Genomic DNA, 54,452 nt, shown 5'->3' with positions numbered 1-54,452 from the left:
AACGAGGGAGTGTACGACTGTACATGACCGAGTGAGGGAGCAAAGTAACGCCGCTAGCGTGCTTTATAGCCAGCGGGATAAAGCCACAGAATTTGCTTGGCGACCATAGCGTTATGGACCCACCTGACTCCATGCCGAACTCAGTAGTGAAACGTAACAGCGCCGATGGTAGTGTGGGGTCTCCCCATGTGAGAGTAGGACATCGCCAGGCTTGAATTTCAATCCAAATGAAGCAGTCATTGTAAGACTTCAAGCGGATAAGAATTGCTGATATAGCTCAGTTGGTAGAGCACACCCTTGGTAAGGGTGAGGTCCCCAGTTCAAATCTGGGTATCAGCACCAGAATTTAAAATTTGTCTGGCGACCATAGCGCGATGGCCCCACCTGATCCCATGCCGAACTCAGTAGTGAAACGTTGCAGCGCCGATGGTAGTGTGGGGTCTCCCCATGTGAGAGTAGGACATTGCCAGATGCCTTTTCAAACCCGTAGCGGAAACGCTGCGGGTTTTTTCATATCTGTTCCCCTGATCAATCTCACAAATGTACTTGAACCCCTAAAGGGGATGTTATAGGGTTAATGGAATTCTAGACGTCTATACATCTTAACGAGGGAGTGATTTAAGATGCCGATTAAAATTCCTGATCAGTTACCGGCGGCCAGTACTCTGCGTCAGGAAAACATCTTCGTGATGTCGGAGACCCGTGCGGAAAGCCAGAACATCCGTCCTCTGAAAGTACTTCTTCTTAATCTGATGCCCAAGAAGATTGAAACAGAAACGCAGTTTATGCGTTTGCTTTCTAACAGCCCGCTTCAGGTTGATGTTGAGCTGCTGCGTATTGATGACAGACCGAGTAAGAACACTCCTACCGAGCACTTGGATACCTTCTATAGGCAGTTCCAGGGTATCCGTGGGCGTAACTTTGATGGATTGATCGTAACAGGTGCACCATTAGGCTTGGTGCAGTTTGAAGACGTGATTTATTGGGAGCACTTGCAGGACATCATGACCTGGGCGAAAGATCACGTGACCTCGACACTTTACGTTTGTTGGGCCGCCCAGGCTGGTTTGAAGTTGCTGTATGACTTACCGAAAAAAACACGCAGAGAGAAGCTCTCTGGCGTTTATTGGCACAAGGTCAATAAAGACCACATTAAAAACCCTATTCTTCGTGGATTTGATGACTCGTTTCTTGCGCCTCATTCTCGCTATGCCGATTTTTCTCCTGAGTTCTTAGGGGAGCATACAGACCTTGATATTCTTGCGACCTCAGCGACTGCTGGCACTTATTTAGCAGCAACTAAAGACAAGCGAAACGTGTTTGTTACCGGACATCCAGAGTACGACTCCCATACCTTACACAACGAATATGTTCGAGATGTAGGGGAAGGTATGGAGCCGACAGTTCCATCTAATTACTATCCGGATGACGATCCAACGCAAGAGCCCTATGTAAGCTGGCGAAGTCACGGCCACATGCTTTTTGCCAACTGGCTGAACTATTGTGTTTACCAGCAAACGCCATACGACCTTGAGCATTTCTCAGAGTCAGCATTCACCAAAGATGACGATGAATGATAAAAAAGCCTGCAATCGCAGGCTTTTATGTCTCTGATAGAGATGGTTAATCCTGAATGACTTCAGTCTTAGTCTCAGTCATTTGATAGCTGCTGGGTTTGATTTCCATATCCCGTTCGGCTGCCTTTGATTTTTCGATCATTTTGGTGATAGTTGAACCCTGAACTAGGATAGAGAAGACCACCACGGCATAAGTCATCACCAGAATAATTTCCCGCACATCAATATTCTTCTCCGGCAACACCATGTAGCCAGCAGGAACTGCCATCGCCATGGCAATCGCGAGACCGCCGCGCAGACCTCCCCAAGTTAGGATCCTTACAGAGTAAGGATTGTAATTCCGGTAGCGATTGAAGCCAACGTAGCAAAGGCGGATGCTGAGATAACGCGACAGTAGCACCATCGGTACAGCGAATGCCATGATAATCCAGTCTTCCTTGTGGAAGCTGAAAGTCAGCATGCTCAGACCAATCAGCAGGAAGAGAACACCATTGAGGAATTCATCGACTAACTCCCAGAAGTGGTCGAGGTGATCTTCGCTTTCTTTTGAAAAGCCGATGTAGCGCGTCCAGTTACCAATCATGATACCAGCCACGACCATTGCCAGAGGTCCAGATACACCAATCAGGCTGGCAAACACATAGCCTGCAGTTGGGATACCTAACGTCAGCAATAGCTCCATCGAGTGGTCATCGGTATGGCAAATCAGATAGTGGAAAAGTAAGCCAAGGAAGAAGCCATACACAATGCCACCTATGGCTTCATGCAGGAAAAGTTCTACAACCCCCATGACGGTTGGAGTTTCAGTGCCGAAAGCGACAGTGAACAAAGTGATAAAAATCACCAAACCAAAACCATCATTGAATAATGACTCTCCTTCAATCTGGGTCGAGATACGCTTTGGCGCATTGAGCTTTTTCACAATGGCGAGGACAGCGATAGGGTCGGTAGGAGAAATCAGAGCACCGAACAGCAGACAATAGATAAAATCGAATGGAATGCCGATGAGCTGGAAAAACAGCCAGGCTACGCCACCAATAAAGAAGGTGGAAAAGAGTGTCGCACCGAGTGCGAGTACGGTTATTTCCCACTTTTGATCTTCTAGGTTAGGCAGCTTCACGCCAAGCCCGCCTGCAAAGAGTAAGAACCCTAAAACGCCTTTAAGTAGAAAGTCATCAAAGTGAACTTCATTCAATGTTTCGGCAGCGAGATCTTTTAAATCGAACCAATTGTTATGGCCTGAGATAACAATACCGAGAGAGAGGATAAGAGCGCCGGCAGTGATCGCGATGGTGGTTTGCATTTGACCAATTTTGCTATTGATGAAAGCAATTATCATGGCAGCAGCAGCAAGAAAACAAAGTGTGGTATAGACGGTCATTGACGACCCCGTTTAAGCTGAGATTAGGATTCAGGAAAGTTGTAACGAAATATAAATCCATGTGGCGCAGAAAACTACAACAAATGTGTATCAGTTAAGACGTTAAGGATTGTTGCAGTCTAATTAGACGTCTAGATTTCCATTTGGACTGTGATACTATGCGAGTAGCCAGCAATATAAGAAGGATCTGCGGTTGTGAGTAGTAAGGAAACACTGGAAAAACTGTTAGCGGAACGCATTCTGATCATTGATGGTGGCATGGGCACCATGATTCAGGGCTACAAGCTCGAAGAAGATGATTACCGTGGTCAGCGCTTTGCAGATTGGCACTCCGATCTAAAGGGCAACAATGACCTATTGGTTCTCACGCAACCTCAGATGATCAAAGACATCCACGCCGAGTATCTTGAAGCAGGCGCGGATATCCTCGAAACCAATACCTTCAACGCGACCACCATCGCCATGGCTGACTATGAAATGGAAAGTCTGAGCGAGGAAATTAACTTTGCCGCGGCCAAATTGGCGCGCGAAGTGGCAGATGAGTGGACAGCGAAAAATCCGGATAAGCCACGTTTTGTTGCTGGCGTACTGGGCCCAACAAACCGCACCTGTTCGATTTCTCCCGATGTTAACGATCCCGGTTATCGTAACGTCAGCTTTGATGAGCTGGTAACTGCTTACTCTGAGTCGACCCGAGCGCTTATCAATGGCGGCTCTGACCTGATCCTGATTGAAACCATCTTCGATACCCTGAATGCCAAAGCCTGTGCCTTTTCGGTCGAGACCGTTTTCGAAGAGATGGACATCCAACTGCCAGTGATGATTTCTGGCACGATTACGGACGCATCAGGCCGTACCCTGTCGGGCCAGACAACAGAGGCTTTTTATAACTCTCTACGTCACGTCAAACCGATTTCCTTTGGTCTGAACTGTGCGTTGGGGCCAGATGAGCTGCGTCCTTATGTGGAAGAGTTGTCGCGTATCTCCGAAACCTTTGTTTCTGCTCACCCGAATGCAGGTCTTCCTAATGCCTTCGGTGAATACGACCTGTCGCCGGAAGACATGGCCGTTCATGTAAAAGAATGGGCAGAGAGTGGCTTCCTGAACCTGATTGGTGGTTGTTGTGGTACGACACCAGAGCACATTCGCCACATGTATGAGGCGACCAAGACGGTTAAGCCCCGTGCATTACCGGATCTTCAGGTGGCTTGTCGCCTGTCAGGCCTCGAGCCACTGACCATTGAGAAAGAAACCCTGTTCATCAACGTTGGTGAGCGTACCAATGTCACAGGTTCTGCCCGCTTCAAGCGTTTGATCAAAGAAGAGCAGTACGATGAAGCGTTGGAAGTGGCACGCCAGCAGGTAGAAAACGGCGCCCAGATCATCGATATCAACATGGATGAAGGCATGTTGGATGCGGAAGCCTGTATGGTGCGTTTCCTGAATCTTTGTGCCTCTGAGCCTGAGATTTCCAAAGTGCCGATCATGGTCGACTCTTCCAAGTGGGAAGTGATTGAAGCTGGCCTGAAGTGTATTCAGGGTAAGGGCATCGTTAACTCCATCTCGCTCAAAGAAGGTAAAGAGAAATTCGTTGAGCAGGCGAAGCTGATTCGTCGCTATGGTGCGGCCGTTATTGTAATGGCCTTCGATGCAGTCGGTCAGGCAGAGACCCGTGAGCGCAAACTCGAAATCTGTACCAATGCCTACCGCATTCTGGTGGACGAAGTTGGCTTCCCGCCAGAAGACATCATCTTTGACCCGAACATCTTTGCTGTTGCAACCGGTATTGAAGAGCACAACAACTACGCCGTCGACTTTATCGATGCGGTAGCAGACATTAAGCGCGACTTACCGTATGCGATGATTTCAGGCGGTGTGTCGAACGTCTCCTTCTCGTTCCGCGGCAACAACTATGTCCGCGAAGCTATCCACGCTGTGTTCCTTTATCACTGTTTCAAGAACGGTATGGACATGGGCATCGTGAATGCCGGCCAGCTTGAGATCTACGATAACGTCCCCGAGAAACTGCGTGAAGCAGTGGAAGACGTGGTACTGAACCGTCGTGATGACAGTACAGAGCGCCTTCTGGATATCGCAGCGGAATACGCGAATAAAGGCGTCGGCAAAGAAGAAGATGCTTCTGCGCTGGAGTGGCGAACCTGGGCGGTAGAGAAACGTCTTGAGCATGCCCTGGTGAAAGGTATTACCGAGTTCATCGTGGAAGACACAGAAGAAGCCCGTGTTAATGCATCTAAGCCGCTTGAAGTGATTGAAGGGCCACTGATGGACGGTATGAATGTCGTCGGCGATCTCTTCGGTGAGGGTAAAATGTTCCTGCCTCAGGTCGTGAAATCAGCCCGCGTAATGAAACAGGCGGTGGCGCACCTTGAGCCTTTTATCAATGCTGAAAAACAGGCAGGCTCCACCAACGGTAAGATCCTGCTGGCAACAGTAAAAGGTGATGTTCACGATATCGGTAAGAACATCGTTGGTGTTGTACTGCAATGTAATAACTACGAAATCATTGACCTCGGTGTGATGGTGCCTTGCGAGAAAATTCTCAAAGTCGCCAAAGAAGAGAACGTCGATATCATTGGTTTGTCCGGTCTTATCACGCCATCGCTCGATGAAATGGTTCATGTCGCGAAAGAGATGGAGCGTCTGGGCTTCGACTTGCCGCTGTTGATTGGTGGTGCAACGACCTCCAAAGCCCATACGGCGGTGAAGATTGAGCAAAACTACAATCAACCCGTGGTGTATGTGAACAATGCATCACGCGCGGTGGGTGTGTGTTCGTCGCTGTTGTCTGAGAAACTCAAGCCTGCATTTGTTGAGAAGCTTCAAGCTGATTACGAAGTGGTGCGTGAGCAGCATGCACGCAAGCGTCCGCGCACTAAGCCAGTGACGCTTGAAAAGGCACGTGAGAACAAAGTCGCTATCGACTGGGAAAGCTATACACCGCCAGCGCCAGCGAAACCGGGTGTCCATGTGTTTGAAGACTTTGATGTGGCGACTCTTCGTAACTACATCGACTGGACACCATTCTTTATGACCTGGTCATTGGTGGGTAAGTACCCGACCATTCTTGAGCACGAAGAAGTTGGGGAAGAAGCGAAGCGCTTGTTCAAAGATGCTAACGATCTGCTGGATCGCGTTGAACGCGAAGGCCTGATGAAAGCCAGTGGTATGTGTGCCCTGTTCCCGGCAGCAAGTGTGGGTGATGACATTGAAGTCTACACCGATGAATCACGTACCGAGGTTGCCAAGGTGCTGCATAACCTTCGTCAGCAAACGGAGAAACCGAAAGGCTTCAACTATTGTCTATCTGACTACATTGCGCCAAAAGAGAGCGGTAAGAAGGATTGGATTGGCGCGTTTGCTGTGACAGGCGGTATTGGTGAGCGCGAATTAGCAGACGAATACAAAGCGCAAGGCGATGACTATAACGCCATCATGATTCAGGCGGTGGCAGACCGTTTGGCTGAAGCGTTTGCGGAATATCTGCATGCGCATGTCCGTAAGGAAATTTGGGGTTACGCTGCGGACGAGAACCTGTCGAACGATGATCTGATCCGTGAGAAATATCAGGGTATCCGTCCCGCTCCGGGCTATCCGGCCTGTCCTGAACACACGGAGAAAGGCTCCTTGTGGGAGCTTCTCAATGTGGAAGAGACCATCGGTATGTCGCTGACCACCAGTTACGCCATGTGGCCGGGTGCATCGGTATCTGGCTGGTACTTCTCGCACCCTGATTCACGCTACTTTGCTGTGGCGCAGATCCAGGAAGATCAGCGTGACAGCTATGCTGATCGCAAGGGCTGGGATTTGATCGAAGCGGAGAAATGGTTGGGGCCAAATCTTAACGGCTAGTCACTTTGACGATGAATACAAAAATGGCGCTCTCAGAGCGCCATTTTTGTATTCACAGAAGAAGACATTAATCTTCGAACAACTCTTTGTGCAGCGCGCGCACAACTTCTTTGGACTCTGACGTGCTGGTCAGGAAGCAAAGGTTGTGGTTACTTGCGCCATAGCAAATCATACGCAGATTGTAGTCTTCCAGCGCACTGAAGATTTTGGCGGCTGCCCCTTTTGATTCGCTCATATGGTTACCAATGAGCGCGACCAGACACATGTCTTGCTCGACGGTTACCTTACAAAGCGCGGCCAGTTCCTGCTCTGCCGCTTCAGGCAATTTAGGCGCACCACCTTTGGTGTTAGTTTGATCCAGTGTCAGAGAAACACTGACTTCCGACGTGGTGATGAGATCGACCGACACTTTGTGCTTTGCCAGAATGTTGAACACTTCCGCCAGAAAGCCATAAGCATGGAACATATTCAGACTGGTGAGCGTTACCATGGTCTGGTTGCAACGCAGTGCCAGCGCGCGGAAAAGCGGAGACTTCTCTGCCTGATGACGAATCCAGGTACCGCCTTGTTCAGGCGCTTTAGATGAGCCTACGAACACAGGGATGTCCTGACGCATCGCCGGAATAAGTGTCGCCGGATGCAGGATTTTCGCGCCGAAGTTTGCCATCTCTGACGCTTCACTGAAGCTGATTTCATCGATAGGGCTGGCAGCCGGGGCGACGCGAGGGTCAGTACTGTAGATACCCGGAACGTCGGTCCAGATCTCCAGTGACGTCGCTTTTACCGCTTCTGCCAGAAGCGCTGCACTGTAATCACTGCCGCCACGACCCAGCGTGGTGGTATTGCCTTGCGCGTCAGAGCCGATAAAGCCCTGCGTCACAACAACTTTGTCTTCAAACAATGGTGTGAGCACGGTTTCAGCGTGGTGCGCTGTTTCAATCAAATCTGGGGTTGCTTTACCAAACACGTTGTCGGTTTTCAGCACATCACGGACATCTGCACGAACAGCATTGATACCTTTGTCGTTCAAAAGGTGGGTAAAAATATGGGTCGACATCAACTCGCCACAAGCGACGAGGGCGTCAGTAATTTTATCTGAAGGAGAAGTTTCTGCCGCCGCAGAGAGTGTCGCTACTTCATCGAGAATTGCATTCACAGCTGAGGCAACTTCCGGCGCTTCCGGGAGTTGTTTCAGAATGCTGAAATGAATATCGTGCAGTTTTGTCAGCACTTCCTGCTGCCTGTCATTGGCAACACCATTTGCCAGTTCAACCAGTAGATTTGTCACGCCAGAACAAGCGCTAATCACTACCAGTCGAGTGTTCAAATTCCCTTTAATCACCGATGCACAGTTAGACATAGCTGTGTAGTCGGCTACACTCGTGCCGCCAAATTTTGCGACATTTAATGCGTTCACTTCCCTTCACCTCCCATAATCGCGAATGGAGTAATCCTGAATAAACAAAGTAATAAGTTGGGAGACAGATAGAGGGTACGAGCGGGCAGGAAGAAAGGGTATTTCTCCAGAAGCGCTCCATCTCCGTTGAGATGACAATCCGAAGGATTCAACCTTCTAGACCGACAACCCAGCCCCCAAGGTCTGGTATTGCCTCGGCGTCTTACCCCCTCATCGGATTGCATTGGAGTTGGGGCTCCGCAATTCGACTACCTGGTAGACGCGCCTCTTCTGTCTCTGCAGAGCACAAATGGTGCCGAGCAAAAATTGCCCTCTATTGATAAATGTTTGTAATGTTATTGTCAACGTTTGTTTGAGTTTGCGACATTGCTTTTCGTGGCAGTGAAGGACTTTTGCTTGATGATGCTTGGGTTTATTTAACGTTGAGATTTTAGCCAGCCCTATCCGGTGGTAGGGTAAATAGACCCAAGGAACAAAAGGCATATGGAGAGCAAATAATGACCATTTCACGCTTTATCCCACCACAACGTACTCTGATGGGCCCAGGTCCCTCCGATGTTTCACCACGTGTATTGCAAGCGCTGGCCCAGCCAACAATTGGCCACCTCGACCCTCTGTTTGTAGGGATGATGGATGAAGTCAAAGCATTGCTTCAGTACGCATTTCAGACTGAAAACGCGTTCACTATTGCAGTGTCAGCCCCAGGTAGTGCAGGCATGGAGACCTGTTTCGTTAACCTGATTGAGCCGGGCGATACGGTGATAGTTTGTCGAAACGGCGTATTTGGCGAGCGTATGCGTGAAAACGTAGAACGTTGCGGTGCGACGGCAGTGATGGTTGATGACGAGTGGGGCAAACCTGTTGATCCGGCAAAAGTGGAGGCGGCTTTAAAAGCGAACCCAGAAGCATCGGTGGTGGCGTTTGTACACGCAGAAACATCGACCGGCGCACTCAGCGATGCGAAGACTCTCTCGGCACTGGCGCGTGAGCACGACTGTCTAACGATTGTCGATGCCGTGACCTCACTTGGTGGGGTGCCGCTGCTGGTCGATGAGTGGCAACTGGACGCTGTGTATTCTGGTAGCCAGAAATGTTTGTCTTGTGTACCAGGTTTATCGCCTGTGACCTTCTCTCCGCGTGCGGTAGAAAAAATGCAGCAGCGCACGGGTAAGGTGCAGAGTTGGTTCCTTGATCAAAGCCTGGTGCTTGGTTATTGGAGTGGTGAAGGCAAGCGTAGCTATCACCACACTGCGCCAGTGAACAGCCTTTACGCCTTGCATGAGTCTTTGCTGATGCTGAAAGAAGAAGGTTTGGAGAATGCATGGCAACGTCACCGCGATATGCACGAGTTACTCAAAGCAGAACTGGAAGCACTGGGTGTTAACTTCCTTGTGGAACCTGACCATCGCCTGCCGCAATTGAATGCCGTAGCAGTACCTGAAGGCGTCGACGATGCTGCGGTGCGTGCGAAACTTCTTAATGACTACAATCTGGAAATTGGTGCGGGTCTGGGAGCACTGGCAGGTAAAGCTTGGCGTATCGGTTTGATGGGTTACGCGGCCAAACGCGAAAACGTAGCTTTATGTGCGAAGGCACTAAAGGATGTGCTTGGCTAATCAAGGCCTTACAGAAAAACGCCCTGCATGAATGCGGGGCGTTTTTTGTTTTATTCCGCTGGAAGCTCAGAAAAGTCAGGCTGAAACGTTCGGTACGGGAAAAGCAGCGATGCCTCATCCTTCAACTGTTTGGCGACCGTTTTATGCCCGGTGAGCATCGCCAGCTCAATCAGCGATTGATAGCCGTCAGCATTCGGAGAAGTTTCCAGTCGGGAAATTTGCTCCCGCAGGTACAACTCCTGCGCGCGTAAATCCCTGCTTTCAACACTTTCCAGAAACTTCCGTTTTCCCGCCACTTGCTGGTAGAAGTCATTCCACCAAGGGTGGGTTTGATACTGAGTCAGCTTACTGTCGCGTATTTGATAGGTGCGAAGCGCCTGCTCGCCAAGATAGATTGAAGACAACACCAATACCAGCGTGGCAGTCAGCACTGTATTAGCGGTGATTTTCATCGTCCGTGGGTATGGCAAAAGTATGCGTCGGTATCTTGCGGTAAGATTATCTATCCAGTAAAGCAGCACCACAAACAGCATACCAAGTGCCAGGTTAGTCTCAATGTAGTCTGTCATTGCCATGCCAATGAGGGATGGCATAATGATCGCAAGCAGCATCAAGCGGGTGCCACTCGGCGCCTCCACCAACTTGCGAATTACCAGTATGAAGAGCAGGCCAAAACTCGCCCAGTAGGCAATGCCGCCCTGAATTAAATTTGCGAGCAGCCAACTGGGATACATTTGCTGAAGCGGCAGAACATGGCTTTGCTCAACGCCAAACAACAGCTGTGCTCTATCGAGCTGCCCCAGACCTATACCTTCAAACTGAGCCTGTCCCAGTAATGCCCACGCCTGCGACAGCACCTCTAACTCCTTGGCTGAATAACGGGCTGCAAAAAGTGCCGATTGAGGAACACTTCCAAACTTCCAAGCGATAGCAAAGCCCACCAATACCGCGAAATTCCAAAGACCATGGTGTCTTTTTTGGCTGAAACGGAATAAGAATGGCTGACTGAAAATCACCAACACTAAAATCACGGTGATTAGCCAAGGCGATTTCAATGCCGTGAGAGCTGGAATGGTGAGCAGTGGCGTCGCAAGTAATAAGGCATGGACGGGCACCCAGTTACGCTTGTACGCTTTAGTCCGCGCGAGCAAGTAAGCTGACAGCATCAAAGATGTCAGTAGGACGATGCCCAGTACATCACTGTTGCTTTTGAAGTCTGGAAGGCTTGATGACGATATCTCGCTGATATTAGGTAGTAACAAAGGAATAGCGAGCAGCCAGCCGCTTAAAAGCGGTAACCAGAGGAGATATTGCCGTTGAAGATGGTTAAAGCTGAACTGCTGCAAGGTACAGAAAAGCAGTAAGGACAACAGAACGCTGAACCCCTGCCATGCAGCCGAATGCCAGTCGGCGTGAAGATAAAATGACGGTATCAGGGCGAAACTCGCGCTCAGCGCTAGCCATCCAGTCATGATCGTTTGACTGAAACGGCCTTGTCTTGCCGCTTCCCAAACCCCAAAGCAAACGATGGCAACCGCTAACAAGAGCGTTAAGGCTGTAGCTGGATGTTGAACACCGGAGAAAGCGAGCGGGATTTGGTTAAGAGGTAAGCAGAATAAAAACAGCACAGTCAGCGCGATTAGCACTGGCTTAACCAAAGGTTTTCTGGCCACTTTTGATGGCCAGAGGTTTTGAAATCGCATTGTTTGCATAGATTGTTTTTCACTGGCTCATGCCAGCATCCGCCCTATGATGCTTTTTGTTTGAGCAAAGGTTTCAAGAACCTCGCTGTGTGCGAACCTTTAACCAGAGCCACATCTTCCGGTGTACCTTCGGCGATGATCATGCCCCCGCCACTGCCACCTTCGGGGCCCAGGTCGACAATCCAGTCCGCGGTCTTTATCACGTCCAGATTATGTTCAATCACCACAATGGTATTACCGTGATCACGCAGTCGATGCAGCACTGTCAGTAATTGCTGGATATCGTGGAAGTGTAGGCCCGTGGTTGGCTCATCCAGAATATACAGCGTCTTGCCGGTATCACGCTTGGAAAGCTCACGCGCCAGCTTGACTCGTTGCGCTTCACCACCAGACAGCGTCGTAGCCGCCTGTCCTAGGCGGATGTAAGACAGGCCTACATCCATCAGGGTTTGCAGCTTACGCGCAATGGCTGGTACGGCATCGAAGAACTCGCGGGCATCTTCCACTGTCATCTCAAGGACTTCATCAATGGTTTTGCCTTTATAGCGGATCTCCAAGGTTTCACGGTTATATCTCTTACCTTTGCACACGTCGCACGGTACGTAAACATCCGGGAGGAAGTGCATTTCCACTTTGATAACGCCGTCGCCCTGACAGGCTTCACAGCGGCCGCCTTTCACGTTAAAGCTGAATCGCCCGACTTTGTATCCGCGTGACCGGGCCTCCTGAGTACCGGCAAACAGTTCACGGATTGGCGTGAAAATGCCAGTGTAGGTTGCTGGATTGGAGCGTGGGGTGCGTCCAATCGGGCTCTGGTCTATATCTATGACTTTATCGAAGTGACCCAGACCATCAATGTCCTTGAAAGGCGAAGGCTCACCGGTGGTTGCACCATTCAGTCTCTGGTGGGCAATTTTGTAAAAGGTGTCGTTGATAAGGGTCGATTTACCCGAACCGGATACGCCTGTGACACAGGTAAATAGACCGACCGGAAGCGTCAGATTGACGTTTTGCAGGTTGTTCCCGGTAGCGCCTTTTAGCTTCACGACTTTCTTCTTATCGTAGGTAAAACGCTTGGCGGGGACTTCAATCGCTTTTTTCCCGCTGAGGTATTGGCCTGTCAGCGAGTTTTCATTCTTGATGATTTCTTCATACGTACCTTCAGCTACTATGTGACCGCCATGTACACCGGCACCTGGGCCGATATCTATGATGTAGTCTGCCGCGCGGATGGCATCTTCATCATGCTCAACCACCAGTACGGTATTACCCAGATTACGAAGGTGCTCCAAAGTGGCGAGAAGGCGTTCGTTGTCACGCTGGTGGAGACCGATGGACGGTTCGTCTAACACGTACATCACGCCGACCAGACCCGCTCCAATCTGGCTTGCCAGACGAATACGCTGCGCTTCACCGCCTGAAAGAGTGTCGGCGCTGCGTGACAGGTTGAGATAGTTAAGACCGACGTTGACCAGAAAACTCAGGCGGTCATGGATCTCTTTGAGTACCTTATCGGCGATCTGTGCGCGTTGGCCTGTCAGCTCCAAACCTGCAAAGAAGGTCAGTGCTTCATGAATGCTCATTTCACACACGGCAGGGAGGTTGGTGTCACCCACAAAGACATGGCGAGCTTCTTCACGAAGGCGTGAACCGCCGCAGCTTGAACAAGGTTTGTTGGCGATGTACTTCGCCAGCTCTTCGCGAACAGCCATGGACTCCGTATCGCGGTAGCGGCGGTTGAGGTTGTTTAAAATACCTTCGAACGGATGCTTACGCACGGTGATGTCACCACGATCGTTCACGTACTTAAAGGCAATTTCGGTATTTCCAGAGCCGTTCAGAACCACGTTTTGGATGGTTTTCGGTAAATTCTGCCACGGAGTTTCAATGTCGAATTCGTAGTGATCGGCCAGAGAGCTCAGCATCTGGAAGTAGTAGAAATTTCGGCGGTCCCATCCACGGATGGCACCACCAGCAAGACTGACAGCTTCATTCTGAACCACGCGGTTTTCATCAAAATACTGCTGTACGCCGAGACCATCACAGGTTGCGCAGGCACCTGCTGGGTTATTGAAGGAAAATAGGCGAGGCTCAAGCTCTTGCATGCTGTATCCGCAATGCGGGCAAGCGAAGTTGGCCGAGAAGATGAGATCATCACCGTCACCATCCATAAAGCTGACCACGGCCGTGCCGCCTGTCAGTTCAATGGCTGTTTCGAAAGATTCAGCAAGGCGTTGCTGCAGATCGTCGCGTACTTTGAAGCGGTCTACGACCACTTCAATGGTGTGCTTTTTGTGAAGCTCCAGCGTCGGCGGATCAGAAAGGTCACACACTTCGCCATCAATACGCGCGCGGATAAAACCGTGGGCGACCAAGTTTTCCAGTGTTTTGACGTGCTCTCCCTTACGTTCCTTAACGATAGGGGCCAGTAGCATCATCTTGCTGCCTTCTTCAAGTTCCAGCACCTTGTCGACCATCTGGCTCACGGTCTGTGCTTCCAGCGTCACATTGTGTATCGGACAGCGCGGGTCACCCACACGCGCGTATAAAAGACGCAGGTAGTCGTAAACTTCTGTGATAGTGCCGACAGTTGAACGTGGGTTGTGGGACGTCGATTTTTGCTCGATGGAGATAGCAGGTGACAAGCCTTCAATATGGTCGACGTCTGGCTTTTCCATCAGGGAAAGGAACTGGCGTGCATAGGCAGACAGTGATTCTACATAGCGGCGTTGACCTTCTGCGTACAGAGTGTCAAACGCCAGTGATGACTTGCCTGAGCCTGAAAGGCCCGTGATCACTATCATCTTATCGCGTGGGATCGTCAGGTTAATGTTTTTCAGGTTATGGGTGCGCGCCCCTCTGACGTCTATCGTATCCATGTCTACCTTGCCCTTAGCTCTGAGGCTTGAAGCCTAAAGAAAAAACGAGTGTGGAAGTATCCCACATTATCGCGTAATGAAAAAGAAGAAGGCTGTATAAACATACAGCCTTCTTCAGTGTTGCGACATGTCATTTTAACGGTGGTTCAACCCGAATCGATCAGCCTGTTTTTACCGTTTTTTGAGGTTGGTTCGGCGCATCTGACTTCAGGTAGATATTTTCGTAGCAGTAGTTAGTTGCTTGGATGAAACCTTCTACGCTTCCACAGTCAAAGCGTTCGCCTTTGAATTTGTACGCCAGAACGCAGCCGCTTTGCGCTTGTTTCAGCAGGGCATCGGTGATTTGGATTTCTCCGTTTTTGCCTGGTTCTGTTTTCTCAAGGATATCGAAAATATCCGGCGTCAGGATGTAGCGGCCGATGATCGCTAGGTTACTTGGTGCGGTGCCTTGCTCTGGTTTTTCCACCATGTTGTCAACGCGGTAAAGGTTATCACGCATCTCTTCACCGGAAATTACACCGTATTTGTGGGTTTCATCTTCCGGCACTTCTTCTACCGCGACGATTGAGCAGCGGAACTGCTTGTACAACGCAACCATCTGGGAAAGAACACCATCTTCCAAGTTCAAACAAAGGTCATCTGCCAGCACAACGGCAAACGCTTCATCACCTACAAGCTCACGACCAGTCAGGATAGCATGACCCAGGCCTTTCATTTCTTTCTGGCGGATGTAAGTGAATGACGCAGCATCGATGGTGGCGCGAATATCTTCTAGCAGCGCTTCTTTATTGGTGCCGCTAATTTGATGCTCCAACTCGTAGTTTTTGTCAAAGTGATCCATCAGGCTGTGTTTACCACGACCGGTCACGATACACATACCAGTGATGCCTGCCTCAATGGCTTCGTCTACGCCGTATTCGATCAGTGGCTTGTTAACGATAGGCATCATTTCTTTTGGCATCGACTTGGTGGCAGGCAGAAAACGGGTACCGTAGCCAGCAGCAGGAAATAGGCACTTCTTAATCATAGGTTGTCCTTAAAACATTTCATCCAACAATTTGGTCGGAAAGTTAAAAAATTTAGGCGGCAGGGATGTTAACATTAATCAGTTACAATTTGTCTCATTGTTTGATTAAGCGTGCAGAGCGAGTCTTCAACAAGATAGGGTTATCCGATAGGCCAAAAGCCGAGTCGTTTTTCGACCTTACGCACAGCCAGAATGTTCTGTGTGCTCACTCCTATACTGACGGCCACCGCTGCGCCAATGATTCCCCATATTGACGTAAATACCAGTATCAAAGTCACGGTGATAGCCCCTGCAAATAGAGTGATATTACGCAAGTCTCTTTCATAGCCACACATGGTGAGAAGAAATCCGACAGATCCAGTCATCACATTGATGGTCTGGCCAACGGCCAGAATAACCAGAAGTTGACCTGATTGTGAAAACTCTTTACCGAACAGTGCCATGATGGTATCCGGCCAGATGAGAACAACCGTCAACACCGGGATAGAAAACACTACCACCAGACGAGTAGAAAATTGAGCCAAACGTTTCAGCTCGTCGAGCTTATCTGCTTTGAATAGTGCCGAGAACCTCGGAGCAGCGACGAAATTAATGACCATCAACATAAAGCTGATGAGGAGGGACGTTCGTTGAGCTGCAGAAAAATAGGCGACTTCCTCAGAGGTCACAAACAGACCTACAAACACCACCGACGCCCAAGGGATTGCCTGACTGGTGGCCGAAATCAACCAAAGGTTAGGCACAGATTTCCAAAGTGCTGGCATCTTGCGGTCACTGGTATCGAGGTGATGTGTCGGCACTCGAAACCATAGCCACATACCACTTAACACCACTAGCCCGGAGGCAATGACATAAAGCACAGATGCTGTGCTTGCCATTGGATTGGGCTGATAATGGGCGAGCAGCAAGAGAGCGGGTAGTGCAAGGACCGTCACACCAAGTTGCATGGAGCAGACAGAGGCAATGACTTTGCGCGTTGCTTGAAGCGCATAGCCGTTAAGAAAGAACAGGCTGACAAACGGTATCGCCAGAGAAAAATATCTCAGGCTTTCTGTCGCTTCGGGTTTACTAAACACATGGATTGCTAGCCAAGGTGCAGCCAAACAGGTCACTCCACCGACCATCGCCGACAAGGGGAATACTGCAAACAGTGCATTGGTGAAGACTTGATTGGTTAAGTTCGCATTTTCCTGTTCTCCAGCCAGTCCAATAAACCGCAGAAGAGCGTTTTCCATCCCGATCAGGCAGAGAGTGCCCAGCAAAATCGCAAGACTCATACCAAGGAAAAACAGGCCTGATTGTTCTGCGCCAAGTACCTGTGCGGCAACCACGCTAAGCAAAAACGCCGCAGCAGCAGAGAGAACCCGGAAGATGGCTGCAAGGGCTGCGTGAAACAGAAACTGGCGGCGGGCAGGTTCCATGGATTGAATTCGGTGAACAAGTTGAGAAATCATGGAACGGCCTTACCAGGGAAAGACGAAAGGAACAAGAGAAAGCACAAGCACACCATAAACCAGACTCAAAGGCAGCCCTGCTTTGAGGTAGTCTCTCGGCACATAACGACCTGCGGTATAAACCATCAGGTTGGTTTGATAACCAAAAGGGGAGAGAAAACTGGAGCTGGCTGCAAAGGCTACGGTCATGATAAATGGCATAGGATCAATTTGATATTGAGCGGCAATTGCCAAGCCAACCGGAAAGCTTATCGCTGCAGCGGCATTATTGGTGATAAGCTCGGTCATCAACCAGGTGGCAAGATACAAAATGACCAATGCCCCGAAAGCGCCGCCTGCCTGTCCGATGTTCATAATGAAGTTTGCAAGCGTATCTGCAAGCCCTGTCAGGGAAATAGCTTGCGCTAAACCCAAGGCTGAACCAATCACCAGAACCAGCTCAAACGGGAAGCGACGTCTTAAGTCATGAATAGACACCAGACGCGTTCCCACAGCAATGGCCAGCAGCAGAATCAAGCCCTTGTAGAGTGGTAGCCAGTCCATAAAGCTAGCCACAAGCGCGGTAATTGCGCCGACACTGAAAAGAAGGGACTGAGAGTGCGAGAGCAGAGCATTGTTTTCCTGTTGCCCCACAAGGATAAAATTCTGAGCCAGGTTTCCCTGCGTGAAAAAATCTTCACCGACAGCCAAAACCAAGAAATCGCCACCTTGGAGTTTTATTTGACCTAAACCGCCACTCATTTGGACCTCACCACGCTTGACGGCGACCACGGCTGCACCGAATTGAGCCCGAAAATTGAGGGACTTTATTGTTTTTCCAGAGATGACTGCATTTGGAGTGACCACCACACTGACGAGGTTGTCAGAGGGAAGCTGTTCGCCCTGCGTTTTCAGCGATAGTCCCTTGAACTTATCTAGTAACGCGGTCGCCTCAAGATCGCCGGAGAAAACCAAGATGTCGCCACCTTGCAGATGTTCAGAGGGAGACACCGGTGAAATGATGTGTTCTCGTCGTACTATCTCGACAAGGAACAATCGCTCCAGATGGCGAAGTCCGCTTTGACCGACGCTTTGGCCAGCAAGTGGTGAGTTTTCATCGAGCTGGGATTCTAAAAGATAAGCCTGGGAGGCTTCGTCCTCATTGCCGCTCCGGCTTGGCAACAGCTTGATGGAGATCAGGGTTATCACCATGACACCAAGGAGAAATAAGGGTAAGCCAATCAATGTGAAGTCGAAAAAGCCAATACCCGGTAATCCGGCATTGAGGGTAAAACCATTCACCAACAGGTTAGTGGAAGTGCCAATTAAGGTCATGGTGCCACCTAAAATAGCAGCATAAGAAAGTGGAATAAGAAGTTTGCTGGCCGGATACGCGCTTCTCGTCATAATTCGCATCAGGGTAGAGACCACGGCCGTATTATTGATAACAGCAGAAAGCAAACCCGCGGAAAGCGTGGTTTGGAATGCGACTTTCCTCAAACTACCACTGGTACACCAGCGACCAAGCGTACTGATAAGCGGTGTGCGCTCGAGTATCACTGAGACCATCACCAGCAATACCAGAGTGATCAGGGCGGTGTTGGTGAAGTTGTTGAAAAGCTGGATAGCAGGCACGATATCGAGCAGTAAGAGTGCAGTAAACACACCACCAAACACCAGAGCTGGACGCAGGTTGGTCAGCAGGAGTGTGATTAGCAGTCCTGCGATCAAAAGTGCTACCACCAACATTGGTCAGGCCTCATAAATCAAGAGCAGAGCATCACGTTGTTTTTCAGCACTGAAATCGTGGTTAAATGCATCAATAGCTTGCTGATAATCTGGATGATCAGGGCGCTGACAATAGGTGACAATTTGCTTGGCCATAGTATCCGGCGAGCTCGCCATAAACGGATAGTGTAGGTTTTGGGTGGCTCCGATAATGCGTAATACCATCGGAATACGAAGCTTTGCGGCTTCAAGAATGGTGAGAGGCATGCCTTCCCACGCGGCAGTATGAAGGTATAAATCGGCATTGTTCAGGGTTTGCATCAGCTGCATGTGGGGGATCATTCCGGTGACCTCCACACCCGCTTCACGAAGTGCTTTTTCCATGTCAGGATCGCCACCACCCAACCAATGCAGTTTGATTTGGGTGGCTTCTGGGTATTCGTTCAGACTGGTAATAGTATCCAGCAGAAACTGCGGGTCTTTTTGTGGCGAGATCCGCCCAACAACCATCACATTGTAGGGGGGCGTTTCATTGTCAGCCTCAAGTGATGCCAATTCCTTATCAAGGTCAGCATAGTTATTAAGGTGTACCGCTTTTTTGGCGCCAAGCGCAAAACCAAGCTCACATTCCCTCTCGCTGCAGCCAGCAATCATGTCGATACGGGATAAGCCTAGTTTCTCAAGGCGCATGTACACTTCCTGCATGAAATCAGAAATGTCCCGGCGTTCAAATGCGTAGCAATGCGGGGTGTAGACAATTGTGGTGTTGCCTTTTTTGGGTAGAAACCGACCCAGAAACCCGGCAAAGCTGGAATGAAGGTGGATCACATCTGGTTGCAGCTGAAGTACCGCTTTTCTCGCTTCACGGAAGAAAGCCAATAATCCCCCTTCCACGGTTTGAACATCATCGAAGAGGGTAGTGATCGCCATACCGGTATCATCATTGGTGCGTAGCCTGGCAAACAGATGATGACGAATCGGGGCCCCTTGGGTCGATTTCGCATAGCTGCAGAGCGCGGTTTGAATACCGCCGCCAAACGCTTCCGTAATATGGAGAACGGTTTTCATTACTGCCCCCATTTCTTCTTAAATTGAGTGATTTCCTCTTCACTGAAGACGGTGCGATACAAAGGCGCATCATAGAGATGGAACAAACGCTCAAAGGGATAGGTTTCTTTAAAGCGTTGATAAAGCGCGGAATACCATTTGTTGGACGCTTCATTGCTTGATTGCAGCTTGAAATCCGGCAGTTCAAGAAATTCACCCAGCACATCTGTTGATTGGTTAATCGCTTCACATTTCATTAGCAGCACATCGCAGCCACCTTGCTCGATACGCCAGTGCGTTTGCGATGGGTCCTGAACATGTTTAAGCACATCAATGTCGAACTGACGCTTTAGTTCCCTATCGAACCAATCGGTGAAGTAATCCAGACGCATCTGGGTTTCAAAGGCATCAGTCAGGTGGCGCAGTGTGGCATCCATATCGCCATGAATGGCTTCATTCTTTTTACCTGCAATGAACTGAATGTGCAGATCCTGGAAAAAGCGCGACACGACGGTCGCGATAGGATCGCGCACCAGCGTGATGATCTTCAGGTGATCACGTTTTTGTAGAATACGTTTTCGGTGAGAAAGGGTCAGCTTGTATGCCGCACGGATGTGCCAGTCGAAGAAACAGGCCACGTCATCGGTATTGTGGTACATCTGAAACTCTTCGTTGTCGTCGAAGGTGTGGATGTGCCAACTCGGGATACCGGCATGTTCAAGGGATGCTTCAATGGATGATGAGCCAACCTTACCCATTTGGTAAACCAGGACAAAATCCGGCGCATTCAGAGTTTGGTCAAAAGCGCGTTGTCGGGCTAGGCTGAACTTCATTTCTTATCCTCTTGAAACTCAATAGTAGAAAGCGGCGTCACGGCGTTCGAGGAAGCGTCAATCGAAGACATGGACGCCTCGGAAACAGGCTCAGGGGCCGTGCGCGTATTGATGAAAAATGGAAACAGGAACATCAGCATGATGGTGCTGTTAACGGCCACAAACAGCACCATGGCCAGAATGTACACCGCAAGTAGAAAGGCCACTGGATTGATAAACCGCTGCCCGAAAAGGTGGCGAAGCCCCAGTAAGAAGCCACCTATCAATATCGTCAGACCAACCAGCCCGTATTCAACCGCCACATCGAGGGCGAAGTTGTGGGTATAAATCGCGAGCTCCTGGTTCTGGAAATAGTTGGCGATGTAGACAGGGAGCATCTTGGGGCCGACGCCGAAAATGGGGTATTCCAGAAACAGGGCAAAACCATTAGCGAGCAGGAGCTTTCGCCAAAGCTCAGAATCCCAGCGCGCTTCGTGCTGGTCGGCAAACAGGATGTCGAACTGGGTAAACTCAAACTTATCGAGGATGGCGTGAGTGCCAACCATGTACCAGATAGAAAGCAGCGTCAGAATGCCGCCCAGAAAACCGAGGGTTCCCAGCGCAAAAGCGGTTTGTCGTGAACGTGGATGATGCACTTCCCGGCAGAACACCAGATCGCAGGCGACAAGCATTGCTATACCTAGCAAGGCTTTGCGTTCACCGGACATCAAGAGCATCACGACTGCCGCAGCCAATAACACATGACCGAACCGGATTTGGTTACGTAGGATGTAGAGCAGGGCGCAGGTGAAACCAAAGAAGTATTTGGTATTTCCAAGCTGTTTGAAGTCGTTGAACGCGGGGTGCATCAAGTGCCAGCCCGCGGTGTAAAGGGCGCCGGCAAAAGTATAAAGCGCCAGCAGCGATAGAAAACGTGGTGAAGCCAGTAAGCCAGCCTGATGTAAAACTCCTAGAAAGGCGGCAACGGAAAGCCACTGGATCATTTCAATGATCACCAGTTTCAGCGGGACATCATTGATAATGCCTGAAAGCGCAATGTAGATGACAAACACAAAGATGAAGCCGCCCGCTTTAAGTGTCGACTGCAGCAATTGTCCGCGCAATGCAGTAAGCATAAGAAAGCCAAGCGAAGCGATACCGAGAAAATCGGCCAGATACAGGCTGATGCCGGCGACCGCGATTTTCGTCGGGACAAAAAACAGGACAACGGCAAGGGCAGCCGCATGCTCAAGCGATCTTGTCATCCGCCAGCTCCTGATAAGCCTGATAATATTGCTCGCGGAATGTCTCCAGCTTGTACAGCTGACAGCGTGACAAAGAACGTTGTGAGGCTTTGGCATACTCCTGTGGGTCTTCACAGATGGAAGCAATCCTTTGGGCGAGTGCGTCGTCGTCACCTAAAGGAAACAGATATTCATCAGTACCAATGACTTCATCAATGCCTTGAACGTTTGACGCGAGCACTGGCAATCCTGCTGCCATGCCTTCCACTGCAGCCAGACCAAACCCTTCAATAATCGTGCTCTGCACATAGATATTCAGACTGTCCAAAAACACTGGAATATCTGAACGCACACCATGGAAGACCACTCTGTTTTCAAGACCAAGCTCTTTGACCAAGGTTTCGTATTCCCTGCGGCGATCGCCATCGCCTGCAAGGTGAAGCTCATAACGGGCTGGTAACTTGGCCAGTGCACGTATCAGTGTGGGGTGATCTTTGTAAGGATGCAGTCGACCCGCCATGCCGATACGGATGGGTGCGTCTTCGATGGGGAGCTGCTTCTCTTGCATAGAAAATTTGCTGAGGTTGATGCCATTGAGGATCACCGAATAGTGCTTTTTCCAATGCGGGAGAAAATCTTCCAGCGCATTTTTTACCTGCCCTGTTATGCACACGGTTTTCTGGTAACGCCAGTAAAGCAGCCACTCCAAAGGTTTCATCCAGATGTGGTCGCGGCGTCGGTTATGCGAGTTGTGTTCGGTTTGAATACGCTTCTTACCAAACGCTGCCAGTGCCACGTAAATAGAGGGAAATAGGTGGCCATGTACCACATCAGGCCATCCTAAAATTTGCCATTTTTCCTTTAGAGACAGCTTTTTCCAGACGATGCATTCCACACCGGCAGCTTCCAGCTCGCCGGACAGGTCGTTGATATCGTCCAAGATCACGATCTTGCTCTCGTATCCCTCAGGCGTTGGGCACACTAAATCGACGACAAAACGCTGCGCGCCGCCGTTTCGTGACAGATCATTAATAATGTGCAGTACTTTTACCGCCATGGTGGTGCTTCTCTCTTCCCCAGGGTCTGTTAACCTTTGGGGGTAAAATTTTGTTCTAGCCATAAGCGTTTTAGGCGCGGCGAGGTGTGTGTCGCCTAGAGGTTCTAAGCAAACACACCTTAACAAAGCATAAAACGCTTAGGGCAGAACCCTTCGGGCAGCGTTTGTGGGGACTTTCTCCTGCGTTATCGGCTTCTCATGGAGGCTAGCTACACATCGATGCCTCTGCCTTGTATAAAGTCCCCACAAACTGCTGCAAAAATCATCACCAAAGGTCAACAGACCCTCGCCTTTAGCGTCAACGTATCCACGTTATCCCCCCGATCATTCGACCGATTTGGTTTCCCATTCCGGGTAGTGCTCGCGGATGTAGCGGTTCAACGCAATTTCTGCCGCGGTGTAGGTACGTTTTGCTTTTTGTTCATGTGGTGCGTGGAGTGCTTCCACCATGCCAGCTCCCACCGTGATATTGGTGAGACGGTCAATCACAATGAACGCGCCTGTTTTATGGTTCAGGCTGTAATTATCTGCCGCGACCGGTGCATTCAGACGTAAATCCACTTTGCCGATTTCATTCAGTGCCAATTCATTGGCTGACAGCGTTTCGAAGCTGTTGATATCGACTTTGTGTTCAATACCAGTAATGCGACCTGTCACGTTATGACTGGCGAACTTGAAGTCATAGTCACGTTTGGTCTTCATGGTGTCCTGCGACATCCAGACAATGCTGGCGCTCAGGCTGTCCGTAACAGTAGGGGCGGTGTCCGGGTGAACTAACATGTCACCACGGGAAATATCGATTTCGTCTGCTAAAGTCACGGTCACCGCATTTTTCGGCGCAATGGCATCGAGTTCACCGTCATAAGTCACAATCGACGTTACTGTGCTCTGCTGACCAGACGGCAGTGCCATCACAGTATCGCCCTTGCGCAGGATGCCGGAAGCAAGAGTGCCGCAGTAACCACGAAAATCGAGATTAGGGCGGTTCACAAATTGAACGGGGAAGCGCATCTGGTCGAGGTTCTGGTCGCGGCTGATTTGTACGCCTTCGAGCAGGCCCATTAAGGATGGTCCCTTGTACCAAGGTGTGTTTTCGCTGGCGCCGACGACGTTATCGCCTGCCAGCGCAGAAATCGGCACATAGCGGACATCTTTGATACCCAGCTGGGAGGCCATTGCCTGATATTCAGCCTGGATGGACTCAAACACGGTTTGGTTAAAGTTCACCAAATCCATTTTGTTCACAGCAACCACTACATGCTTGATACCGAGCAGGCTGACAATGTAGCTATGGCGGCGGGTTTGGGTCAGCAATCCTTTACGCGCATCGACCATCACAATCGCGAGTTCGCAGTTGGATGCTCCGGTTGCCATGTTGCGGGTGTATTGCTCATGCCCCGGACAGTCTGCGATGATGAACTTGCGTTTCTCTGTCGAGAAATAGCGATAGGCCACATCAATGGTGATGCCCTGTTCACGCTCAGATTGCAGACCATCAACCAGCAGTGCGAGATCCAATGCTTCCCCCGCGTTACCCACGCGGGCATTGTCCTTGTGGAGGCTGGTGAGGTGATCTTCAAAAATCAGTTTGGTATCAAACAGCAGGCGACCAATCAGGGTCGATTTGCCGTCGTCCACGCTGCCGCAGGTCAGCAGGCGCAGCAAGTCCTTGTTTTCATGCTGATGAAGATAGGCTTCGATGTCCGATGCGATCAGCGATGAGCTATGACTCATGAGTCACTCCTTGTGCAGGCAAGCAAATGTTTAAATGGTTTTCGAGGCTTATGGTTTTTAGAAGTAGCCTTCGCGTTTTTTCTGCTCCATGGAGCCCGCCTGATCGTGGTCAATTACGCGGCCTTGCCGCTCTGAAGTTTTGGTCAGCAACATTTCCTGAATAATCTCAGGCAGAGTGGCAGCCGTGGATTCCACAGCACCTATTAACGGGTAGCAGCCAAGGGTGCGGAATCGCACAGATTTCATCTTCGGCTTTTCGCCTTTTTCCAAAGGCATACGGTCATCATCCACCATGATCAGAGTGCCGTCGCGCTCAACCACTGGGCGCTTCTCGGCAAAGTACAGCGGTACGATGTCGATGTTTTCCAGGTAGATGTATTGCCAGATATCCAGCTCGGTCCAGTTGGAGAGCGGGAATACACGGATACTCTCACCTTTGTTCACACGGCCGTTGTATATGTCCCAAAGTTCCGGACGCTGATTTTTTGGGTCCCAGCGGTGGTGCTTGTCGCGGAAGGAGTAAACACGTTCCTTGGCGCGGCTTTTTTCTTCATCACGGCGAGCACCACCAAAAGCCGCATCGAAGCCGTATTTATCCAGTGCCTGCTTCAGGGCTTGGGTTTTCATCATGTCGGTATGTTTGGCACTCCCGTGGGTAAACGGCCCCATGCCCATGTCCACGCCCTCTTGATTAATGTGAACCAGAAGATCGAGGCCATGACGCTTTGTGAACTCATCACGGAAGGTGATCATTTCCTTGAACTTCCAGGTCGTATCGACGTGGAGAAGCGGAAACGGCGGTTTACCTGGGTGAAAGGCTTTCATCGCAAGGTGGAGCATAACTGCCGAATCTTTACCGATGGAGTAAAGCATCACAGGATTGTCGAACTCAGCCACCACTTCGCGGATGATGTGTATAGACTCGTTCTCAAGCTGTTTAAGATGGGTTTGGTTTAGCGAAATCACATCCGCCATGGTTATTCCTTTTTACGTTGTCAGCGGGTAACGCTGGTGGAAAGCATCAATAAAATCGTTAAGCAATTCAGCGGGCAGGGCATTGATCCCCGCTGCCGCTTTTCGTCCGCCACCCGTTGGGAAAGCGGCTGCCAGTTCATCGGCACCGACGCGGTTTTTCAGCGGCGCGCGGATACTGACCAGATAATTGCCGTCAGCCTTTGCCGTGATCACCGCATTGGCGACTTCCGGGTCACGGTTGGTTAAGTCGTTGGAATAAACCCCACTTATCCGTCGTGCCCAGGCTTCGTCCGGCAACATAAATACCCGTGAGCCAGTACGTTCTGAATAAGGGGTAATGGCGGCTGCTTTCTCGCTGTCGCCAGTAAAGCCATCTTCCAGCGTCGCATACACATCCGGACGCTCGGCAATAAAGTTGAAAGGCGAAGGATAAGCCGCCATCAAGCGGTAAATTTCCGCTGGCGGGAACAGCAAATCACTGAGTGATGAGCCGTAACCGTTGTAGTTGAGATAGGTACCGAACTGCATCAATTTGACGCGGTCCTGATCGCACAGACCGGACTTTTTCGCCAGGGTATCGGCGGTGGCAATCATGTTGTCGCCGTAAGCGCCGACCAGCGCCCACTCGCGGTAACGGCCATCCAGCAGCTTATCGACAATCAGGCTGGTACAGGTGTTGGCCGCGGTGTTGATGTGAGTGGTCAGTGACGGGTGATCCGGCACCTCGCCCGGATTGTGGTGATCGGCATAAAACACACGCACACCCTGAGTCAGTAGGTTATCCAGCGCTGCGCGGTTTTTTTCCATCGCCACATCCAGCACCGTCACATCTTGCGCGACGGCAGGGTCGACTTGTTTTAATAGGGCGATATCGCGTTTTACCCCAGTGATCAGCACACTGTCTTTAGGGGTCGCGAGGCGAAGCTGGAGCAGGGCGCAAATCCCATCGGCATCGCCGTTAAAAACATCAAAACTGGTTTTCATTTGTCTTGTTAATCCTTGTTCTGGAAGCGATTAACTCGCTTCCAATGTTTCGTCATCTTGTTTGTTATTATTGTAATAACCATAGTGCAGCTTGTATTTTTCCTCCGCATAGCGCGCAGAGAGTTGGTTAAGCACCACACCATCGATGGCGATGTCATGTCGAACAAGTTGGCTGATTGAACGGTTGACCTGTTTCTCGGTAGTCGCTTCCGCTTTCACTACCAGGATCATGCCGCCAGCCAGACGCCCCAGAATCAGACCATCACTCACGATCTGAACCGGTGGGGTATCGAGAATGATTCGGTCATAGCTTTGTTTCAGCTGATTGATGAGCGTCGTGAACTTGGTTGAGCCCAGAAGTTCCTGTGGATTGGATGGAAGCAGACCCGCAGGAAGAATATCGAGTTGCGTGTCTTCATCGTGATAGATACAGTCGGTGACCGGCATCCCCATGACCAGTACATTGCTCAATCCCGCCTGATTACGCGGCATTCCGTAGCGTTGTCCAATCGCCGACATCCTCAAATCACAGTCAATCAGAAGCGTACGTTCCATTTTTGCTAGCGACTGGGCAAGGCTCATGGCAACCGTGGTTTTCCCTTCTGAAGGCAGGGAAGAGGTCACGGCCAGCACATTGCGTTGGCTGTTGGTCAGTGAGAGCAAAATAGAGGTGCGGATGGTGCGGACAGATTCACTGAACAGGGCTTCATCCGGATCAAGATAGATGGTGTGATCAAGCGGCGCATTTTTGAAACGCTTTGCCTTCACGCGTGGTAGGTATCCCAGGTGCTGCAATCCCAGTTTCTCCTCAACATCGTCAGGTTTTTCAATGGTGTTGCGGTAAGCATCCGCTAAAAACGCACCAACGATACTGAGCAGCAGGGCGAATGCGGCGCTGATCACGATCAATTTGCCCGTCTGAGGGCTGGATGGATGTTGAGGGATAGTCGCACGATCCGTGAAGCGCGCGTTCACTGCATCGAAGTCACCAGCGACTGTGGTTTCTTTCTGGCGGTTCAGGAACAAATCGTAAAGTTGACGGTTAGAGTCAACGTCGCGCTTGAGTGACTCGTACTGTGCACGTTTTGCACTGATATTCTGGTAATCGCTCTTCTTACTTTCAAGCTCTGCTGCCAGCGCGCGTTCTTGCTGACGTGCACTGTTCAGTTCTTTTTCAATGCCTTGCGCCAGATTATTGATCACCGAGTACATACGTTCGCGGACCGAGTCCAACTGCGCCTGTGCCTGGATCATTTTGTCGTGTTTTGGGCCGTAACGTTTGGCAAGCTCTGACACCCTGCGCTCAGCATCGGTTTCGGCGTTTTTCACGTCCCGAACCTGTGGGTGGTTGGAGATTTCCGGCACTGTCATCAGGCTGCCGCTGGCGTTGTTCTTCAGTTGGTCAAACAGGCTTTGCGCTGCAACGCGACGCTCACGGGCTTCGTTGACACGGATAGACAGGTTAGTGAGTTCTGAGCCTGCCAACTGGTCGATGTCATCAAGCTCAATCAGCCCTTCTTCTTTCAGGAAGTTGGTCAGGGCAAGCTCGGCAGCATCCAGATTGTCTTTCAGTTCTGTGAGGCGCTCGGTGATCCAGAACGATGCAGTTTGGGTGGCCACCAAACGGGCTTCCAGATTGGACTCAATGTAAGCCTGACCAAGGGCATTGGCGACTTTCGCTGCCAGCTCTGGGTCGATCGAGCCAAAATGCACATGCACCAACTGGGTGTTGCGGATAGGCTCAATAGTCAGGTGAGATTTGAATTTGTTCAGTACGGCTTCACGTGCCGCTGCGTCATCCGCCATTTCTGATGGCGAAGGGGGCGTAGGCAAGAATTGCTGCAAAGGCCCAATTTGATAAAGGAAGCCGAGCAGTTTCTCACGGCCTGAAAGCTCGCCAACCTCCTTGTTAAATTCCCTGATGTTGGCTATGCCAAGCTCTTCAATCACTTTTTCGGCGATATGGTTGGAGCGCAGGATCTCAAATTGGGTTTGGTAATACTCTTTCTTGCTGGTGTCGAGGGTATAGACCTCTTCAATAGATACTGCCTTGCTAGCTTCCGATTCAATGAGTAGGGTAGCAGTCGCACGGTAAACTGGGGTAATAGCAAGAATAAGCACTGTTGCAACCAAGGTAACCGCCGCCACGAACATTGCAATCGGCAACCAGTAACGCAGGATGATACCGACGTAACGCTTAAGATCGAGACGCTCTGGTTCATTGGCCGGGGTAGGCTCGATTAGTTTCATGATTTTTATGAGTCCTTTTAATCTTCCGTGCGCAAAAAAGCTGTTCTGTTAGGCTGGCTTCTTAGAAGAAGCTCTGATCCACAACGATGATATCGCCTGGGCCTACAGACTTAGATAGTCCAACTTTGTTCTCTGTTTTTCCGCTTTTGGCTTCTGTCTGTTGAATTTTGTTTCTTGATGCGCGGTCAGTGAAACCGCCGGCAATGGCAATGGCCTTACCAATCGTCAAGCCGGGCTGATAGTCATAGCCGCCTGGGTGATGCACCTCACCGTTAACGTAAAACTTACGGAACTGAATCACATTGACTGTCACTTTTGGGTCAATGAGGTAGTCACCTTTCAAACCTTTTTGAATAATTTCTTGAAGCTGTCCGACTGTTTTTCCTGCTGCTTCCAACCTGCCGAGATAAGGGTAATCAAACCGCCCACGGGTGCTGAGAAGAATATCCATGGAGAGGTCCTCTTCGCCATACACTTTGATAGCAATTCTGTCACCGTCATCGAGCTCATACTGCTCATTATCAGCATATGCGGTGACTGAAAATGTCAGCAGGGCTAAACAAATAAAGAAAAAGCGTCTGATCACAGACTTACCTCCATGCCGATGAAAAATCGTGTTTGATCGTAACTATAACCAGGCTGCGTCGAATCGCGCTCAAACCAACCGACGCCGGCGGATATATCCCACCAACGGGCAATGCTGTATGTCGCACTGACATCGAACTGGCTGTCGTCATCTTCGCGAATACCCGGATAGTTATTGGTTCCATATCTAACGGAGGTTGTTGTTGTCACTAATGGGGTCCATTTATGCTCCCAGTCAAGCTTGATGGATCGATCCTTTACATAGTCGGCATTCAGGTTCGGGTCGCGCGCAAAGTCGCGGACTTCAAAGCGAAACTCACTGTAATCAGTCGGTTGCCATTTAAGTCTTAGCTGCCAGCTGAGACCCTGGAAGTTGGAGCGTTGGTCACTGTCAAAGTCTTTATTCTGGAAGCCAAGCAACAGGCGACCTTGAGTCTTACCAGTAACGTCCCAGTCGAGACCTCCATACAGGAAAGTATTGTTATTGTCACGGCTGCCGCCGGGACCCGTAAATAAATGATCGTAGATGCGGATTTCATGGCGGAATATAGCCAGCGCATGGAAATAGCTTGAGACCGCGTAATAAAACTCTCCCGCCACGTAAGGCATGTCCCAGTTATAAAATTTGGTGTCGACAGTGACGCCATTGGTACGGATGAAAACTTCGTCATTATATTCTTTGGCTTCAAAGCCCAGAATGCCTACCAGGCGGCCCGGTGCACCATTAGCGCCGTACATATACCGAGCGTTGGCGTCATGACGCCGGAAACGCAAAGGTTCATCTACCCTCAGGCTGGAGCCTTCTGTTAAACCGGTTCCTCGTGCTTCACTGGCGATGCGGTAGTTGTAATCAAGGTGAAGACGATGACGGATATCGAAAAGCCAGAATGCGTTGCCGTGCAACTCATGGTTTACGTAATCATCTTCGCGGCTATCAGTAAAACTTACCGCATCCAGTGTGTAATCAAACTGATAGGCTGAGCGGTGTGTTTCAAGTTGGGCAACTACTTTGGGGCTCACTCGGTACATGACTGAGTCAACCGAATTGGTTTCTGTTCGGCGTACATTGTCATCATGGCCAGCACTGAATTGCAGTGTCGGAATAATGTCTATGCCGTTTTCCGTTTGATAGGTAAGTGGCTCTAATGCCAATACAGAGAAAGGGGCAGTACACAATGAGTAAAACAATACATTACGGCTTTTCACTCACTTCTCCCTAGTACGCCGTCTTGCTGACAAAGCCCTTAAACACGGTGGCGACAACAATCTTGATGTCCATCCACAGTGACCAGTTCTGGATGTATTCCAAATCGAACTGGATACGCTTTTCCATTTTGTCCAAGGTGTCAGTTTCACCTCGGTAGCCGTTGATTTGTGCCCAGCCTGTAATACCTGGTTTGACTTTATGGCGTAGCATGTAGCGGTCAACAATGGCGCGGTATTGCTCGTTGTGTGCAACGGCATGGGGGCGTGGACCCACGATAGACATCCTACCTTGAAGCACATTAAAGAATTGCGGTAGTTCATCAAGTGAGGTACGACGAATGAATACACCAAAAGGTGTGACACGTGGGTCGTCCTTTATGGCTTGCTTAATGTCATCACCATTGTCCATTACTGACATGGAGCGGAACTTCCACACATTGATTTTGCTGCCATCCAGCCCATAGCGATGTTGCTTAAAGATCACCGGACCTGAGGATGAGAGTTTCACGCCAATGGCAACGACCAGCAAAACTGGGGAAATCAGGAGCAGGATCATGATGGAAAGTACAATATCTTCCAGACGCTTTGCCCAAGCTGCAATGCCGCTAAAGGGGGTATCGTGGACGCTTAGCGTATGAACATGCCCAATGGTTTGCCAGCGGCTGTGCAGCAGGTTGTAAGTGAAAAAGTCCGGTACCAAGTATGTGGTTGTCGTCGTGTCCGCAAATTGATTCAAGTAGCGGGCAATGCGGTCTTTTGCATGCATTGGCATGGCGATGTAGACATGTTGCAACTTACCCAGACGGGCCAGTTCAAGTGCATCACTGACTTTTCCCAGCATAGGAGCGGGCAGAGTGCCTTCAATACGATCGCTGTTTCGGTCTTCGTAAAACCCAAGTAATTTCACTCCAAGCGTTTGATTTTTAATAAACTCATTCGCCAACTCAATGCCGTTAGTTGTGGTGCCAATAATGACAGCATTGCGGATATTGAAGCCGTGACTACTCAGACGGCTAAGTGCTGCTCGCACGATAAAGCGCCAAAGGACAAGGCCTACTGCGGTGCCTGTAAACCAAAGCGTCATTACGACACGGGAAAACTCAATGCCACTTTTCGAAAAGAAGAAATAGGCAACAAGCAGAAAACAAGCGCCACACCATGGCAGTAATGTCGCGACCATTTGCCCTTGGAAGTTACTGATACGCCAAGAGCGATATAGGTGAGAGCTTTCAGCAAACAACAAGTAGAAAATACAAACTAGCGCTGCAAGATGAAGCCAAGCTTCACTTACTGACCCCAGATAGATTTGGCTAACAATTGCGAGAGTGCCGCTGATAACGGCCAAGTCACAAAGTCGATAGAGGATCGCAAACTCTGCGCCGTGCGTACGAATTTTTCTACTTTCCATTCTTTTGACTTTTTGTTGTGAGAAGCACCAGCCGAGAAATTGTCTGTTGCATTTCCCTTGTAAAGAAACGAGCCATTTATCCAAAACTTGCATTTGAATGAAAATCAATTGCAAATCGCCTAGATTACTGGATGTAAGTAAAGCAACATGTGACAAGCCAGAGAAGATGAAGTTTGTCCGATTTTGGCGTGTGACATTAGTACTTCATTGTCATTACGCTACTTCTAGAGTGATTATTGGCTGTTTAGAAATGCAGACAACGAGTGAGCTTCATTCCACAATTGAGATGGTGGTGTGTTGAAATTGAGATTTTCCGTCGATTTTTTATCTTTTCTTTTCATTGAAATTTGGTCGTTTGTCATCACCACTCAGCTTTTAATTGTAAAAAAGACTGAGTGGCGGTTGATGAATATCATTGTTCACGGAATGCGCGATTAAAGCTCTCTGTGAGTGGTTTCATTAGATATTCGATTGGCGTGCGGGGTTCGGTCAGCAGCATGACCTCTGCCTGCATCCCCGGATACAGCTCAATGCCTTCTAATATATCGCTAACATTATCAATGAGCCTGACCCGGGCAAGGTAGTAAGCGAGTCCCGATTGCTCATCAATCAGGCGGTCAGCGGACACTGTCAGGAGTTCACCATCTAACGGTTTGACGCTTCGCATACTCAGAGCGGTCAAACGGATCTGTGCTTTCATGCCAGAGCGGACCTGATCGATGTCGGAAGGGTCGACCTTGGCTTCAATCACCAAGCCCTCGTTGCTGGGTACAATGTCGAGTAAAGGCTGTCCCGGCGTGATAACCCCTTCTTCGGAAAAGACCTGCAGGTTCAGCACAGTGCCTGATAGCGGCGCGGAGATCGTGGTGCGGTTAAGGATGTCTTGCGCCGCAGCGATTTGTTCATCCAACGCGTAGCGCTCCTGTCGACTTTCACGCAGTCCTTCAACGATCTCTTTGATACGTTCCAGCTCCTGTTCTTTGAGCTGGGCTTGGTTCTCGGCGACATTCTGAGCCAGTCGGCTTGCATTCGCTTGTAATTGGCTAATGGTGCTGAGAATTTGAGCTTCTTCCCGCTCAAGTCTCAGTACCTGAGTCTTACTCACGTAACCTTTCTCCGCAAGTTGGCGGTTGCCGTCAATTTCTTCACCAATGATTGACAGACGACGCTTTTCGATTTCCAGACGCTTTTTCTGGCCTTTCAGCTCGGCATGGCTCTGAGCTAGCTGCTTATTGATGATCTCCTTCTGAGACTCAGAGAAACCACTCCGGGCAGTGAAGATTCGCATCTGGTTGATGAGCAGCTCTTCCACTTTTGGATTATCACGCTCAGCTTCAAGTTCTTGTGGAAAGGTGATAGTTGCAAGGTTGTCGCGCTCGGCGATCAGGCGGGCTTCACGAGCCAGCGCATTTCGCTGCCTAGAGGTTAATTGGTCCAACTGGGCTTGTGGCTGAGTTTTGTCGAGATAGATCAATGGTTGGCCTTTGTCGACAGTCGCCCCTTCAGTGACCAGCATTTTTTCAATTATGCCACCTTCAAGGTGCTGGACAGTTTTGCGCTGGCTATCGACTGTTACCACACCTTGAGCAATAGACGCACCTTCCAGTTGGCTAAAAATAGACCAAATGCCAAAGGTGCCGAAGAAAAGGGCAATCGTTCCCAAGCCGATGACAATCAGGCGTTTGGTGGATGGGATTTCATTCATTTTTGGCCTCCTTTCTGAGCGATGGCTGCACTTTGCTCAAGGAGCGGTTTCAGTACTTCGTCACGTTCACCGAACGCGCGGATTTGAGCATCCTGGAGAACCAATAGCTTGTCCATAGACTGCATCATGCTCGGTCTGTGCCCAACCAGTACGATTGTGGCCTTGCGGGACTTGAGGTACGCAATCGCGCGTTGCAGTGCGGCTTCACCGACACCATCGAGGTTGGCATTGGCTTCATCCAGCACAATCAAACTTGGGTCGCCATAAAGTGCACGGGCAAGAGCGATACGCTGGCGTTCACCACCGGAAAGTCCCAAGCCACGCTCACCAACGACCGTGTCATAGCCTTTTGGCTGGCGAAGAATGAGCTCATGGCAGCCGGCAAGTTTGGCAGCGTGGATCACTTTGTCAGGTTCGCCTTCAGACATCCGGGCAATATTCTGGCGAAGAGTGCCAGGGAAGAGCTCCACATCCTGGGGTAAGTAGCCGCAATGTGGACCTAAATCGTCAGGATCCCACTTGGCTACGTCCATATTATCCAGACGCACGGTACCGGCTGTCGGTGTCAGGTTGCCAAGCATCAGACGCGCGAGCGTTGACTTGCCGGTTCCAGAAGGGCCGATAATGCCGAGCGCCTCGCCAGGGTCCAGCTTGAAATTAATACCGTGCAGCACAGGCTCAGCGCCGCCCTGATGGAAGTAAGTGACTTTCTCTACCGATATCAGGCCCTTTGGTTTTGGTAATGGCATAGATTTCGCGCGTTCCGGAAAGGCAGGGATCTGTTCTTTCAGGCGCTGGTAACTTTGACGCGCAGAAATCGCTGTCCCCCAGGCACTAATCGACTGTTCTACCGGCGCCAGCGCCCTTGCCATCAGGATTGAACCTGCAATCATGGCCCCTGCCGTCATTTCGTTTTGAATGACAAGGTATGCGCCCACACCCAGCATAGAGATTTGCAGTAACATACGTATGAATTTAGAAGTGGCGGTCAGCAATGCACCTTTAGAGTTCGCCGTGACTTGTCCCTGAATACTCTCGCTGTTGAGTGACGTCCAGCTTTTGATGAAGTTTGGCATGATGCCCATGGCTTCAATTGCATCTGCATTTCGCGCTGCAGACTCCGCCTGTTGCATCGCAAGGATGGACACCTCATTAGCCTTTTTGTGCGCCTGACGGGTCGCCATGTCATTGATGATGGCGATAGCAAACAGGATCAAAGCACCGAAGGTCGCAATCACACCAAGGATAGGGTGAAGCAGGAAAACAAAGCCAAGGAACACAGGTGTCCAAGGCGCATCGAGGGCTGGAATGATGGCATTGCCACCGATGAAGGCGCGGATAGCTGCAATGTCCCGAAGACTTTGCACTGAAGCGGAAAGGCCCTGACGAAGCTGAAGGGCAATGCTGCCACTTAAGATATCTGGAGACAGGCTTTCATCAAACCAGGCCCCAATTCTCACCATCAGACGGGTTCGCACATTTTCGAGCACTGCCATGGTTAATAGGGCAAAAATGGTGATCATGCTGAGAAGCAGCAGAGTGTCGACGGAGCGGGAACTGATCACACGGTCATAAATCTGAAGCATGTAAATAGGCAAACAAAGCACCAGTATGTTGATAACAAAGCTGAATGCGATAACAAAAACCAGTGCCTTTTTACATTGCCCAAGCGTGTTTTCTAATTGCTTTTGTGTAGTGAGAGACATGTTTTATCCGATGACGTTGCATCGCTATACGTTTGGATACAGCCACGTAGCGAAAGGTTTAATGAGCCCCAAAAAAAACAACCAGCATAGGAAGATACTGGTTGCTTTGAGTATAGCTTGTCTAAATTAGGCGATAATAAAGTCATCTGCTGACCGGTCTGTCGCAGTGTTTAGGGTAAAGCTTGAGCCAAAAGCTAGATTAGCGAGGGTGTTATTGCCCACTTGAGAGCGATCTAGCGAAGCGAAATTAGTACCGGCGGTCAGCGTGTCTATACCCGCTTCGAAAACTATTGTACAACTATCATCATTGCCTTCGCCTAACAGGTACTGCAAAGAGAAAGAACCTGCGCTTTCACCGCCTTTCAGAAAATCTTCGCCTGTCTCCCCGATAAAGATACCTTTACCAACACCATGAAAGATCTCGTCATGACCAGCGGAGTCTAAGATTCGATTACGACCAAACAGACCGCTGATGGCATAAGCGTTGTTCGTTCTTTCCAGTGAATCTGGATTATTCGTTCCGACCATGTCAGCCATTACCATGTCCTTTAGATACGACCTACCTTTGTCTTTAAGATGTGCAGGTGATTTTTCGCTTCTTAGCATCTGCGGCTGACAGGCAGTTAAGGCTTTACCCAACAAGCCGCGATGTCACTTTGCAGGAATTGCGCTGAGAAATTTGTCTCAATAGTGAATTAATGGGCGAGGTTACTATCTGATCTGTACGACATTTTATCTGTAAAGTGTGAGGCTCAGTCTAGCATGTTAAGGTTTCGAGCTTAGGTGTAAGGGAGGTCAGGGAGATTTAGCCCTGATAGTCTAGGCCAATAACAGACAGATTGTTTTTGGCCCAAAACACGGCTTGAACACGGTTTTTCACATTGATCTTCTTAAAGATATTGTAAAGGTGCGATTTAACTGTGTGTTCCGACACAAACAAGCTGTCGGCAATTTCGCTGTTAGAAGCGCCTGTTACCAGCTTACGGAGGATTTGTTGCTCACGATTGGTGAGGCAAATCTCCGAATAGTCGATGGCGTTGTTATTATTCTGTTGGTAGTAGTGAATGAGCTCTGCCAATTTTTGACGTGGCAGCCAGTACTCACCTGACAGCATTTTTTCGATGCCGTGGCAGAGGTGCTCTAAATCGTCTTCTTTCTTGAATACGCCTTTGATAAAGGGCCAGCTAGCTAACTCTTTCGCGGAAAGGTCATGAGCATTAAACAGCGCAAAAACATGTTGCTCGCTGAAAGGGGCTAGGCTTTGCTTCACAAAGCTGACGGTATCGCCTTCAAATGAACTCAAGTCAATCAACACCAAACCGGAAGACGTAGAGAGTTTCTCACTGATTTCTTGTTTCTCTACCAAAGACACGGCGCTCTTAATTTCCTTCTCCAGACATGAAATCAGTGCTGTGATCGTCATGCTTGGTTCTGAAACAAGAAGTATCGTGTATTTGTCTGAGGTGGTTTCGATGTTCTGCATGTGTATCCTTAAATGCCTGTAACTGTGCGAATGGCTTCTTCGCGGTTTCTACCCGTTTATGAAAACGTATTCGCAGCATTCTAAAGCTCAATCACAAAGTGGTTCGTATCATTTTTAGAACTAACAACTGAAGCTTTGTGTGTAAACGTGCTCAAACTCTTTGTTAGTTTAATACAATTTGTTTTCAGACGCTTATTTCTGCGTAACAGATTTCATTCTTACATTGTAGATTTCATCAGGTTGCATTTCAGTCACACTGTTGACATTAAAGGTTGTGACGATTTTTTTAGCTTCTGCTATCATCGCCATTTACCGTCACCCACGTGATCAATAAATAAAGGTTTGGGAGCAAAATATGGCCAGCCGTGGAGTAAATAAAGTTATCTTGATTGGCAACTTAGGTAACGATCCTGAAGTTCGCTACCTGCCAAATGGTGGAGCGGTTGCTAATTTGACCGTTGCAACCTCAGAAACGTGGCGCGACAAAAACACGGGTGAAAACAAGGAAATGACCGAGTGGCACCGTGTGGTAATGTACCGTCGCTTGGCTGAAATTGCCGGTGAATACCTAAAGAAAGGCTCGAAAGTGTACCTGGAAGGTCGCCTGCAAACCCGTAAATGGCAGGGACAGGATGGTCAGGACCGTTACACAACGGAAATCGTTGCTAACGAAATGCAGATGCTGGACAGCCGTTCAGGTGGTGGCGTGGGTCAAGGTGCGCCAATGCAGCAGCAACCACAGCAAGGTGGTTGGGGTCAGCCGCAACAGCCTCAGCAGTCAAACTACCAGCCGCAGCAGCAACCTGCGCAACAGCAGCAGCCACAGCAACAGGCACCTCAGCAGTACAACGACATGCCAGATTTCGACGACGATATCCCGTTCTAGGCTGGCGCGATTGAAATATTTACAAACCCCGCTTCTTGCGGGGTTTGCTTTATCTGGTGCTTTGATAGTATTTTCAGTGTCCGACTTTCTGCTTCAGAAAATCAATAAACAGCCGCGTTTTGGTGTGGTTGTACTCAAGCTTTGGGTAATAGGCGTAGGCGGCGCTTTTCGGCTGACGCACGTCTGGCAGCACGGGCACCAGTAATCCCTGATCCAACTCCTTTCTAACCGTCACATCGCCTACCAGAATAATGCCAAGCCCAGCCACGGCTGCGTTTACCAAGGCCTCTGGGTTGGGGGAGACGAAGTTTCCACTCAAACGTAACTTTCGCCCATGCTCAAATTCATGTTCTTGTGGGTGGCTGGTGGAGCCATATAGCAGACAGTTGTGATGCAAGAGCTGCTCTTGATCGACAATAGGTGGGTGTTGTGCGAGATAAGTCGGTGAAGCAAAAAAACGAGGCTGGAAATCAAACAGCTTAGTGGCGATAAAGCTCGCAGAGTTGAAATCTGCCAGCTCCCGGGTGATTACCACATCCAGATTGGGGTCAGGCAATTGACCCGGTGCAAGGGTGTGCAACTCTACCTGAATATTGGGATAGGCTGAAAGAAACTCACCGATATTGTTAACCAACAGCCGACTTCCAGTCGCAAGCGGAGCGCCAATCCGCAGCACGCCGCTAACTTCACCATAGGTGGAGGTGGTTTCAGAAACCAATTGTGTCCAATCGTCTAAAAGTAGTTTCCCGCGCTGATAAAAAAGTCGGCCTGCATCGGTCATGGTCAAAGTGCGGGTGGTGCGCTTTAACAGCTGAACGCCAAGCTGATTCTCTAGCCAGGCTAATCGCTTGGAAAGGGCGGAGCTCGATGTATTGAGCTTAGTTGCCGCTTGAGCCAGCGAGCCCATTTCTACCACAGTGACATAACTTTTCGCGCAGGTAATCCAATCCATTTATTGACTCATTTAACAACCGAGTATCGACTTTGCGTTCACTTTCATAACAGGAAGAACGATAATAACTAAATTGTTTACGTGAAACAGTCTAAAGCCATCATTTTGCTGACAAGGGCTCAGCAAAAGTCTTCATTTGGATAGTACATGAGAAAAGTTGCCGGGATGAAGCTGACCAACCGATTGGTCGCTTTTGTAACGCTTATTGTTGTTTGCGCCATGTTTGTGCTTTTTATAGGTGGCGCTATTAGTTTTCGTAAATTGGGGACGGACTTTCTCTCCCATTATCTCAGTAAAGTTGTGGTTGAAATTGATCATGCGATTGCCAACCCAGCATCCAATGAAAATATTGGCTTGTGGTTGCCTCAACTTCTAAAAGCCAGCGATATTGTCGAATTGGAAATCACCAGTAAGACGGGTCTTTTGTATCGTTACGAACAGATCCACACAACAGCCCAGCCCATGGAGATCATTGAAAACAGGTACGATCTGCCAAGTAATCCCGGTTTCTATATCAACATTAAATCTGTTCCTCCATATGCTGACTTTGCTTATTCCATCGGAGCAATGTCTTCACTGTCACTTGCGGTACTGGTCATTGTGCTCGGTCTTTCCTGGGGTATTCGCTGGCTTAGAATTCAGCTTCTCGGTGCTGAGCTTTTAGAGCACCGAGGAAGGTTAATTTTGGCTGGCCGGGCAGAAGAAGTGCATACCAGTGATGAGCGCGAATGGCCGGCAACGGCGAGCATTGCGCTTGATCAGATGATTGCCGAGCTTCGTGAGGCTCGCCAGGAACGAAGCCGCTTTGATACATTTATCCGCTCCAACACCTTCCTCGATAAGCTGACGGGTGCGGCTAACCGCGTCATGTTTGATAACCGTCTCCAAACACTGTTGCAGGATAAGGGGGCTCAGGGGGCTGTACTGATCATTCGTATTGGTGATTGGGATACGTTAATGCATGAATCAGGCAAAGAAGGTGCTGATGAATGGGTGAAAGAAGTTGGGAGCGTCTTATCAAATGCTATTCTCCGTTTCCCTGATGCGGTGCTTGCCCGTTACTACGATACAGAATTTGCAGTATTGCTGACGCACCAGTCGGCGAAAGATGCCCGTCTGTTTGCCACCCAATTGATGAAAGCACTGGAGCGCCTGACTCCGCCTGAGTGTCTTGAAGAGGAAAACTGGGCGCACCTTGGTATGACTTTCTTCACCGCTGGAGAGCGCCGTGGTCGGTTGATGGAAGAAGCGGACATGGCGAAACGCAGCGCTGTACTGCAAAACAGTAACGGCTGGTATGCGTTTAAGAAAGATGTCGTAGCAGACGATGCCCGTGGCAGCGTTCGTTGGCGAACTTTGCTGACTCGAGTATTTGAGGCAGGAGGCCCAGATCTATACCGGCAGGTGGTGAAAGATACCAAAGGAGAGGATCTACATACTGAGCTGCTAGCCCGAATCAAAGATGAAAATGGGCTGATCATTAAAGCCTCGCGTTTTATGACGGGTATTGACCTGGTGGGTATGAACAGCACATTGGATCGGCGGGTGGTGGGGAAGGCACTGCATCTTCTACGAAAGGGGGATGGACGAGAGGTGCTTTCAATTAACGTGTGTGCAGGATCATTGGGCCAGCGTGCTTATCAGATTTGGTTACGAGATACCTTACTGCAAACGCCACGCAGTGTATTGAACCGTTTGCAAATTGAAGTTTCTGAAGCGCCGTTGGTGAAGCACTTCGATGCAGTAAGACCTGCGCTTCGCATAGTTCGGGCGCTGGGTTGTGCTGTGGTCGTCGATCAGGCTGGCCGATCAGTGGTCAGTACCCACTACGTTAAAGATATCCAACCGAAATATATCAAACTCCACCGAAGCCTTATCCGCGATATTCACCAGCGCCCGGAGAATCAGTTGTATGTTCGGAGTATGCTGGGTGCATGTGACCCGACACCGACACAAGTACTTGCAGTAGGCATTGAATCCCAGCAGGAGTGGAAAGTCCTTCTACAACTTGGGGTTATGGGCGGGCAAGGCCGTTTGCTCGGTGCAGAACTCTCTTCCAGTCCTGCGACGCGAAAGCGCCAGCGATGGCGTAAACAATGAACTTGATCGAACGTTGTTTATAAAGCGCTCAATTGCGTCATGAAACTGTCGCAAGAATACTTATTTTTTGGCGGGAAATTTGATAGAATATAGTGTACTTCAAACAATTTTTTAACATTTCCTGGGCTGAATTTAGATACAGATGGCAGTTTCTACTCTTTTTGCAAAACTTTCCCCGGTTAAACAACGGGATGTTGTCAGCCTGGTTGCATCCGCCGAACAGGTCGTGATCGCTTATCAAGATGGCAACGGAAAGACGCAACTGGACGCGCAAACCGTCACCCAATCAGATCTATGGATGGCAGCGACGCAGTTGATCGCCAGACATGAGATCAGCAAGGCAAACGTGCATCTGGTGCTGGGGCATGGCTTATATCAATCCCTGCTGATTGATGACCCGGGATTGTCTGACGAAGACAAGCGCGCGGCGTTGCCATTCCAGCTCAAAGACTTCATCTCTGATTCGCCGTCGGACATTGTGGCTGATGGCTTCAGCTCACCGGTGGCTAACCGTTTCCAGGCGTTCGTTTGCCATAAACTGCCACTTATCCAGTTCAGTAAAGCACTGGAGAAAAGTCAGTGCCGACTCACCAACGTGTCTCTTGAAGACGTAGTGCTGCGCCAGTGGACGCGATTGGATAAAACCGAGATGGTGTTGAGCCGTGACAGCTATGGCGTGCTGCAACTGGCTGCTTTCCATTTAGGACGCCTTTGCTTCCAACGCCAAATCCGTGGTGTGATTCTGGAAGGACAGATGATGTCGCCCTCGGTGGTTGATGATTTAGCACTCGAAGTGCAGCGTTCACTCGACTATTTGCGATCACAGTTAAAAAGTGTACAGGTGACTGGGCTGGTCGTGAGTGTTCATGGCATCGACGACACCGAGCTGGCGTTTCAATTATCTTCCCGACTGTCTGTGGCTGTGCGTCCGCAACAGCTTTTTGAGACCGAAGCGCATCACCAACATATCGCAATCGCCGCGTTAAACTGCGATTACTCGCCTGATGTAAACCTGTTCAGCGACGGTCTGTCACCAAAAGCGCCACTGCTGACCTTCGAGAAAATGTTGCTTGTATGGGGTGCAACCTCATTGCTGGTGGTGTTAGTGGCCGCTTACCAACAGTTCTCGCTTGGGCAGGCAAAACAGTTCTTTTCAGTGGCAGATAGCGAACGTCAGAGTGCACAAAGCCTGTCTGATGAGCTCAATGAACAACTGGCTTTGCATCTGCCGTCGATCAGTCTTACCAATGAAGTGAACGAGAAAAAGGCCTCCATCGACGCCAAGCGCAGAGCACTGACGGCGGTGAAAAAGCATGATGCGGCACTGCAGCAAGGGCACGCGGATACGTTCCGCGCATTGGCCTCGCTTTCACGTCGTGATATTTCCGTGTCTTCCATCTCTGTCAGTCAAAATGCGCTTGATTTGAAGGGACTGGCTTCAACGCCGTCTTCTGTGCCTGCATGGCTGCAATCATTTAGCACCCAGCCGTCGTTATCAGATCGCGTATTTGAACAAATGGCGTTGAGCCGAGATGAGAAAAACCGCCTGAACTTCAATTTAGTGTCCAAACGTGAAAACGGGGGGAGCGCGAAATGAATGCACTGCTAACCCGCGGTAAAAATGCCTTTGGTGCACTGAGTATTCGAGAGCAATGGATGATTGCAGTCGCAGGTTGGGTTGCCATTCTCGGTCTGGGATTGTTCCTCTTTATTGAGCCAGCGAGCAAGGCGCTGGCTCAGCTTGAAACACAAACTCTTCAGTCAGAGCGAACGACTGATGACTTAGTCACGCTCAACCGTCTGAAGCAGGAAAAGCTACATACTTCGCCAAACGCTGAACTTGAAGCTGAGCTGGCAAAACTCAGCAAAGAGATTGCTGAGCTTGATAGCGAAATGGCGCTTAAAGTCGATGGCTTGGTAACCGCTGCACAAATGTCCTCATTGATGGAAAGCGTGTTGAGACAGTCTGAGCGTTTGACCCTGATTTCAATGAACTCTTTGCCACCGCAGCAGCTGACGGATACCGAGGATGCGGGCTACTACATCCATCCTGTCGAAATTACGTTGGAAGGGCGCTACTTCGACATCGTTGATTACCTGAGTACCCTGGAAGCCTTGCCCGTTAAATACTACTGGCAAAGCGTGGATTACAGCGTGACGGAATACCCTATAGCGAAAGTGACCATTGCGGTTTACACACTGGGTGAAAGCCCGGTGTTTATCGGGGGTAAGAATGAAATTACTGAATAGCGTTCTGGTTTTGTTTTCGCTGTTGCTGCCAATAACGTCTTTAGCAAGCGGTGACCCGACGGCGCCGCTAGGTTTTACACCTCCAAAACAGTCTGCTAAGGCAAAGGTTTATCGTTTGCCTAAGCTGGATGCCATTTTGTGTGCGACCGATGGCATTTGTTCAGCTGTGCTGAATGGAAAAAACGTTGGGAAAGGGCAAAACATCAACGGCTATATCGTCAGCCAAATTAATGAAGAACGCGTAACGCTGAGCCGTGGAGGCAAGCGTTGGGCATTGACCGTATTTAACGAGCAGGTAGTAGAGTGAAGACACATCCATTACTGATCTTCGCCGCAGCGATGCTGTTGTCGGCGTGTCAAAGCACGGGGCATCAAAAGCCGACTGAAGTGCAGGAAGCGTTGAACGAGGCCTACGCACAGAGCACTTCCCAGCCATTGACTGAATTGCCAGACGCGGTCACTCAGGATTTGATGGGGGACTTCTCTGACACCTCTGGTAGTGGCGTGTTGACCGAAAAACGCCTGCGCATTAATGCTAACAATGTCGATGCCAAAGCTTTCTTTGGCTCTTTAGTGCAGGGCACGGATTTCAACTTGGTGATGCACCCGGAAGTGAGTGGCAAAGTCACTGTTTCACTGAAAGATGTCACCGTGCCTGAAGCGTTGGAAGTGGTCTCAGATATCTACGGCTACAACGTGGAAATGAATGGACGTCTTATTCAGATTTTCCCCGCTGTGTTGCGTACTGAAACCTTCCCGGTGGATTACTTGCAACTGCAACGAGCTGGAGTATCACTGACTTCTATTAGCACAGGTGCAGTTTCAACGGATTCCAGCTCTGGTAGCGGAGATGATGAAAAAACTGAGCGTACCTCGGTGCCAACGGGCGGAACCGTGATTGAAACCCGCGCGGAAAGCAATTTCTGGGCGCAGCTCGAACGTGCAGTCGCGGCCATGATTGGTAATGGCGATGGGCGCAGCATTGTGGTCTCTCCGCAGGCGAGCCTTATCACGGTGAAGGCATACCCGAATGAACTTCGCGAAGTAAAACGTTTCCTCGACGCATCACAAGCACGTTTGAAGCGTCAGGTGATTCTGGAAGCGAAAATCCTAGAAGTGACCTTGAGCGATGGCTATCAGCAGGGTGTTAACTGGTCGAATATTACGTCATCGATTGGCAGCGGTGGTGTGGAAATTACACGAGACGCGGCTGAACTTGCCGGCGACTTTATTTCCAATGTGATCGGTGGACAAACTAATATCACCATCTCGGATGGCAATTTCTCAGCGGTGATGAACTTCCTTGATACACAGGGCGATGTGAACGTGCTGTCGAGTCCACGTGTCACAGCGGCAAACAACCAGAAAGCGGTAATTAAAGTCGGGGGTGACGAGTACTTTGTTACGGATATTTCTTCCAGCGATACCTCAGGCGATAACTCAGACTCCGGCCCGAACATCGAACTGACACCTTTCTTCTCAGGTATCTCCTTGGATGTGACGCCGCAAATTGACGATGACAACGGCGTACTCTTGCATGTTCACCCGGCGGTCATCGATGTGGTGACAGAAGAGAAAACTATCCAACTTGGCACTTCATCACAGCCTTATGTGTTGCCACTGGCTAAGACCTCTATCCGTGAATCGGACTCTATTATCCACGCCCAATCTGGCGATGTGGTCGTCATTGGTGGTCTGATGAAATCCAGCTATGAAGAAATGGTCTCTAAAGTGCCACTTCTCGGCGATATTCCGGGTCTAGGCCATCTGTTCCGTAACGTGAACCGCATGAAGCAGAAAACCGAACTGGTGATCTTGCTTCAACCTTCAGTGGTGGGTGAGCAAACCTGGCAAGAAGAGATCAACCGTTCACGTCAGCTTTTGAACGACTGGTTCCCGGAAAACTAAGTCAACCCTATGTATATGTCGCACTTTGGCCTCAATGCCGCGCCATTTAGCTTAACCCCAGACACACGCTGCTTTTTCGGCGTGCGTTCTCACGTGGATGCGATAAACACCTGCGTGTCGGCGATGGAAATGGGCGAAGGGCTGGTCAAAGTGACAGGCGAAGTGGGTACAGGAAAAACCATGGTGTGCCGTTTGGTGCTCAAAGCTCTGAGCGAAAGCTTTACCTTGGTATTTCTGCCCAACCCAGCCAATACGGTGGCAGGGTTGCATCGCCTGATTGCTGATGAGCTTGGTATTGACGAACAGGTGACAGAAGACAAGCTGCTTGGTGTAATCCAACAGGCGGCAATTATTGCTGCGCGAGATGAGAAGCCGGTTGTGATCCTTTGCGATGAAGCGCAGGCCATGCCGGATGAAGTGCTTGAAGCGATCCGCTTGCTGGGCAATCTGGAAACGGAACAGCGTAAGCTGATTCAACTGATTATGTTTGGCCAGCCAGAGCTTGATGAACGCCTGTCACAACACAATATGCGTCAGCTACTGCAACGCATCAGTTTCAGCGCCGAGTTGACGCCGCTGAGCTTTGCTGAGACATCAGCCTATATCGACCACAGATTACAAGAACAGGGCGCTTCACCACTGTTCTCAACTTGGGCAAAGCGACGTATTTGGGTCGCGAGTCAAGGCATTCCGCGACTGGTGCATCAGCTTTGTCATAAATCGCTGTTATTGAGTTTTGGTAGGGGCAAACACCGCGTCAGCGCACATGCTGTTCGCCTCGCCATTAAAGATACACCTCTCGCCCGCAAGCACTCTGTGCTTCAGGCCGTTTGGGGGTAGGAAATCATGAGTGAATTAAACCGCATGTTGAGCGACCTTTCGTCGCAACAAAACAGTGAGAAACGCCTTGCCGTTGCATCAATCCCTTCTGTATGGGGTTTTCGCTTTGCACGTGTTGTGCTGGCGCTGGTGGCAACCTTGGTTGGTGCGACGGGTATTTCATGGGCACTTTCCAGTGGCAGTGAAAAGGCGCCCCTAACACCGCCAACCCTGATACCTGAGCCTGTCTTCGCAGACTCAACACCCAAAGCTGCACCTTCACCCACTCAGAAAGTGGTGAAAAGTGAGGTCAGCTATGTGGCAAAGCATTCCGTGCCTAAAGCGGTGGATGTTGAGCAACCCGTGTCTTTGGCCAAAGCAGAAAACACAGTTATCACAAAAGTTCCTGAGCCAGTGCTGATGGCGAAAGTTGAGCCGGTTAAAGCTGCGCGTGTACTAGATAGCATCGAAGTTGAACAAGAAGCTTCCCTGTCAGTGGAAACCATTGAACTGACTGGCGAGCAGTTGGCAGACATTGCCTACGAAAAAGCGCAGAAGCGCGCCCAAGTCGGTGATACACAAAAAGCCATCGCTTTCCTGCGTGATGCGGTGAAATACAACTCGAGCCACATTGCTGCCACCAACCAATTGGCGGGACTTCTATATGGTCGCAGTCAATTGCGAGATGCCGAAAATGTGCTGCGTAAAGGCATTAGCGCCAACCCAAATTCCGCAACATTGAAACTCACACTGGCGCGTATGTATCAGCAAAATGGTAGTGAAGAATCGGCGCTGAATGTGCTGTCTTCTTCGGTGAACTTGCTGGATGGCGAGCAGGTACGATTTGTATCCATGCGCGCGGCTTTGGCACAAAAGCTGGGTAAGAACCTCGAAGCCAAGCAAAGCTATCAATGGCTGACAGAGCAAGAGCCGATGGACGGTCGTTGGTGGCTGGGGCTGGGTGTGTCTGCTGAAAAAACCGGTGCCAATGCGGAAGCCGAAAAAGCTTATGGCAAAGCCGTTCAATCTGGCGGTTTGAGCAACCAGTCGGTGAACTTTGCCCGCCAGCGTTTGGTTTACCTCGAGAACCTGAAACAGGGAGCGACAGATGGCCGTTAAATTACGAAAGCGTCTTGGCGACCTGCTGGTTGAAGAGCACATCATCACTGATGCACATCTGAATGCTGCGCTGGCCCGTCAGTCAGAAACCGGACGTAAGCTTGGCGATACCCTGATGGAAATGGGCATTCTGACCGAAAGTCAGATGCTGGACTTCCTTGCCCGTCAGCTTGGTGTACCACTGATTGATCTGAGTCTGACCCAAGTCGATCCAAGTGCTGTCAGCTTGCTGCCAGAGGTGCATGCTCGACGTCTTCGCGCGCTGGTGATTGGCCGTATCGGTAAAACGGTTCGTGTGGCGATGTCCGATCCTGCGGATCTGGCTTCACAGGAAAGTGTGATGAACCAGCTTCATCAATATCAGGTAGAACTTCTGATCACTGCAGAACAGCCGCTGATCGATGCATTTGATCGCTACTACCGTCGCACCAGCGAAATCGCTTCGTTTGCTGAGCGTTTGCAGGCCGAACACGGCGTGAAGCTTGAGCAAAACTTCGGGGCAGACGAAGAGCAATCTGAAGAAGTCACCGTCGTTAAACTGATTAACTCGCTGTTTGAAGACGCAGTACAGGTGAATGCTTCGGATATTCACATCGAGCCAGATGCCGATGCCCTGCGAATTCGCCAGCGTATTGATGGCGTGTTGCATGAAACTTTGCTGAAAGAGCGTGCGATTGCTTCTGCATTGGTGCTTCGCCTGAAACTCATGAGCGGCATGGATATCTCTGAAAAGCGTCTGCCGCAGGATGGTCGCTTCAACATCAATGTCCGTGGCAATGCCATCGACGTGCGTGTGTCGACGCTTCCTGTGCAATACGGCGAATCTGTGGTGATGCGTCTTCTTAACCAGTCGGCCGGTGTGCTGCAGCTGGAAGAAGTCGGTATGGACGCTCAGATGCTGGTGCGTTTCCGCAACCAGCTTCGCCGCCCACACGGCATGATTCTGGTGACCGGCCCGACAGGCTCGGGCAAAACCACCACGCTTTATGGCGCGCTCAATGAACTGAATGTGCCGGGCAAAAAGATCCTGACTGCGGAAGACCCGGTGGAATACCGTCTGCCGCGTATCAGTCAGGTGCAAATTCAAAGCAAGATTGGCCTGAGCTTTTCTTCTGCGTTGCGTACCTTCCTTCGTCAGGACCCGGACATCATCCTGGTCGGTGAGATGCGTGACCTCGAAACCGTGGAAATCGGCCTTCGCGCGGCGCTGACCGGTCACCTGGTACTGTCGACCTTGCACACTAATAACGCCATCGACAGTGCGCTCCGTCTTCTGGATATGGAAGCGCCGGGGTATCTGGTGGCGAGTGCAGTTCGCGCCGTGCTGGCGCAGCGATTGATCCGACGTATTTGTCCGGATTGTAAAGTGCCTCACGCCACTGACGATGTGGAGCAGGTTTGGCTGACAACGACTCGCCCGGAAATGGCAGGGCATGGCTTCTACAAAGGCCGCGGCTGTCAAAGCTGTAACTTTACCGGCTACAAAGGCCGAATTGGTGTGTTTGAGCTTCTGGAAATTACCCCAGAATTGATGGATGCCTTGCGCGCTAACGACACCCAATTGTTCTCAGCGCTGGCAGAACAGCAAGCGGGCTATAAGCCTTTAGTTCACAGTGCGCTGGATTTTGCCAAGCAAGGACAAACTTCGCTGGAAGAGGCGATGAAGCTTTCTGAAGCGGCGGCGATGTCGTTGATAGGTGCCTGATGCCAAGGTATCGCTACACCGCGCGTAAGCCGAACGGAAAACGTGTTTCGGCGATTATTGAAGCTGCCAGCGAAAGCGATGCGATTGCCAACGTGTCAGCGTCTGGTGCGGTGTTGTTGTCACTGGAAGTCACCAAGGCGCGGGCACAAAAAGCCAATGCGCCGCTGTTCCAGCCAAAGGTGAAACTGGAATCACTGGTGATTTTCAGCCGTCAGGCATACAGCCTGATTAAAGCGGGTGTGCCGCTGCTGCGTGCGATAAAAGGGTTGGCACAAAGCACCACGGATAAGCCATTGAAAACCGCGCTTGAAAGCGTCGCCAATGAACTTTCCAACGGTCGTCCTATGTCGGCGGCAATGCGTGACCACGAAAATGTGTTCAGCGATTTGTTTGTCTCGCTGGTGCAGGTGGGTGAAAACACGGGTCGTCTCGATGATGCCATGCTCCAGCTGGCTGAATACTACGAGCAGGAAATGGAAACCCGCCGCCGGATTAAATCGGCGCTGCGTTACCCAACATTTGTGCTGATGGTGATCATCGGCGCGATGGCGTTTTTGAACGTCAAAGTGATCCCGCAGTTTGCAGGCATGTTTGCCAAGTTCGGCTCTGATTTGCCGCTGCCGACCAAGATTTTGATGGCTACATCAAGCTTCTTTGTTGATTACTGGTGGCTACTGGTCTTCGGCACCGTTTGCTTGGTCGCAGGATTACAGGTGTGGAAAAGCACCGAGCAAGGCCGGATAAAGTGGGACAGATTCAAGCTGTGTATTCCGCTGGTTGGAAACCTGGTTAACCGAGCCTTGATGTCGCGCTTCTCGCGAACATTCGCCTTGATGCTGCGTGCAGGTGTGCCGCTCAATACTGCGCTGCAGATGTCTGGTGAAGCGCTGGAGAACCACTTTCTTGGCGGCGAAGTGGACAAGATGAAAGCGGCGATAGAGTCGGGGATTAACCTCAGTTCTGTCACGGCAGACAGCCAACTGTTTACGCCACTGGTGCACCAGATGATTCAGGTGGGCGAGGAAACCGGCCAGATTGATAACCTGCTTCTGGAAGCGAGCGATTTTTACGACCGCGAAGTGGATTATGACCTGAAAACCCTATCAGCCCGCATGGAGCCCATCCTGCTACTGATTGTGGCGGGCATGGTATTAATCCTCGCATTGGGTATTTTCCTGCCGATGTGGAACATGCTCGACCTGATCCGTGGCGGCTAAATGCATTGGCTATTTCGATTCAGGGACAGCAGTGCCTCTCAGTGGGCTTTGCTCACCGCGATTATCGGTGTTGTCATGATGGCCGCGATTCCCGCTTTTGAGCGTGTGATGCAGTTCGCTGATGAAGTGGAGTTTCGTTATCTCGCCAATGCGTTTGAAGGTTCGGCTAAGAATGTGCAATTGCGATCAGCTTTAAAAAACGATAGTAAACAAAAAGATATCGTTATTGTTGAGAATGTTAGTTTTCGCTTAAACGCAGAAGAAAACAACCAAACAGGTTTTCCTTTTGCGCTGGAAAATGGCGCAAAAACACTGACAGCACTACGCGCTGAAGATTGCGGTGCATTGTTGGAACAATTTACCGACCAGTCTTACTGGCTGGAAGACAGATTACAGGCTGCGGCAGAACAAATCTCGCAGCCAAAGATTCGCGCAATAGTGGTAAGGGAGAAAGGTATTGAAGCCCAGCCTTATTGCCGATTTGAAAGACCGGTACGCGCCGGTATTTGGAGTGATGACCCGTCAATTTCGGCGCGTCATGTTTTTGCTTACTACCCGGCATCGGGCCGCGTAGAAGTATTGAGAGAAACTGGAGAAGTAAAATGAAACGTCAAGGCGGTTTTACGCTGATTGAAATGATCGTTGTGATCGTAATTCTGGGTATTTTGGCGGTTACTGCTGCGCCTCGTTTTCTGAATTTCCAAGATGATGCACGCACCGCTGCACTTCAAGGTTTAAAAGGAGCGATCGATGGTGCAAACAGCGTGGTATATGGTCGCGCAGCTATCGATGGTCAAACAGGTGGTACCGGGGAAGTAAACGATATTGATCTTGTATGGGGATATCCAGATGCTTCTGAAACAGGTATTGGTGCTGCAGTCATTGGCCTAAACACTGATGATTGGGAAGCTCAATGGAGTACTCCTGCGGGAACATCTCGCTTTACTCTTTCAGGTGGTACATTTACCGCTACAGATCAGTGTGTCATCTTTGTACAGTCAACTGGCAATAATGTTGCACCAACTGTAACCATTGGTGCTTGTGCTACTCCGTAAGAGAGGCTTCACACTAATCGAGCTGATCACAGTGCTGGTGATCCTCGGCATTATTAGTGTGTTTGCCATACCGCGCCTGTCGGGGTCTGAAGCTTTTTCAGTCACCAGTGCGCGGGATACTGGCTTGTCTGTCGCCAGACAAGTCCAGCTCAGGGCAATGCAGCAGGAGAATCCATCTTCTGCCTGCAATGCCATGTACGTTGCTGCCTCCCGAATGGGGGGCAGTAGCGACTCAGCTTGTGGTTTTGGCGATTACCGCAGTGATGTGGTGGATCTGTCCGATTCACAGGTTCGCATTTCACCCGTTCAAACGATTTATTTTGATTTGCTGGGACGCCCGGTAAATGCAGTAGGCAGCCGCCTTTGCACTTCTGAACGGTGCGAGTTCACCTTCTCCCAAGGCGGTACAGAAGCCAGCATTTGCTTAAACAGCGAGGGCTATTTCCATGCCTGCAGCTGAAAAAACCTATCGAATTCCGAACCATCAGCGTGGCTATACGCTGGTGGAGTTAGTGATTGGCATCGTTGTGTTTGGTGTTGCCATGGTGCTACTCAGTACCACTCTTTTCCCTATGTTCGCCAAATCTGCCAATCCGCATTATGAAGCCCGCGCGGCAGCGTTAGGGCAAGCGGTGATGAACGAGATTTTGGCGCGTCAGTTTGATAAAGAATCTGACCCTAACGGTAGCCGCTGGCGTTGTGATGAAGACGCTGATGCGGTTTTAGCGCAGGGTATTGTTGCCCCGAATCCTATTCAAACCTGTTCTTCTCCACTTTCAGCAGGAACGGGCTTTGTTGCTGTTGAAGACTATATCGGGTGCTGGGGAGGAAACTCGGCCTGTACTCGAACCCACAGAGGCGATTTGAGCGCTTTGGTTGGAGGCTCTGCGTCGGATTACAAAGGCTTCACTGTCGATATCAATGTCGAGTACGACAACAGCACTTTTGCTGACAGCACCAACAATGCCAGACTCTATAAACGCATCGACCTGTACGTCGATACTGGCAGTTTTGGCCGGTACGACTTCACGGCCTATCGGAGTAACTTCTGATGGCTTTATTCACCCGCAAACCTCGCGGATTTACGCTGGTGGAGCTAATTGTCACCCTGACGATTCTGGCGATTGTTTCTGTTGGTATCTTTGGCTTTATCGAATCCAGCGCTTCAGGCTATGTGGAATCACGAAACCGCGAAGCGCTGCAATCTGAAGCCCGTTTTGCGGTTGAGCGCGTAGGTAGAGAGCTGCGACATGCGGTGCCAAACAGCCTTGCTGTTTATGCTGGTGGAGAATGTATGGTGTTTACACCGATTCGCTATTCCGGCACTTATCATCAATTGGTAGAGGGAGAAAATACACTTGATGCAGTGCTTTCAACCAAAGAGACCCATTGGCAAAACAAGGTAAATAATGGGAATCATCGGATTGTGTTCTTACCTTCATCGCCTGCAGATTTGACTGGAGATAACAGCTACCAGATCACGGGCGTGTCTGGCAATACAATAACTACATCAAAAATTGCAGCTAACCCTTGGCCTGCCGAGTCACCCTCCGATCGTTTTTATATCTTCGAAAACTCGGTCAATTTCTGCTTTGAAAACGGTGAACTTCGACGCCGTATCAATAACGGCACTCAAAACAATTCAACCTTGGCAAAAAACATTGCTGCCGGCAGCGGATTTAATTTGGGCACCACATCATTAGCCAGCGGTAACCTAATCAATATCACCTACAAGTTCCGCCAATCCGGCGAGTCTTCGGTCTACAACCAACAAGTGCAGGTTCTCAATGCACCCTAAAGTTACTCCTCCCAAACGCCAAAAAGGCAGCATGTTAATCATCGCTGTATTTGCGATGACAGCTTTGGCAGCTCTCGGTGCAGCACTGATGCAAATCACCACATCACAAAGTGATACCAGTACCCGCGAAGTTTTGGGTACCCGCGCCTGGCTTGCGGCGAACAGCGGCACGGAAATGGCGATGGCGAGATTGTTTCCACTAGCGACAGACGTTAATAACCTGCCTTTAGCGGTGTGCAGTGAGACACCTGTTGTGACGAATTTTAGTTCTGCTGGCCTTCGCGGCTGTTTGGTCTCAGTGACTTGCGAAACCATTGATGCTGGCGAGTTTGTTCAATACCACGTTGAGAGCAAGGGGCAATGCGGTAGCGGTGTGCACCAGGTTGTTAGGATTCAGGAAAGTTGGGGTAAGGGGATTTCCCGATGACGAGGATACTATTGGTTTTCATTTCTTTGGTATTCAGCCCAATGCTCTGGGCTTTGTCTAACAGTGTTTACTTCCCCGGACCAGCGCAGGCGCCGGCTCTTCCTGCAAGTGCCGGAAACGCGAAAAACTGTGGTGCTCACAATCCAACAGATGCAAAGAACTGTCTACAAATCACAAGTATATCCACGATTTACCAGCCTGATAAAAACCCAGTTGAGGTAGGGTATGATCATGCATTTTATGGTAGTGGTGTCACCTGTAATGATTTTGGAGATGCTCCACGAAATGCATGTGTCAAGGTGGGCGATAGAGCAGAAGATAAGGGACTGACCGTTCTATTGAAAAAGAGTGCTGGTGGTGTGCTGGAAGATAATAAGACCTATCCGTTAGATCATACCCAGACGGTTCACTACTTTGACGATTCTACCCCCAACTATCATACGTTTTCTCTTCGCTATGGCAGCACAGTGACCTTTGAAGAAGGGAGCTATTACTTCGGCGACTTTTTTGTTGGAGAAAATGTTGATGTAACTATTAATGGTCCCGTGGAGATCCACGTCAACAAGCTGAAGTTGGCAGATAAGGTAAGGATAAACATCAAGGGGGATCCCAAGAACTTGATTTTCTGGGTGCATGAAGAGGAAAGTCAGGAGACTTTGTATAGTGCGCAAATCGGCTCAGACTCCATCATTTATGGATATGTTTATTCGGTGGGAACAGTAAAACTATCGGGCACAACACAGCCTGGGACATGGGGTACAACTATTTATGGAGCGGTTACGGCAAAATCACTCGTGCTGGCAAACGAATCTATTATCAAATTCGGAGGCTTTCTCGACAGCTACAACCTCTCATTAGATCCAGTATCTGATAGAGCTGATAGCTGCTCAGCTATTCCAATTACCTTCGAAGTGAAAGATGACAAAGGCGTTCTTCAGACCGATATCTCCGGCGACTTGACTGTTAATGCGATGAATTCTCCAGTAGCCTGCTGGCGAGAAAGTCCCAATGGTGGCTGCAATGGAAGCACATCAGGCACATTCGCTCTTAGTGGCGGAAAGCGCACCCTTTGGCTACAAAATAGAGCGATTGGCACTATTAACGCAGAAGCCACCTTCACCTCGAGTGAAACCGGAGAACTCAAATCCGAACAAGGCAATTACACCTTTGCTGCTGGTGGATTCCGTTTCTCTCCTTCGCCATTAAAAATGGTGGCAGGTAAACCGGAAAAGTTAACCATTGAAGCAGTTTATGGCGATTGTGATCCCACACCTATCCCTGAATATGAGGGGACAAAACAACTGAGTATTGGGAATGCAAACTATCAGCAACCCAACTACACCTCTGCAGGAGCACCACATAAACCGTCGGTAAATGGAACTGTCGGTG

The 54,452-nt window shown here is 50.0% G+C and carries 43 protein-coding genes, 1 tRNA gene, 2 rRNA genes and 1 riboswitch (1 of these 47 cut by a window edge); of the genes, 23 read left to right on the top strand and 23 right to left on the bottom strand.

The window, feature by feature from the left end; genetic code table 11:
* Window positions 1–95 precede the first annotated feature (95 nt).
* The 4 genes from rrf (GMA8713_RS03055) to metA all read left to right on the top strand — a co-directional run bounded on the left by rrf (GMA8713_RS03055) (window position 96) and on the right by metA (window position 1,577).
* Window positions 96–211: ribosomal RNA gene (gene rrf, locus GMA8713_RS03055) — 5S ribosomal RNA — on the top strand.
* A gap of 55 nt (window positions 212–266) precedes the next feature.
* Window positions 267–342, top strand: a tRNA-Thr gene (locus GMA8713_RS03050).
* Between the two features lie 14 nt (window positions 343–356).
* A 5S ribosomal RNA gene (gene rrf / locus GMA8713_RS03045) occupies window positions 357–472 on the top strand.
* 151 nt (window positions 473–623) lie between these two features.
* Window positions 624–1,577 carry a homoserine O-acetyltransferase MetA gene (metA, locus tag GMA8713_RS03040; protein WP_062705605.1) on the top strand — a complete coding sequence of 318 codons (954 nt, stop codon included), beginning with the start codon at window positions 624–626 and terminating at the stop codon, window positions 1,575–1,577.
* A gap of 46 nt (window positions 1,578–1,623) precedes the next feature.
* Here the strand turns inward: metA and GMA8713_RS03035 are convergent, their stop codons facing one another.
* Window positions 1,624–2,958 carry a cation:proton antiporter gene (locus GMA8713_RS03035; protein WP_062705603.1) on the bottom strand — a complete coding sequence of 445 codons (1,335 nt, stop codon included), beginning with the start codon at window positions 2,956–2,958 and terminating at the stop codon, window positions 1,624–1,626.
* Window positions 2,959–3,153: 195 nt separating this feature from the next.
* Between GMA8713_RS03035 and metH the strand changes: the two genes are divergently transcribed.
* Window positions 3,154–6,828 carry a methionine synthase gene (gene metH / locus GMA8713_RS03030; protein WP_062705601.1) on the top strand — a complete coding sequence of 1,225 codons (3,675 nt, stop codon included), beginning with the start codon at window positions 3,154–3,156 and terminating at the stop codon, window positions 6,826–6,828.
* A gap of 67 nt (window positions 6,829–6,895) precedes the next feature.
* Here the strand turns inward: metH and lysC are convergent, their stop codons facing one another.
* The gene (gene lysC / locus GMA8713_RS03025) at window positions 6,896–8,245 is read right to left on the bottom strand and encodes a lysine-sensitive aspartokinase 3 (RefSeq protein WP_062705599.1); all 1,350 of its coding nucleotides are present in this window, start codon (window positions 8,243–8,245) and stop codon (window positions 6,896–6,898) included.
* A gap of 102 nt (window positions 8,246–8,347) precedes the next feature.
* Window positions 8,348–8,523: riboswitch (Lysine riboswitch) on the bottom strand.
* 219 nt (window positions 8,524–8,742) lie between these two features.
* On the opposite strand from lysC, the gene GMA8713_RS03020 reads away from it, so the two are divergent.
* Window positions 8,743–9,861, top strand: a complete 1,119-nt coding sequence (locus GMA8713_RS03020; RefSeq protein ID WP_062705597.1) for a pyridoxal-phosphate-dependent aminotransferase family protein — start codon at window positions 8,743–8,745, stop codon at window positions 9,859–9,861.
* A 50-nt stretch (window positions 9,862–9,911) separates the two neighbouring features.
* Here GMA8713_RS03020 and GMA8713_RS03015 read toward each other — a convergent pair whose 3' ends face one another.
* The 20 genes from GMA8713_RS03015 to GMA8713_RS02920 all read right to left on the bottom strand — a co-directional run bounded on the left by GMA8713_RS03015 (window position 9,912) and on the right by GMA8713_RS02920 (window position 36,827).
* Window positions 9,912–11,573 (bottom strand): lipid A core--O-antigen ligase, encoded by a 1,662-nt coding sequence (locus GMA8713_RS03015; RefSeq protein ID WP_062705595.1) that lies wholly within the window; start codon window positions 11,571–11,573, stop codon window positions 9,912–9,914.
* A gap of 35 nt (window positions 11,574–11,608) precedes the next feature.
* Entirely contained in the window at window positions 11,609–14,443 is a 2,835-nt protein-coding gene (gene uvrA / locus GMA8713_RS03010; protein ID WP_062705593.1) for an excinuclease ABC subunit UvrA, read from the bottom strand.
* Between the two features lie 160 nt (window positions 14,444–14,603).
* Window positions 14,604–15,470, bottom strand: a complete 867-nt coding sequence (gene galU, locus GMA8713_RS03005; RefSeq protein ID WP_062705591.1) for a UTP--glucose-1-phosphate uridylyltransferase GalU — start codon at window positions 15,468–15,470, stop codon at window positions 14,604–14,606.
* Window positions 15,471–15,610: 140 nt separating this feature from the next.
* A complete protein-coding gene (locus GMA8713_RS03000; protein ID WP_062705589.1) occupies window positions 15,611–16,924 on the bottom strand; it encodes an oligosaccharide flippase family protein in 1,314 nt (437 codons plus the stop codon).
* A 9-nt stretch (window positions 16,925–16,933) separates the two neighbouring features.
* Window positions 16,934–18,652 (bottom strand): SLC13 family permease, encoded by a 1,719-nt coding sequence (locus GMA8713_RS02995; protein WP_062705586.1) that lies wholly within the window; start codon window positions 18,650–18,652, stop codon window positions 16,934–16,936.
* A gap of 3 nt (window positions 18,653–18,655) precedes the next feature.
* Window positions 18,656–19,699, bottom strand: coding sequence for a glycosyltransferase family 4 protein (locus tag GMA8713_RS02990; RefSeq protein ID WP_062705583.1), 1,044 nt, complete (start codon window positions 19,697–19,699; stop codon window positions 18,656–18,658).
* Window positions 19,699–20,511 (bottom strand): putative capsular polysaccharide synthesis family protein, encoded by an 813-nt coding sequence (locus GMA8713_RS02985; protein ID WP_062705581.1) that lies wholly within the window; start codon window positions 20,509–20,511, stop codon window positions 19,699–19,701. The genes GMA8713_RS02990 and GMA8713_RS02985 overlap by 1 nt, the downstream gene beginning before the upstream one ends.
* Window positions 20,508–21,755, bottom strand: coding sequence for an O-antigen ligase family protein (locus GMA8713_RS02980; protein ID WP_062705579.1), 1,248 nt, complete (start codon window positions 21,753–21,755; stop codon window positions 20,508–20,510). Before GMA8713_RS02980 ends, GMA8713_RS02985 begins: the two co-directional genes overlap by 4 nt.
* On the bottom strand, window positions 21,739–22,791 hold the full coding sequence (locus GMA8713_RS02975) for a glycosyltransferase (protein WP_062705577.1): 1,053 nt from the start codon (window positions 22,789–22,791) through the stop codon (window positions 21,739–21,741). Before GMA8713_RS02975 ends, GMA8713_RS02980 begins: the two co-directional genes overlap by 17 nt.
* A gap of 324 nt (window positions 22,792–23,115) precedes the next feature.
* On the bottom strand, window positions 23,116–24,525 hold the full coding sequence (gene cysN, locus GMA8713_RS02970; protein ID WP_062705574.1) for a sulfate adenylyltransferase subunit CysN: 1,410 nt from the start codon (window positions 24,523–24,525) through the stop codon (window positions 23,116–23,118).
* 57 nt (window positions 24,526–24,582) lie between these two features.
* A complete protein-coding gene (gene cysD, locus GMA8713_RS02965) occupies window positions 24,583–25,500 on the bottom strand; it encodes a sulfate adenylyltransferase subunit CysD (RefSeq protein WP_062705572.1) in 918 nt (305 codons plus the stop codon).
* A gap of 12 nt (window positions 25,501–25,512) precedes the next feature.
* Window positions 25,513–26,484 carry a DHH family phosphoesterase gene (locus tag GMA8713_RS02960; RefSeq protein WP_062705569.1) on the bottom strand — a complete coding sequence of 324 codons (972 nt, stop codon included), beginning with the start codon at window positions 26,482–26,484 and terminating at the stop codon, window positions 25,513–25,515.
* 30 nt (window positions 26,485–26,514) lie between these two features.
* On the bottom strand, window positions 26,515–28,734 hold the full coding sequence (locus tag GMA8713_RS02955; RefSeq protein ID WP_062705567.1) for a GumC family protein: 2,220 nt from the start codon (window positions 28,732–28,734) through the stop codon (window positions 26,515–26,517).
* 61 nt (window positions 28,735–28,795) lie between these two features.
* Window positions 28,796–29,320 carry a polysaccharide biosynthesis/export family protein gene (locus GMA8713_RS02950; protein ID WP_062705565.1) on the bottom strand — a complete coding sequence of 175 codons (525 nt, stop codon included), beginning with the start codon at window positions 29,318–29,320 and terminating at the stop codon, window positions 28,796–28,798.
* A complete protein-coding gene (locus GMA8713_RS02945) occupies window positions 29,317–30,525 on the bottom strand; it encodes an outer membrane beta-barrel protein (RefSeq protein WP_062705563.1) in 1,209 nt (402 codons plus the stop codon). Before GMA8713_RS02945 ends, GMA8713_RS02950 begins: the two co-directional genes overlap by 4 nt.
* 10 nt (window positions 30,526–30,535) lie before the next feature.
* Window positions 30,536–31,933 carry an undecaprenyl-phosphate glucose phosphotransferase gene (locus GMA8713_RS02940; protein ID WP_062705627.1) on the bottom strand — a complete coding sequence of 466 codons (1,398 nt, stop codon included), beginning with the start codon at window positions 31,931–31,933 and terminating at the stop codon, window positions 30,536–30,538.
* 412 nt (window positions 31,934–32,345) lie between these two features.
* Window positions 32,346–33,638 carry an HlyD family type I secretion periplasmic adaptor subunit gene (locus GMA8713_RS02935; RefSeq protein ID WP_062705561.1) on the bottom strand — a complete coding sequence of 431 codons (1,293 nt, stop codon included), beginning with the start codon at window positions 33,636–33,638 and terminating at the stop codon, window positions 32,346–32,348.
* Window positions 33,635–35,344, bottom strand: a complete 1,710-nt coding sequence (locus GMA8713_RS02930) for a type I secretion system permease/ATPase (protein WP_062705559.1) — start codon at window positions 35,342–35,344, stop codon at window positions 33,635–33,637. Before GMA8713_RS02930 ends, GMA8713_RS02935 begins: the two co-directional genes overlap by 4 nt.
* Window positions 35,345–35,470: 126 nt before the next feature.
* A complete protein-coding gene (locus GMA8713_RS02925) occupies window positions 35,471–35,881 on the bottom strand; it encodes a hypothetical protein (protein ID WP_062705556.1) in 411 nt (136 codons plus the stop codon).
* A gap of 268 nt (window positions 35,882–36,149) precedes the next feature.
* Window positions 36,150–36,827 (bottom strand): LuxR C-terminal-related transcriptional regulator, encoded by a 678-nt coding sequence (locus GMA8713_RS02920; protein ID WP_062705554.1) that lies wholly within the window; start codon window positions 36,825–36,827, stop codon window positions 36,150–36,152.
* A gap of 355 nt (window positions 36,828–37,182) precedes the next feature.
* On the opposite strand from GMA8713_RS02920, the gene GMA8713_RS02915 reads away from it, so the two are divergent.
* Window positions 37,183–37,713: a single-stranded DNA-binding protein gene (locus tag GMA8713_RS02915; protein WP_062705552.1), complete on the top strand. Its 531-nt coding sequence runs from the start codon at window positions 37,183–37,185 to the stop codon at window positions 37,711–37,713.
* A 73-nt stretch (window positions 37,714–37,786) separates the two neighbouring features.
* Here the strand turns inward: GMA8713_RS02915 and GMA8713_RS02910 are convergent, their stop codons facing one another.
* Window positions 37,787–38,665, bottom strand: coding sequence for a LysR family transcriptional regulator (locus GMA8713_RS02910; RefSeq protein WP_046304833.1), 879 nt, complete (start codon window positions 38,663–38,665; stop codon window positions 37,787–37,789).
* A 147-nt stretch (window positions 38,666–38,812) separates the two neighbouring features.
* On the opposite strand from GMA8713_RS02910, the gene csrD reads away from it, so the two are divergent.
* The 16 genes from csrD to GMA8713_RS02830 form a co-directional block, all read left to right on the top strand.
* Complete coding sequence (gene csrD, locus GMA8713_RS02905) at window positions 38,813–40,765, top strand: RNase E specificity factor CsrD (protein ID WP_062705550.1); 1,953 nt, start codon at window positions 38,813–38,815, stop codon at window positions 40,763–40,765.
* A 142-nt stretch (window positions 40,766–40,907) separates the two neighbouring features.
* The gene (locus GMA8713_RS02900; RefSeq protein WP_062705548.1) at window positions 40,908–42,362 is read left to right on the top strand and encodes a type IV pilus biogenesis protein PilM; all 1,455 of its coding nucleotides are present in this window, start codon (window positions 40,908–40,910) and stop codon (window positions 42,360–42,362) included.
* Complete coding sequence (locus GMA8713_RS02895) at window positions 42,359–43,015, top strand: type 4a pilus biogenesis protein PilO (protein ID WP_062705546.1); 657 nt, start codon at window positions 42,359–42,361, stop codon at window positions 43,013–43,015. The genes GMA8713_RS02900 and GMA8713_RS02895 overlap by 4 nt, the downstream gene beginning before the upstream one ends.
* Window positions 42,999–43,322, top strand: a complete 324-nt coding sequence (locus tag GMA8713_RS02890) for a hypothetical protein (protein WP_062705544.1) — start codon at window positions 42,999–43,001, stop codon at window positions 43,320–43,322. Before GMA8713_RS02895 ends, GMA8713_RS02890 begins: the two co-directional genes overlap by 17 nt.
* Window positions 43,323–43,354: 32 nt before the next feature.
* Window positions 43,355–44,923, top strand: a complete 1,569-nt coding sequence (gene mshL / locus GMA8713_RS02885; protein ID WP_062705624.1) for a pilus (MSHA type) biogenesis protein MshL — start codon at window positions 43,355–43,357, stop codon at window positions 44,921–44,923.
* 9 nt (window positions 44,924–44,932) lie between these two features.
* The gene (locus GMA8713_RS02880; protein ID WP_062705542.1) at window positions 44,933–45,763 is read left to right on the top strand and encodes an ExeA family protein; all 831 of its coding nucleotides are present in this window, start codon (window positions 44,933–44,935) and stop codon (window positions 45,761–45,763) included.
* A gap of 6 nt (window positions 45,764–45,769) precedes the next feature.
* Window positions 45,770–46,861 (top strand): tetratricopeptide repeat protein, encoded by a 1,092-nt coding sequence (locus GMA8713_RS02875; RefSeq protein ID WP_062705540.1) that lies wholly within the window; start codon window positions 45,770–45,772, stop codon window positions 46,859–46,861.
* A complete protein-coding gene (locus GMA8713_RS02870; protein ID WP_062705538.1) occupies window positions 46,851–48,566 on the top strand; it encodes a GspE/PulE family protein in 1,716 nt (571 codons plus the stop codon). The genes GMA8713_RS02875 and GMA8713_RS02870 overlap by 11 nt, the downstream gene beginning before the upstream one ends.
* Entirely contained in the window at window positions 48,566–49,783 is a 1,218-nt protein-coding gene (locus GMA8713_RS02865; RefSeq protein WP_062705536.1) for a type II secretion system F family protein, read from the top strand. The genes GMA8713_RS02870 and GMA8713_RS02865 overlap by 1 nt, the downstream gene beginning before the upstream one ends.
* Entirely contained in the window at window positions 49,784–50,389 is a 606-nt protein-coding gene (locus tag GMA8713_RS02860; RefSeq protein ID WP_062705534.1) for a hypothetical protein, read from the top strand.
* Entirely contained in the window at window positions 50,386–50,838 is a 453-nt protein-coding gene (locus GMA8713_RS02855) for a type II secretion system protein (RefSeq protein WP_062705532.1), read from the top strand. The genes GMA8713_RS02860 and GMA8713_RS02855 overlap by 4 nt, the downstream gene beginning before the upstream one ends.
* Window positions 50,819–51,298, top strand: coding sequence for a type II secretion system protein (locus GMA8713_RS02850; RefSeq protein WP_232314331.1), 480 nt, complete (start codon window positions 50,819–50,821; stop codon window positions 51,296–51,298). Before GMA8713_RS02855 ends, GMA8713_RS02850 begins: the two co-directional genes overlap by 20 nt.
* Entirely contained in the window at window positions 51,285–51,890 is a 606-nt protein-coding gene (locus GMA8713_RS02845) for a type IV pilus modification PilV family protein (RefSeq protein WP_062705530.1), read from the top strand. The genes GMA8713_RS02850 and GMA8713_RS02845 overlap by 14 nt, the downstream gene beginning before the upstream one ends.
* A complete protein-coding gene (locus tag GMA8713_RS02840) occupies window positions 51,890–52,636 on the top strand; it encodes a PulJ/GspJ family protein (protein ID WP_062705528.1) in 747 nt (248 codons plus the stop codon). Before GMA8713_RS02845 ends, GMA8713_RS02840 begins: the two co-directional genes overlap by 1 nt.
* Before the next feature lie 31 nt (window positions 52,637–52,667).
* On the top strand, window positions 52,668–53,063 hold the full coding sequence (locus GMA8713_RS02835) for an MSHA biogenesis protein MshP (RefSeq protein WP_198159442.1): 396 nt from the start codon (window positions 52,668–52,670) through the stop codon (window positions 53,061–53,063).
* Window positions 53,060–54,452: the beginning of a DUF6701 domain-containing protein gene (locus tag GMA8713_RS02830; RefSeq protein ID WP_062705525.1), read on the top strand. Its footprint extends 1,703 nt past the window's final position; 1,393 of the gene's 3,096 nt are visible here — the first part of the coding sequence; it begins with the start codon at window positions 53,060–53,062; its stop codon lies off the right edge, out of view. The genes GMA8713_RS02835 and GMA8713_RS02830 overlap by 4 nt, the downstream gene beginning before the upstream one ends.

Source organism: Grimontia marina, assembly GCF_900060185.1.
GTDB classification, from domain to species: Bacteria; Pseudomonadota; Gammaproteobacteria; order Enterobacterales; family Vibrionaceae; genus Enterovibrio; species Enterovibrio marinus.
Note: the sequence above shows the minus strand (reverse complement) of the source record. Positions and strands in the feature narration are given on the sequence as shown.

What these genes read in the sequence shown, in the direction of transcription:
- GMA8713_RS02940 (WP_062705627.1), bottom strand. Translation starts at nt 31,933, where the DNA reads ATGGAAAGTAGAAAAATTCGTACGCACGGCGCAGAGTTTGCGATCCTC.
- GMA8713_RS02995 (WP_062705586.1), bottom strand. Translation starts at nt 18,652, where the DNA reads ATGTTGGTGGTAGCACTTTTGATCGCAGGACTGCTAATCACACTCCTG.
- GMA8713_RS02880 (WP_062705542.1), top strand. Translation starts at nt 44,933, where the DNA reads ATGTATATGTCGCACTTTGGCCTCAATGCCGCGCCATTTAGCTTAACC.
- GMA8713_RS02935 (WP_062705561.1), bottom strand. Translation starts at nt 33,638, where the DNA reads ATGAATGAAATCCCATCCACCAAACGCCTGATTGTCATCGGCTTGGGA.
- GMA8713_RS02845 (WP_062705530.1), top strand. Translation starts at nt 51,285, where the DNA reads ATGCCTGCAGCTGAAAAAACCTATCGAATTCCGAACCATCAGCGTGGC.
- GMA8713_RS02980 (WP_062705579.1), bottom strand. Translation starts at nt 21,755, where the DNA reads ATGACAAGATCGCTTGAGCATGCGGCTGCCCTTGCCGTTGTCCTGTTT.
- GMA8713_RS02990 (WP_062705583.1), bottom strand. Translation starts at nt 19,699, where the DNA reads ATGAAAACCGTTCTCCATATTACGGAAGCGTTTGGCGGCGGTATTCAA.
- uvrA (WP_062705593.1), bottom strand. Translation starts at nt 14,443, where the DNA reads ATGGATACGATAGACGTCAGAGGGGCGCGCACCCATAACCTGAAAAAC.
- mshL (WP_062705624.1), top strand. Translation starts at nt 43,355, where the DNA reads ATGCTGTTGTCGGCGTGTCAAAGCACGGGGCATCAAAAGCCGACTGAA.
- GMA8713_RS02925 (WP_062705556.1), bottom strand. Translation starts at nt 35,881, where the DNA reads ATGGCTGACATGGTCGGAACGAATAATCCAGATTCACTGGAAAGAACG.
- GMA8713_RS02975 (WP_062705577.1), bottom strand. Translation starts at nt 22,791, where the DNA reads ATGGCGGTAAAAGTACTGCACATTATTAATGATCTGTCACGAAACGGC.
- galU (WP_062705591.1), bottom strand. Translation starts at nt 15,470, where the DNA reads ATGATTAAGAAGTGCCTATTTCCTGCTGCTGGCTACGGTACCCGTTTT.
- cysD (WP_062705572.1), bottom strand. Translation starts at nt 25,500, where the DNA reads ATGGCGGATGTGATTTCGCTAAACCAAACCCATCTTAAACAGCTTGAG.
- GMA8713_RS02960 (WP_062705569.1), bottom strand. Translation starts at nt 26,484, where the DNA reads ATGAAAACCAGTTTTGATGTTTTTAACGGCGATGCCGATGGGATTTGC.
- GMA8713_RS02895 (WP_062705546.1), top strand. Translation starts at nt 42,359, where the DNA reads ATGAATGCACTGCTAACCCGCGGTAAAAATGCCTTTGGTGCACTGAGT.
- GMA8713_RS02840 (WP_062705528.1), top strand. Translation starts at nt 51,890, where the DNA reads ATGGCTTTATTCACCCGCAAACCTCGCGGATTTACGCTGGTGGAGCTA.
- GMA8713_RS03000 (WP_062705589.1), bottom strand. Translation starts at nt 16,924, where the DNA reads ATGATTTCTCAACTTGTTCACCGAATTCAATCCATGGAACCTGCCCGC.
- GMA8713_RS03020 (WP_062705597.1), top strand. Translation starts at nt 8,743, where the DNA reads ATGACCATTTCACGCTTTATCCCACCACAACGTACTCTGATGGGCCCA.
- csrD (WP_062705550.1), top strand. Translation starts at nt 38,813, where the DNA reads ATGAGAAAAGTTGCCGGGATGAAGCTGACCAACCGATTGGTCGCTTTT.
- GMA8713_RS02915 (WP_062705552.1), top strand. Translation starts at nt 37,183, where the DNA reads ATGGCCAGCCGTGGAGTAAATAAAGTTATCTTGATTGGCAACTTAGGT.
- GMA8713_RS02870 (WP_062705538.1), top strand. Translation starts at nt 46,851, where the DNA reads ATGGCCGTTAAATTACGAAAGCGTCTTGGCGACCTGCTGGTTGAAGAG.
- GMA8713_RS02835 (WP_198159442.1), top strand. Translation starts at nt 52,668, where the DNA reads ATGTTAATCATCGCTGTATTTGCGATGACAGCTTTGGCAGCTCTCGGT.
- GMA8713_RS03015 (WP_062705595.1), bottom strand. Translation starts at nt 11,573, where the DNA reads ATGCAAACAATGCGATTTCAAAACCTCTGGCCATCAAAAGTGGCCAGA.
- GMA8713_RS03035 (WP_062705603.1), bottom strand. Translation starts at nt 2,958, where the DNA reads ATGACCGTCTATACCACACTTTGTTTTCTTGCTGCTGCTGCCATGATA.
- GMA8713_RS02985 (WP_062705581.1), bottom strand. Translation starts at nt 20,511, where the DNA reads ATGAAGTTCAGCCTAGCCCGACAACGCGCTTTTGACCAAACTCTGAAT.
- GMA8713_RS02955 (WP_062705567.1), bottom strand. Translation starts at nt 28,734, where the DNA reads ATGAAACTAATCGAGCCTACCCCGGCCAATGAACCAGAGCGTCTCGAT.
- cysN (WP_062705574.1), bottom strand. Translation starts at nt 24,525, where the DNA reads ATGAGTCATAGCTCATCGCTGATCGCATCGGACATCGAAGCCTATCTT.
- GMA8713_RS02865 (WP_062705536.1), top strand. Translation starts at nt 48,566, where the DNA reads ATGCCAAGGTATCGCTACACCGCGCGTAAGCCGAACGGAAAACGTGTT.
- GMA8713_RS02930 (WP_062705559.1), bottom strand. Translation starts at nt 35,344, where the DNA reads ATGTCTCTCACTACACAAAAGCAATTAGAAAACACGCTTGGGCAATGT.
- GMA8713_RS02860 (WP_062705534.1), top strand. Translation starts at nt 49,784, where the DNA reads ATGCATTGGCTATTTCGATTCAGGGACAGCAGTGCCTCTCAGTGGGCT.
- GMA8713_RS02910 (WP_046304833.1), bottom strand. Translation starts at nt 38,665, where the DNA reads ATGGATTGGATTACCTGCGCGAAAAGTTATGTCACTGTGGTAGAAATG.
- GMA8713_RS02900 (WP_062705548.1), top strand. Translation starts at nt 40,908, where the DNA reads ATGGCAGTTTCTACTCTTTTTGCAAAACTTTCCCCGGTTAAACAACGG.
- GMA8713_RS02855 (WP_062705532.1), top strand. Translation starts at nt 50,386, where the DNA reads ATGAAACGTCAAGGCGGTTTTACGCTGATTGAAATGATCGTTGTGATC.
- GMA8713_RS02920 (WP_062705554.1), bottom strand. Translation starts at nt 36,827, where the DNA reads ATGCAGAACATCGAAACCACCTCAGACAAATACACGATACTTCTTGTT.
- GMA8713_RS02875 (WP_062705540.1), top strand. Translation starts at nt 45,770, where the DNA reads ATGAGTGAATTAAACCGCATGTTGAGCGACCTTTCGTCGCAACAAAAC.
- metA (WP_062705605.1), top strand. Translation starts at nt 624, where the DNA reads ATGCCGATTAAAATTCCTGATCAGTTACCGGCGGCCAGTACTCTGCGT.
- GMA8713_RS02890 (WP_062705544.1), top strand. Translation starts at nt 42,999, where the DNA reads ATGAAATTACTGAATAGCGTTCTGGTTTTGTTTTCGCTGTTGCTGCCA.